Origin of the sequence: Acinetobacter sp. ANC 5600 (assembly GCF_002018395.1) — a bacterium.
Classification (GTDB): domain Bacteria; phylum Pseudomonadota; class Gammaproteobacteria; order Pseudomonadales; family Moraxellaceae; genus Acinetobacter; species Acinetobacter amyesii.
Genome location: NZ_MVKW01000003.1, coordinates 173,014 through 230,684 on the forward strand (window position 1 = coordinate 173,014; position 57,671 = coordinate 230,684).

At 40.2% G+C, this 57,671-nt stretch carries 45 protein-coding genes (1 of these 45 running past the window's edge); 24 read left to right on the forward strand and 21 right to left on the reverse strand.

The genetic code is table 11. The features are described from left to right. Positions 1-55 precede the first annotated feature (55 nt). Positions 56-1,582 (reverse strand): lysine--tRNA ligase, encoded by a 1,527-nt coding sequence (gene lysS / locus B1201_RS07730; protein WP_078193012.1) that lies wholly within the window; start codon positions 1,580-1,582, stop codon positions 56-58. A gap of 462 nt (positions 1,583-2,044) precedes the next feature. Here lysS and B1201_RS07735 point away from each other — a divergent pair, with 462 nt between their 5' ends. Further along, positions 2,045-2,551: a YqiA/YcfP family alpha/beta fold hydrolase gene (locus B1201_RS07735; RefSeq protein WP_078193013.1), complete on the forward strand. Its 507-nt coding sequence runs from the start codon at positions 2,045-2,047 to the stop codon at positions 2,549-2,551. Positions 2,552-2,644: 93 nt separating this feature from the next. Here the strand turns inward: B1201_RS07735 and B1201_RS07740 are convergent, their stop codons facing one another. Continuing rightward, on the reverse strand, positions 2,645-3,190 hold the full coding sequence (locus B1201_RS07740) for an adenine phosphoribosyltransferase (protein ID WP_078189930.1): 546 nt from the start codon (positions 3,188-3,190) through the stop codon (positions 2,645-2,647). Between the two features lie 527 nt (positions 3,191-3,717). Between B1201_RS07740 and rubA the strand changes: the two genes are divergently transcribed. The 5 genes from rubA to B1201_RS07765 all read left to right on the forward strand — a co-directional run bounded on the left by rubA (position 3,718) and on the right by B1201_RS07765 (position 8,423). Beyond that, positions 3,718-3,882 (forward strand): rubredoxin RubA, encoded by a 165-nt coding sequence (gene rubA, locus B1201_RS07745; RefSeq protein WP_005179369.1) that lies wholly within the window; start codon positions 3,718-3,720, stop codon positions 3,880-3,882. A 77-nt stretch (positions 3,883-3,959) separates the two neighbouring features. Continuing rightward, positions 3,960-5,138, forward strand: a complete 1,179-nt coding sequence (locus B1201_RS07750) for an NAD(P)/FAD-dependent oxidoreductase (protein WP_078193014.1) — start codon at positions 3,960-3,962, stop codon at positions 5,136-5,138. A 58-nt stretch (positions 5,139-5,196) separates the two neighbouring features. Beyond that, positions 5,197-6,135, forward strand: a complete 939-nt coding sequence (gene estB / locus B1201_RS07755; protein WP_078193015.1) for an esterase EstB — start codon at positions 5,197-5,199, stop codon at positions 6,133-6,135. Positions 6,136-6,146: 11 nt separating this feature from the next. Next, the gene (oxyR, locus tag B1201_RS07760) at positions 6,147-7,052 is read left to right on the forward strand and encodes a LysR family transcriptional regulator OxyR (protein ID WP_078193016.1); all 906 of its coding nucleotides are present in this window, start codon (positions 6,147-6,149) and stop codon (positions 7,050-7,052) included. Between the two features lie 759 nt (positions 7,053-7,811). Beyond that, positions 7,812-8,423, forward strand: coding sequence for a response regulator transcription factor (locus tag B1201_RS07765; protein WP_078193017.1), 612 nt, complete (start codon positions 7,812-7,814; stop codon positions 8,421-8,423). A gap of 89 nt (positions 8,424-8,512) precedes the next feature. On the opposite strand, the gene ppk1 is transcribed toward B1201_RS07765, so the two are convergent. Both ppk1 and mtgA read right to left on the reverse strand, forming a co-directional pair. Further along, positions 8,513-10,594 (reverse strand): polyphosphate kinase 1, encoded by a 2,082-nt coding sequence (gene ppk1, locus B1201_RS07770; RefSeq protein ID WP_078193018.1) that lies wholly within the window; start codon positions 10,592-10,594, stop codon positions 8,513-8,515. 146 nt (positions 10,595-10,740) lie between these two features. After that, complete coding sequence (mtgA, locus tag B1201_RS07775) at positions 10,741-11,418, reverse strand: monofunctional biosynthetic peptidoglycan transglycosylase (protein ID WP_078193019.1); 678 nt, start codon at positions 11,416-11,418, stop codon at positions 10,741-10,743. A gap of 78 nt (positions 11,419-11,496) precedes the next feature. Between mtgA and B1201_RS07780 the strand changes: the two genes are divergently transcribed. Beyond that, complete coding sequence (locus B1201_RS07780; protein WP_078193299.1) at positions 11,497-12,321, forward strand: rhomboid family intramembrane serine protease; 825 nt, start codon at positions 11,497-11,499, stop codon at positions 12,319-12,321. Between the two features lie 129 nt (positions 12,322-12,450). Here the strand turns inward: B1201_RS07780 and B1201_RS07785 are convergent, their stop codons facing one another. Beyond that, complete coding sequence (locus B1201_RS07785) at positions 12,451-14,952, reverse strand: ABC transporter permease (protein ID WP_078193020.1); 2,502 nt, start codon at positions 14,950-14,952, stop codon at positions 12,451-12,453. Further along, positions 14,949-15,680 (reverse strand): ABC transporter ATP-binding protein, encoded by a 732-nt coding sequence (locus B1201_RS07790; RefSeq protein ID WP_078193021.1) that lies wholly within the window; start codon positions 15,678-15,680, stop codon positions 14,949-14,951. The genes B1201_RS07785 and B1201_RS07790 overlap by 4 nt, the downstream gene beginning before the upstream one ends. Positions 15,681-15,691: 11 nt before the next feature. Here B1201_RS07790 and B1201_RS07795 point away from each other — a divergent pair, with 11 nt between their 5' ends. Further along, entirely contained in the window at positions 15,692-16,321 is a 630-nt protein-coding gene (locus B1201_RS07795) for an arylesterase (protein WP_078193022.1), read from the forward strand. A gap of 82 nt (positions 16,322-16,403) precedes the next feature. Here the strand turns inward: B1201_RS07795 and B1201_RS07800 are convergent, their stop codons facing one another. Beyond that, on the reverse strand, positions 16,404-17,018 hold the full coding sequence (locus B1201_RS07800) for a carbonic anhydrase (RefSeq protein ID WP_078193023.1): 615 nt from the start codon (positions 17,016-17,018) through the stop codon (positions 16,404-16,406). A gap of 334 nt (positions 17,019-17,352) precedes the next feature. Here B1201_RS07800 and B1201_RS07805 point away from each other — a divergent pair, with 334 nt between their 5' ends. Together B1201_RS07805 and B1201_RS07810 are read left to right on the forward strand one after the other, a co-directional pair. Continuing rightward, a complete protein-coding gene (locus B1201_RS07805; RefSeq protein ID WP_078193024.1) occupies positions 17,353-18,393 on the forward strand; it encodes an alpha/beta fold hydrolase in 1,041 nt (346 codons plus the stop codon). Between the two features lie 46 nt (positions 18,394-18,439). Continuing rightward, positions 18,440-19,447 (forward strand): hypothetical protein, encoded by a 1,008-nt coding sequence (locus B1201_RS07810; protein WP_078193025.1) that lies wholly within the window; start codon positions 18,440-18,442, stop codon positions 19,445-19,447. Positions 19,448-19,483: 36 nt separating this feature from the next. Here the strand turns inward: B1201_RS07810 and B1201_RS07815 are convergent, their stop codons facing one another. Together B1201_RS07815 and nfuA are read right to left on the reverse strand one after the other, a co-directional pair. Further along, positions 19,484-21,679: a FepA family TonB-dependent siderophore receptor gene (locus tag B1201_RS07815; RefSeq protein ID WP_078193026.1), complete on the reverse strand. Its 2,196-nt coding sequence runs from the start codon at positions 21,677-21,679 to the stop codon at positions 19,484-19,486. Positions 21,680-21,908: 229 nt separating this feature from the next. Continuing rightward, positions 21,909-22,547 carry a Fe-S biogenesis protein NfuA gene (gene nfuA / locus B1201_RS07820; RefSeq protein WP_078189947.1) on the reverse strand — a complete coding sequence of 213 codons (639 nt, stop codon included), beginning with the start codon at positions 22,545-22,547 and terminating at the stop codon, positions 21,909-21,911. Between the two features lie 158 nt (positions 22,548-22,705). Here nfuA and B1201_RS07825 point away from each other — a divergent pair, with 158 nt between their 5' ends. The 3 genes from B1201_RS07825 (at position 22,706) to B1201_RS07835 (ending at position 25,542) form a co-directional block, all read left to right on the forward strand. After that, positions 22,706-23,323 (forward strand): rhomboid family intramembrane serine protease, encoded by a 618-nt coding sequence (locus B1201_RS07825; protein WP_078193027.1) that lies wholly within the window; start codon positions 22,706-22,708, stop codon positions 23,321-23,323. Between the two features lie 245 nt (positions 23,324-23,568). Beyond that, positions 23,569-23,748, forward strand: coding sequence for a hypothetical protein (locus B1201_RS07830; RefSeq protein WP_078193028.1), 180 nt, complete (start codon positions 23,569-23,571; stop codon positions 23,746-23,748). 219 nt (positions 23,749-23,967) lie between these two features. Beyond that, positions 23,968-25,542 (forward strand): hypothetical protein, encoded by a 1,575-nt coding sequence (locus B1201_RS07835; protein ID WP_078193029.1) that lies wholly within the window; start codon positions 23,968-23,970, stop codon positions 25,540-25,542. Between the two features lie 138 nt (positions 25,543-25,680). Here the strand turns inward: B1201_RS07835 and B1201_RS07840 are convergent, their stop codons facing one another. Beyond that, positions 25,681-27,300: an inorganic phosphate transporter gene (locus tag B1201_RS07840; protein WP_078193030.1), complete on the reverse strand. Its 1,620-nt coding sequence runs from the start codon at positions 27,298-27,300 to the stop codon at positions 25,681-25,683. A gap of 479 nt (positions 27,301-27,779) precedes the next feature. Here B1201_RS07840 and metH point away from each other — a divergent pair, with 479 nt between their 5' ends. Further along, the gene (gene metH, locus B1201_RS07845; RefSeq protein WP_078193031.1) at positions 27,780-31,469 is read left to right on the forward strand and encodes a methionine synthase; all 3,690 of its coding nucleotides are present in this window, start codon (positions 27,780-27,782) and stop codon (positions 31,467-31,469) included. Positions 31,470-31,526: 57 nt separating this feature from the next. Here metH and B1201_RS07850 read toward each other — a convergent pair whose 3' ends face one another. Continuing rightward, positions 31,527-33,962, reverse strand: a complete 2,436-nt coding sequence (locus B1201_RS07850) for a DEAD/DEAH box helicase family protein (protein WP_078193032.1) — start codon at positions 33,960-33,962, stop codon at positions 31,527-31,529. 7 nt (positions 33,963-33,969) lie between these two features. After that, a complete protein-coding gene (locus B1201_RS07855) occupies positions 33,970-34,731 on the reverse strand; it encodes a hypothetical protein (RefSeq protein ID WP_078193033.1) in 762 nt (253 codons plus the stop codon). Between the two features lie 399 nt (positions 34,732-35,130). Here B1201_RS07855 and dhaK point away from each other — a divergent pair, with 399 nt between their 5' ends. From dhaK to B1201_RS07870, 3 genes are all read left to right on the forward strand, one after another. Further along, the gene (dhaK, locus tag B1201_RS07860; protein WP_078193034.1) at positions 35,131-36,861 is read left to right on the forward strand and encodes a dihydroxyacetone kinase subunit DhaK; all 1,731 of its coding nucleotides are present in this window, start codon (positions 35,131-35,133) and stop codon (positions 36,859-36,861) included. A gap of 225 nt (positions 36,862-37,086) precedes the next feature. Next, a complete protein-coding gene (locus B1201_RS07865) occupies positions 37,087-37,764 on the forward strand; it encodes a DUF421 domain-containing protein (RefSeq protein WP_078193035.1) in 678 nt (225 codons plus the stop codon). A 601-nt stretch (positions 37,765-38,365) separates the two neighbouring features. Beyond that, positions 38,366-39,553 carry an ammonium transporter gene (locus B1201_RS07870; RefSeq protein WP_078193036.1) on the forward strand — a complete coding sequence of 396 codons (1,188 nt, stop codon included), beginning with the start codon at positions 38,366-38,368 and terminating at the stop codon, positions 39,551-39,553. 75 nt (positions 39,554-39,628) lie between these two features. Here B1201_RS07870 and B1201_RS07875 read toward each other — a convergent pair whose 3' ends face one another. After that, the gene (locus tag B1201_RS07875) at positions 39,629-40,327 is read right to left on the reverse strand and encodes an HAD family hydrolase (RefSeq protein ID WP_078193037.1); all 699 of its coding nucleotides are present in this window, start codon (positions 40,325-40,327) and stop codon (positions 39,629-39,631) included. Positions 40,328-40,499: 172 nt separating this feature from the next. Between B1201_RS07875 and B1201_RS07880 the strand changes: the two genes are divergently transcribed. Then, a complete protein-coding gene (locus B1201_RS07880; RefSeq protein WP_078193038.1) occupies positions 40,500-41,207 on the forward strand; it encodes a phosphatase PAP2 family protein in 708 nt (235 codons plus the stop codon). 30 nt (positions 41,208-41,237) lie between these two features. Here B1201_RS07880 and B1201_RS07885 read toward each other — a convergent pair whose 3' ends face one another. The 5 genes from B1201_RS07885 to B1201_RS07905 all read right to left on the reverse strand — a co-directional run bounded on the left by B1201_RS07885 (position 41,238) and on the right by B1201_RS07905 (position 47,616). Continuing rightward, positions 41,238-42,563, reverse strand: coding sequence for an ATP-binding protein (locus B1201_RS07885; RefSeq protein WP_078193039.1), 1,326 nt, complete (start codon positions 42,561-42,563; stop codon positions 41,238-41,240). Positions 42,564-42,582: 19 nt separating this feature from the next. Beyond that, positions 42,583-43,251 carry a response regulator transcription factor gene (locus B1201_RS07890; protein WP_078193040.1) on the reverse strand — a complete coding sequence of 223 codons (669 nt, stop codon included), beginning with the start codon at positions 43,249-43,251 and terminating at the stop codon, positions 42,583-42,585. A gap of 3 nt (positions 43,252-43,254) precedes the next feature. Beyond that, positions 43,255-44,925, reverse strand: a complete 1,671-nt coding sequence (locus tag B1201_RS07895) for a phosphoethanolamine transferase (protein ID WP_078193041.1) — start codon at positions 44,923-44,925, stop codon at positions 43,255-43,257. A 140-nt stretch (positions 44,926-45,065) separates the two neighbouring features. After that, entirely contained in the window at positions 45,066-46,202 is a 1,137-nt protein-coding gene (locus B1201_RS07900; protein ID WP_078193042.1) for a porin, read from the reverse strand. A 127-nt stretch (positions 46,203-46,329) separates the two neighbouring features. Further along, complete coding sequence (locus tag B1201_RS07905) at positions 46,330-47,616, reverse strand: MFS transporter (RefSeq protein ID WP_078193043.1); 1,287 nt, start codon at positions 47,614-47,616, stop codon at positions 46,330-46,332. Between the two features lie 168 nt (positions 47,617-47,784). Here B1201_RS07905 and B1201_RS07910 point away from each other — a divergent pair, with 168 nt between their 5' ends. From B1201_RS07910 to putP, 5 genes are all read left to right on the forward strand, one after another. Further along, complete coding sequence (locus B1201_RS07910; RefSeq protein WP_078193044.1) at positions 47,785-48,420, forward strand: 1-acyl-sn-glycerol-3-phosphate acyltransferase; 636 nt, start codon at positions 47,785-47,787, stop codon at positions 48,418-48,420. 61 nt (positions 48,421-48,481) lie between these two features. Then, positions 48,482-49,405, forward strand: a complete 924-nt coding sequence (locus B1201_RS07915) for a patatin-like phospholipase family protein (RefSeq protein WP_078193045.1) — start codon at positions 48,482-48,484, stop codon at positions 49,403-49,405. A 99-nt stretch (positions 49,406-49,504) separates the two neighbouring features. Next, positions 49,505-49,984, forward strand: coding sequence for an NfeD family protein (locus tag B1201_RS07920; RefSeq protein WP_078193046.1), 480 nt, complete (start codon positions 49,505-49,507; stop codon positions 49,982-49,984). 16 nt (positions 49,985-50,000) lie between these two features. After that, positions 50,001-50,855 (forward strand): SPFH domain-containing protein, encoded by an 855-nt coding sequence (locus tag B1201_RS07925; protein WP_078189969.1) that lies wholly within the window; start codon positions 50,001-50,003, stop codon positions 50,853-50,855. 211 nt (positions 50,856-51,066) lie between these two features. Further along, positions 51,067-52,557 (forward strand): sodium/proline symporter PutP, encoded by a 1,491-nt coding sequence (putP, locus tag B1201_RS07930; RefSeq protein WP_078193047.1) that lies wholly within the window; start codon positions 51,067-51,069, stop codon positions 52,555-52,557. A 197-nt stretch (positions 52,558-52,754) separates the two neighbouring features. On the opposite strand, the gene B1201_RS07935 is transcribed toward putP, so the two are convergent. The 3 genes from B1201_RS07935 to prpF form a co-directional block, all read right to left on the reverse strand. Beyond that, positions 52,755-53,663 carry a polyprenyl synthetase family protein gene (locus B1201_RS07935; protein WP_078193048.1) on the reverse strand — a complete coding sequence of 303 codons (909 nt, stop codon included), beginning with the start codon at positions 53,661-53,663 and terminating at the stop codon, positions 52,755-52,757. A gap of 130 nt (positions 53,664-53,793) precedes the next feature. Further along, entirely contained in the window at positions 53,794-54,771 is a 978-nt protein-coding gene (locus tag B1201_RS07940; protein ID WP_078193049.1) for a GGDEF domain-containing protein, read from the reverse strand. A gap of 207 nt (positions 54,772-54,978) precedes the next feature. After that, entirely contained in the window at positions 54,979-56,169 is a 1,191-nt protein-coding gene (gene prpF, locus B1201_RS07945; protein ID WP_078193050.1) for a 2-methylaconitate cis-trans isomerase PrpF, read from the reverse strand. Between the two features lie 330 nt (positions 56,170-56,499). On the opposite strand from prpF, the gene B1201_RS07950 reads away from it, so the two are divergent. After that, positions 56,500-57,671, forward strand: partial view of an amino acid permease gene (locus B1201_RS07950; RefSeq protein ID WP_078189974.1) — the 5' portion only. The gene runs 217 nt beyond the window's last position; the window shows 1,172 of its 1,389 coding nt (coding positions 1-1,172); the start codon lies at positions 56,500-56,502; its stop codon lies off the right edge, out of view.

A 57,671-nucleotide genomic window follows, 5' to 3' on the forward strand; every position in this document is an offset into this window, starting at 1 on the left:
AAAAATACAAAATAAAAAACCCGCATTAAGCGGGATTTTTATTTCAAAAACTAAATTAGTTTTTATGACGCATATGTGGGAATAAGATCACTTCACGAATACTTGCAGCATTCGCAAATAACATCACCAAACGGTCAATACCAATACCCTCACCCGCTGTAGGAGGTAAGCCGTATTCCAATGCTTCAATGAAGTCTGCATCGTAATGCATTGCTTCATCATCACCTGCATCTTTTTCGGCAACTTGGGCTTGGAAACGTTCAGCTTGGTCAATCGGATCATTTAACTCTGAGAAACCATTTGCCAACTCACGACCACCGATGAAGAATTCAAAACGGTCCGTAATATGTGGATTTTCATCATTACGACGTGCCAATGGTGAAGTTTCCGCTGGGTATTCTGTGATGAATGTCGGTTGACGAAGTTCTGTTTCAACAGTTTCTTCAAATACGATGGTTTGAAGTTTGCCTAAACCAAAACCAGGTTTTACTTGCTCTTTCAGTTCATTTTTAACGAAGTTTGCAAGGAACTCACGATCAGATACATTTTCAGCAGTGAACGTTGGGTTGTGTTCAAGAATCGCATCAAACATCGAAATTTTCTTGAATGGACCTTTGAAGCTATACACTTCATCACCATAAGGCACATCAGTCGAACCTAAGATGTCGATGGCCAATTTTTCAAGCATATTTTCTGTCAAAGCCATCAGGTCTTTGTAGTCTGCATATGCTTGGTAGAATTCAATCATTGTGAATTCTGGATTATGACGTGTTGATACACCCTCGTTACGGAAGTTACGGTTAATTTCGAACACGCGCTCAAAACCACCAACGACCAAACGTTTTAAGTAAAGCTCAGGCGCAATACGTAAAAATAAAGGCATATCTAATGCGTTGTGGTGAGTTTCGAATGGACGCGCAGATGCACCACCCGGAATCACATGCATCATTGGTGTTTCAACTTCCATGAAACGCTCATTGCTCAAATATGAACGAATACCTGACACCACTTTTGCACGAATTTCAAAAGTTTTACGTGTTTCTTCGTTCATGATGAGGTCTAAATAACGCTTACGGTATTTAACTTCAGTATCAGTCAAACCATGGAATTTGTCTGGAAGTGGACGGAGTGATTTGGTTAAAAGCTCAAAATGTTCAATATGAACATAAAGGTCACCTTTACCAGAACGACCAATATAACCTTCAATGGCAATAATATCGCCCAAATCGAGTGCTTTAATTGTTGCAAGAACATCAGCATCCAACTCTTTACGTGGTACATAAAGCTGGATACGACCAGTCATATCTTGGATTACGATGAATGAACCACGGTTCAACATCACACGACCAGCAACTTTTACATAAACCTTTTCGCCTGCTTCAATTTCTTCTTTTGATTTTTCAGCGAATTGATCTTGTAGGTCTTGTGCATAGTGTTCACGCTTAAATGTGTTAGGCCACGGGCTAACACCTGTTTCCTTGGCGTGCTCTTTGATGTGCTCTAACTTGGCATGACGCTGTGCAATTAAATCGTTTTCGGAAATGGCTTGTTCAGAAGTCGATTGAGCGTTATGTTGCGTCATCTCTGTCTCAAATAGTTAAAAAACGGAAGTTGCATAGCATAGCAGATTTCCTTTGAATTGAGCAGTAAGCAATGCGCGCATTTTTTTAATAAGTAGAAATTTATCGAAGTAAGATGTTTTAATCGTTATACCTTCAGGTAGACATAGAACCTACCTTACAGATGTGCAGTAGATAAAAATTAAATACTCAAGCTCGAAAACCTACATTTTAATGATATCAAATGATAATTAAAAGCTTTAAAAAATACTTATAACTATCAATGCATTAAAATATATATCAATAACTTAATTCAACCTTTTAATCTATATTCTTTAAGACTAAAGTCTTTTAAATGCCTATAAATTAGACCAAAAGCTAAATTCTCTTTTTGACAATTCTCTCTACAATGAAGTCATAAAATTGTTGAAAAATAAAATATTCAACACATCCAAAAATGTTTGAAAACAGTGTGTAGAAAAACAATGACTTCCTGCTTATCGAAAATTCTGTTTTTACATGGATTGGATTCTTCCCGTGAATCTACGAAGTTCCATGCCATCAATGCAAAACAAAAATTCTGCATTGAAGTGGACTATCGCAACTTAAATTTTCAAACTGTTGCGGATTTTTACCACGAGAGTATTGAAACCATTAAGCCCGATATCATCGTGGGGCATAGTCTCGGGGCATATTGGGCATTAAAAATGTCGCTGTTTCATCGTATTCCGTGTGTAATTGCCAACCCGAGTCTGCATCCAGACTTTCGCGACGACTACCCTGCAATTAATGAAATGGATTTGGATCACGATATTCCACAAATTGCATATATCGAACGTGGCGATGAAATCTTAGATATGTATGAAGCAGAACAACAACTCGAAGACTATATGCAAGTTCAAGTGATGGATGGCGGACACCATCGTCTACAATGCCCTGAAAATATTAATGATTTAATCCAACATCTCGAATTAAACTATTTAAAAAAATAAATCATAAGATTAATCATAAGTAGCAACGTCTTTTTTATCAGACATAAAAAAGCCCTGTCATAGACAAGGCTTTTTACATTTTAAAACTGACGCTTAGGCAGCATCTGCTTCAGGACGTGTTTTATCATCTAAAACAGACCAAATATTTAGTCCTAAATCTTTATGCAAGTCAGGCAAATCTAAGAAAATGCTTGCGCCTAAAACTTGGTGTTTACATTTTTCAGCCAATTGTTTCACTGCACGAAGCGTACCGCCCGTCGCCAATACGTCATCCACAATAATTACTTTTTGTGATTCTATTTCAGCTGACATTTCAAGACGATCTAAACCGTATTCAAGGCTATAACCAACACCGACAACAGGTGGTGGTAATTTTCCGGCTTTACGTACCAACACCAAACCTTTGCCTGTACGCTGAGCAAGTAAGCTTGCCAAAACAAAACCACGCGCTTCAACTGCAATAAAGCTATCTACTTCTGCCAATTGCTCAGCTGGAATACTTGCAATTAGGGCATCAGTTAACGATTCGATGTTATTCATAAATAACGGCGTAAGGTCAAAGAAACAAATTCCTGGTTTTGGAAAATCTTGGACAGTACGAATGTTAGACCACAATGCCGCAGCAGTAGAATTACTCATAATAGGAGAAAATAAATTAAGGAAGGAATGTGTGAATTTTAACGCGATTTGAGAGAAAAGAACAGCTAACAACTCTCCAAAATGCATATTTAAAATACAGTGAATTCACATAAGCTATTGATTATTAATATTGTATTTATTTAAAAAATATCAAATATATATTTTCCTAATCATAAAATAAAAGATTTTAGAGATTTTTTCTGCAAGACTTTAGTCTATGAAGATAGAAAAAGCGGTATTTAGAACCCAATTCACGGAAATGTATTCGAATACACATATCAATAGGCATAAATATTGTCAGACAATTTTTCCCAGATCTGGGGTTTTGATGATATTTATTGTCCCTCACTGCCATTCTGCTTTTAATTTCACTCATTAAACTCTTAGCCACTTTACTTTATAGTCAGAACTGCGTAAAAATTTAGCATAAGAGTCTACTGTATAAGGTGATTTAACCTTAAGGAATAAACTTATACAGTTATGAAGTATTTACTGACTTAATTTTGTGTCAGTTTTTGGAGAATGGAATGAAAAAGTATCAGTGCATCGTTTGTGGATGGATTTATGACGAAGCAGAAGGCTGGCCACAAGACGGTATCGTGGCAGGAACGAAATGGGAAGATATCCCAGATGATTGGACTTGCCCAGACTGTGGCGTCTCAAAAGTAGATTTTGAAATGGTTGAAATCTAATAAATAGAATCTAAGGCCATCATCGTTATGGTCTTTTTTTTGTCTTTAAAAAATATGAAATGTGTTTGGAGTTGAGTATGCACCCTATTGTCATTATTGGTTCTGGTATGGCGGGATATGCCGTTGCACGTGAATTTCGAAAGTTAAATACTGAACTAGAACTTATTATGATCTGTGCGGATGATGCCATTAACTACGCTAAACCGACATTATCCAATGCGCTCGTTGGTAATAAAACTCCTGAGCAAATCCCTCTAGGGGATGCCGAAAAAATGTCGGCTCAACTCAATATGCAAATCATCAATAAGAGTTGGGTTAAATCCATTGATGCAGCAAAACATGAGCTTACTATTGAAAGCCAAAATGGAACTCAAACACAACTATATTCAAAACTCGTTTTAGCAGTCGGCGCAAATCCAATTCGCTTAGCTATTTCGGGTGATGGCAGTGAAGACATTCACGTCGTCAACAATTTAGATCACTACAAAGCTTTCCGTAAACAGCTTACAGCACGTGAAGATAAACGTGTGGTGATTTTAGGGGCAGGCTTGATTGGCTGTGAATTTGCCAACGACCTCCAAAATACTGGGGCGAAAGTATCGGTGGTCGATTTAGCTCCGCAACCTTTGGGTCGCCTACTGCCGTCTCATGTTGCCGCTAAATTCCAAAGCAATTTAGAAGAAACGGGTATTCAATTCGTTTTAGGTACGACAGTCGACAAAGTGTCACGTATTGAAAATGGTGACTATCAAGTAAGCCTTGCAAATGGTCAAAGCTTAGTGGCAGATGTTGTGTTGTCTGCGATTGGTCTACAGCCTGAGATTAACTTAGCAAAACAAGCCGGCATTCACACCAGTCGTGGCGTATTAACCAATAAAAGCTTAGAAACCAACTTGGCAGATATCTATGCTGTCGGTGACTGTGCTGAAGTCAATGGTACCCTTCTGCCATACGTGATGCCAATCATGCAACAAGCGCGTGCTTTGGCAAAAACCCTCAATGGCGAACATACCGCAGTGCATTATCCTGCCATGCCTGTAGCTGTTAAAACACCTGCTGCACCTTTAACTGTCCTTCCTGCGCCAATTGATGTAGAAACCCAATGGGAAACAGAAGAGCTTGAAGATGGCATGATTGCCCGTGCGATCGATCAAGATGGCGTATTACGTGGATTTGTACTGCTCGGTGCAACTGCTGGGAAGCAACGCTTAACTTTGACTAAGCAGGTTCCGGACTTGATTCCTGCTTCAGTTTAAGGTTTAAATACAAGGACGTCCTGATAATAATAGACGTCCTTTTTAAAGGAAAATAACAATGAATAGTGCCCTTCAGTTTAATATTTCACCTTATGCCTCTTTTATGCATGAAACTCGCGTAGAGTTAGGCAATGGCATTGAACTTCATGTCGAAGTGGGTGGTCATCCTGAAGATCCTACAATCTTATTGATTATGGGACTCGGCGCACAAATGTTGTATTGGCCCGATTTCTTTTGTAAGTCCCTAATAGATCAAGGTTACCGAGTTATTCGCTTTGATAATCGTGATATTGGTCTGTCGAGTAAAATTCGTAACCCAGGCCCACGTCTTAACACCTTTAAACTGATGGGACGTTTTGCCTTAGGTCTAGAGAATCAAGGTGCGCCTTATGATCTATATGATATGGCAGACGATGTTGCACTGTTAATTGATCGTATGGGACTCGATAAAGTCCATATTTTAGGCGCTTCGATGGGCGGCATGATTGCTCAAATCGTGGCGGCACGCTATCCAGATAAAGTGCACAACTTAAGCTTACTTTTTACCAGTAACATCCAACCCTTACTTCCACCGCCATTTCCAAAGCAATTATTTAGTCTAATTGAAAAACCTGAATCTAACGATGAAGATGGCATTATTAACCATAGTCTGAAAGTTTTTAATATTATAGGCTCTCCAGGCTATATTAATCAGCTTGAAGCGATACAAACTGCACGTAAACTCTATAAACGGAGTTATTACCCAGCGGGTGTACTTCAACAGTTTTTAGCAATATTATGTACAGGTTCCCTGCTGCAGTTGGATAAACAAATTCAGCATAAAACCATTGTGGTTCATGGAGCTCGTGACCGTTTGCTGCCGCCAAGCCATGGTAAGGCCGTTGCAAAGGCTATTTCAGGTGCTAAATTTGAATTAATTGATGGAATGGGGCATGATATCCCACCGCATTTTATTCCATATCTTAGCGGTTTGTTTGCTGATCACTTTAAATCATAAATTAGGACACTATGGCTGCATTACCATCCTTAAGACAGCTGTCATATCTAGTAACACTGTCAGAAACGCTACACTTTACTGAAGCTGCGCGTCGTTCTTTTGTCACCCAGTCTACTTTGTCTGGCGGGATCATGGAACTTGAGCGTTTACTAGGTGGCGTATTGGTAGAACGCGACCGTCAAAACGTGCGTTTAACTCCTCTTGGCGAACAAGTTGTCGGACGAGCCCGAGTTCTATTGGCAGATGCGCAAGACCTAATGCGTTTAAGTCGTGAAATGAGCGAACCTCTAACGGGTGATTTACATCTAGGGGTCATTCCTACTATTGCGCCGTTCTTACTTGCGCCATTATTAGAAGAAGTGCATAAGCAATTACCAAAAATTCAATTGCACTTACATGAAGCACAAAGTGAAAAAATTGTTGAGAAACTTGAGCACGGTAATCTAGATGTCGTATTACTTGCTCTTCCTTTCGATACACGTAGCTTGAAAGTTGCAGAAGTAAACAAAGAAAAATTGTTCTTGGTGTACAACAAAGCTGACCAAAATGCAGCTCAAGCGAAATCTTTAGACGACCTAGATTTATCTCGTTTAATGTTGCTTGAAGAAGGCCATTGCTTACGTGATCATGCTTTGAGTGCTTGTCCGATTGGTGAACGTAAAAATGACCATCGTTTAAAAGCAAGCTCATTGCCAACTTTGGTTGAAATGGTTTCCGCAGATTTAGGCTTTACCTTATTGCCTGAAATTGCAGTTCATACCAATATGATCAAAGCCAATGAAGATTTGGCTGTGAAAGAAATTGAAGCCAGTCCTACACGCACATTGGCATTGGTAACACGTAAGAGTACACCGCTTCAAAGTGAATTTGATGTATTGCTTCAAATCTTGCAGAAAATCACTAACAATCTACACTAATTAATCAGTGTAAAAATTAAAGAGAGCCCTGTGCTCTCTTTTTTTATTTGGCGGAAATGAATAATGCAGAAGTAATAATATTGAGATGAGTATAAAATTGAAAATGAAAAAATACAGTATCTAAAAAAAGAAAAGGCTAACCCAAATAGGTAGCCTGATAAGGTAATATATGACTTGATGTATATCTCAATTCATCGCCTCGACAATATCTTCACACTAGCCAGATAAGTAAGAAGATAAATACATCTTAGTAAAATATAACTTTCGTTTAAATCACTAGTTTCAGGTATTTTAGATAAAGTATTTCTGATTCATTTTTCAAAGGGCTTTTTTTATAGTTGTGTTTTGTGCTATAAAATAAACATAGATGAGAAATAAATCACATTATTTTAAATAATCACTAATATTTATGTTTAAAATAACTAATCAATTAGTCAATATTAACTCATCTCAGAAACAGTTCAATTTATCGGTTGTCAAAATACTGCTTTCACATTTCAATTATTATTTTCAATTCGAATCTAAATCTGATGATTATTTAATCAATATTCTAAAGATAAAAACGAAAAAACTATAAATCTTTGCATTCAACATAATGAAAAACACAAAAAACCATACATTAATTAAATTCTATTATATCACAATAACTTAATTATACTTTGATATATAAATCACTACTTCTAGGTATATTTTTCTAATTCACTTTCATGCACATTATGGAAATGCAATTTGATTAAAAATAATAAATGAGCGAAATGTATGATGAGTGAATTTTTATTACCAGTACCCGTTTTGATCATTGATCATCAAGCAATGACTTCAAAAACAGTGCTGTTTAACATCTTAGGAAACCTCGGTTATCCTGAAGATCTCATCACATTTTCAGAAAACTTAGTGGATGCAGAACAACAAATTTTCAATCAATTACCCAATTTAATTTTTTTAGTGATCACTCAGCAGTCCGATATCTCTTTCATCCATAAAATCAAAAAGATCTATCCTTCGAGTAATCTCATCATTTTAGTCAATGAACAATCTACAGATTTAACCTTACATGCCATTCAGTTAGGTGCAACCGCCTATATGTTGATTCAACAACCGATGGAAGACACCTACAACCAACTGAAAACAATTTTAAGAGGTGGCGCTGCATTGCATCCAAGTTTTGCTAAATTTTTATTGAGTGAAACTTTTAGTCCGCAAAATGCAGCACCTAAACAGCTCAGTCTGAATCCAGCTGAATACCAAATTTTAGATATGGTCAGCCATAGCGCGACTCAAGAGCAGATGGTCCGTGAGTTAAAACTTTCAACTTATCAAATTGATGGTTTTGTTAAAAATATCTACCGAAAAATTTGTAGCTACAGCTAAATTTAGCTGAGATGAAGGATTTAAAAACAATCTATAAAATTTAAAAAAATAAAGGGAGCAGATGCTCCCTTTTACTTTGTTCAACACATTTATTTAAATGCGTCTAAAAGCACATGCTGTGAATTATGTGCTTCCTCACCCTCTTGAACATGCGTACGAATCCAACGCCCATCACTTTGGAGCAACCAAGCTTGCTGATTATCTTTTAAGTAATTCACTAAACCTAATTGATAAATACGCTTTTTCAAGGCTGGATCTTCAATTGGGAAACAGGCTTCCACGCGATTAAATAAATTACGATCCATCCAGTCTGCACTTGAACAGAAAATACGTGAATCACCATTATTACTGAAATAATACACTCGAGTATGCTCTAAAAAACGCCCAACAATAGAGCGCACGCGAATATTTTCAGACAGCCCCGGTAAACCTGGACGCAAACAACAAATAGAACGAATAATTAAATCAATCTGTACACCTGCTTGTGACGCTTCGTACAGTTTATTGATCAACTGAACTTCTGTTAATGCATTAACCTTGACTATAATTTGCGCAGACTTGCCCGCTTTAGCATTAGTAATTTCATTATCAATATAATTGATGAGTTGAGTATGTAAGGTAAATGGTGCATGCAGCAGTTTTTTTAGCTTCGCCATTTTACCCATACCGGTCAATTCTTGGAAAATACGATGTACATCTTCACAGAGTTCTTTATCTGTAGTTAATAGACCATAATCCGTGTAGATACGCGCATTTCCTGCATGATAGTTGCCCGTACCTAAATGCACATATCGCACCAATTTATTGTTTTCGCGGCGTACCACCAAAATCATTTTGGCATGAGTTTTATAGCCCACGATGCCATACACGACAACTGCGCCTGCTTCTTGTAATACATTAGCCACAGCAATGTTTGATTCTTCATCAAATCGTGCTCGAAGCTCAATTACAGCGGTGACCTCTTTACCATTACGTGCTGCTTCCGCTAAAACTTGCACAATCTCCGAATCTGCGCCACTTCGATAAAGCGTTTGTTTAATGGCCAAAACTTGTGGATCACGTGCAGCTTCACGCAGTAAATTAATTACCGGTGCGAATGATTCAAAGGGATGGTGCAGCAAAATATCTTGCTTTTGCATCGCACTAAAAATGTTTTCAGATTTTTTGAGTACTTTCGGTATAACAGGAATATGCGCGTCATAACGTAGATGTGGACGTTTAAAGTTTGACAGTAAACGTGCAAGGTTAACTGGTCCATCTACTTTATAGAGTTGCTCTTCTTCTAAATCGAACTCATCAAGCAAATATTCATAAATATGCTGCGGACAATTTTCTGTCACTTCCAAGCGAACGGCGCGACCAAAACGACGTGAATTCAACTCACCTTTGAGGGCTTTAGCCAAATCTTCAACATCTTCATTTAAAGCCAAATCGGCATTACGCGTCACGCGGAATTGGTAGCAACCCGTCGCCGTCATGCCGGGGAACAAATCAGAGACATGTTCATGAATAATTGCCGATAGCATCACATGATGCTCTTTGCCACCGGTTAACTCATCAGGGAGTCGAACGACACGTGGCAGCGAACGTGGTGCAGGTACAACAGCTAAGTCAATCTGACGACCAAACGCATCCTTCCCTTCTAAAGTCACAATAAAGTTCAGCGACTTATTCACCAAGCGAGGGAATGGATGTGCAGGATCTAAACTAATTGGGGTTAAAACTGGTGCAACTTGTTCTTGGAAATACTTTTTTACCCAAGCCGATTGTGCAGGCGTTAATTCCCCACGGCGTAAGAAGCAAATATCTTCTTCACGCAGTTTGGGTAAAATTTCTTGATTTAAAATACGATACTGGCGCTCAATTGCCGCATGCGCTGTCGCAGAAATTTCATCTAATACTTGTTTTGGTGTTAAGCCATCTGGACTGCGGCTTTCATTACCTAAGTCTAGCTGTTCCATCATTCCCGCAACACGAATTTCAAAAAATTCGTCTAAGTTACGTGAAAAGATCAGCAAGAAATTCATGCGTTCAAGTAATGGATGTATCGGATCAACCGCTTGTTCGAGCACACGCAGATGAAAGTCGAGAATCGATAACTCTCGATTAATATAACGATCATTATAAGTATATTCAGTAGGTACTTGCGCGACTTCAGCTGCGGTATTCATTTCAAACCCATATTAAAAAATGTGTGCTGTACTCAGTTTAGTATGCTTCAAATTTGTGACAATTTCATAAAAAAAGCCCATTAATATGAGCTTTTTATTGTAATTCAAATCGCTGCCATGCCATTTGACGAGTGTTTAGATCGTTTTTAATCTGGGATATGGCTATAACGCATATATTTTTGGATCATGCGCTTACGATAATTTAGCTTACGATCTTGTCGATTTTCATCATAATATTTTGGATTGGGTAAAATAGCCGCAATAAATGCCGCTTGTTCTCGACTCAAACTCCGTGAACTTTTACCAAAATAGTGCTGTGTTGCAGCTTCTACGCCGTAAATGTTGTCCCCAAACTCAACCGAGTTGAGATATACCTCTAAAATGCGCTGCTTCGTCCACATGCGTTCCATCATCCATGTTGCAACGGCTTCCTGCCCTTTTCGAATAAATGAACGCTTATTATATAAAAATAAGTTTTTTGCCAATTGCTGAGAAATGGTAGACCCACCTGCGACTACTTTGCCTTTATCTTTATTGCGTTCTAAGGCATTTTGCATGCCTTCCCAATCAAAACCTTTGTGTTGTAAAAACTTGCCATCTTCCGCGGCAACAACAGCATGTTTGACATAATCACTGATTTGGTCGTAATCACGCCATTCGTGTTTAATCGGTTTTGATGGCTCAGACCAATAATCTAAACGCATCATCATCGTGGATTCCACAGGATGCGTACGCCACCACACTAGACTACCAAAGATCCAAAGCTGCACCAAAAGCACAAGACTGACAAGAATTAACAATGTACGAACAATAAAGGCTTTCATGTCAGTGTGTTACTCCAGAAATTCTGTTTTTTCATGTTAAGCTTATTTTTAAATATTTTGACACAGTACAAGAATAGCATGTCTGAACTCAGCCCTCCTGCTGTATCAACCCGTAAGCTGCAAATCCAACTGTGGTGGATCACGGCACTCTTAATTACCATCAATGTTGGACTCTTTGGCTGGCAAGTGTTGCATGGAATGAACGTTAGCCAACCCGACACACTGGATGCTTTGCGTTGGGGTGCTGATTATGCACCTTTAACCTTTTTAGAGGAACCCATCCGCTTATTCAGCAGTATGTTTTTTCATTTTGGCCTGATTCACCTGATGTTGAATATGTGGGCTTTGTATATTTTTGGCAGTGTTGCCGAGCAAATGTTAGGTCGTTTCTACTTCCTCGGCCTGTATGTTTTAGCCGGACTGATGGGAAGTTTATTGAGTGGGTATTTAACCATTCAGGACAGCTATGCATTATTGGCCGAAGGTGCAGCCAATCAGCAACTTTTTCCGAGTATTTGTGCAGGCGCATCGGGTGCAGTGATGGGTCTCGGTGCAGCGCTGACGATTATTTCGCTGCTTCCGATGTTACCTAAACAACAATTTTATCTGGATAAAAAAACCTTATTGATGGTGATGGGCATTAACCTCGCGATGGGCTTTATGATTAGTGGAATTAATAATGCCGCGCATATTGGCGGCATGTTGATGGGCGCTGCATTGGCTTTCATTTGGTATGTGGGACAAAAATTACATCAATCCCTGCTCATTCAAATGATCGGTCTAATAGTCGCAACTGTCGGATGCTATCTGTTTTATCTACATTGCCAACAATTAATCCAACCGATTTTACCGCTTTGGGAACACTTTATCCTACTGATGAAGCAATCGCTCACAGCACGTTAAACAGTGGAATGAACCCTGTGGCTATCAACACAGACATGTTGCAAACACGTCAAATCATGTCTAAACCTGGACTGCGCACTGGGTTCCTGCTCCACTCTTAACTTGCTCGGCTGTTAACCATCTCCCCTCTTAACCATTTAGTTCACGTAAGCTTTCTAAGGGTGGGATGTCGCAAAGATAACTTAAGCGATAACGTCCGATCAATGTACAGACTAAGGTCATTACCAGTGGGAGGATCAACCAAATCTCTGCATGTAGCTGGATGGTCAGTTCCATTTTATAACTGACAATCGCACTGATCACTTCAGCAAAAATACATGCCACAACACCCGAAATTAGCCCCATCAAACCAACTTCCAAACTGAGCATCGACTTTAACTTTTGCTTGGAACTGCCGAAGGAACGCAGTAATGCCACTTCTTTTTTGCGTTCATCCATAAATAAATTCAAACATGCAACCAAGACCAAAATGCCTGAAATACTCACCAACAGCGCCAAGATGGTAATAATTTGAACCAATACGCTGACTATACGTTTGATCTCATCCAAAATCAGACTGACATCAATAAATACGGTATTCGAAAACTGTTGAATTAGGCCAATTAACTGATTTTTATCTTGCGGTGGAACATAGAAACTCCCCAAATAGCTGCCAGCATTTTCATCCATGGTTTTGGGAGAAAAAATAAAGAAAAAGTTTGGGCTAAAGCTTTCCCACTCCACACTGCGAAGGTTGATCACCTTGGCTTGCAAAATCCCTTCAGGAAGGCTAAAACTCAGTCGATCTCCAATTTGAATACCCAGCTCTTGTGCGGTTTTCACCTCTACCGATACTTCATTGACCTGTTGAAACTGCTGACTACCCGCGATGATTTGATTATCTTTTGGAAAAGTTGCAGCCTGTGTGAGATTCAATTCACGGCGTAATGAATTATTGCTTTTAATTAAGGCATCCGAAAAAGGGAGATCATTTTTGGCAACTAATCGTCCACGAATATTCGGGTACATCGGCGTCCCTTGCCAACCATGCTGCTTGAGTTGTTGATTAAAATCCTGCAACTCAAATGGCGGTAATCCATAGACAAATTGGTTAGGTGTCCCTTGTGGTAATTGTTGTTGCCAACGTTCCAGTAAATCTGTACGCAATACCGCTAAAACCGTAATCAGACTTAGACCCAATGCTAATGCGGTAATTTGAAATGCTGTTTGATACGGTGTGCGTATATACGCTGAGATTTTCGTCCCCCAACTTTTCAAAGCCTTTAAACTGAGCCAGACCTTCATATATAGGCCAACACACAGGAAGATAATGGCGCAAATCAGCCACAGGGTGAGTTGTAAATTTTCAGTTAAAACCACACAAAATACCACCAAACTGAGTGTTCCAAAACTGAGCATCCAAAGCATGGAACGTACAGAACGCTCTTGTTGTCGTATCACCCGTGCTGGCGGCGTCCCTAATAATTGCCAAAGACTCGGAAGAACAAATCCTAATAGCACAATCGCACTGGTGAATATTGCAATTGGAAGTGGGCCAAGCAGCATAGACAGGGCTGAAAACTCTAATTGTAAATTTGGAATCAGCTGTAGCATCAGTTGCAATAAGCCATAACCCAATCCCAGACCAATCAAACTTCCAAACAGGATTGAAAGCCCGAGTACTACCAACAGTAAAGCCAGATAAGCACTTAATATTTGCTGTTTGGTCGATCCAATACAGCGCATCAGTGCAATGGCATCCTGATTTTGTTGGACATAACGCTGGCTGGTTAATGCGATGGCGATGCCACAAAGTAAAATGGTTAAAATATTGGCCACCTGTAAAAACGTTTCTAGGTTGGCAATCGGCTTCATCAAGCGGGTATTGCCTTCACTGGCATTTCTCAGTTTTAAACTGCTTTGAGCTGCATCCTGAACCTGCGCATGATCTGAATTAGCAGCACCACTTTCGCTTTGATCACCAAATTTCTGCTTATACAGTTTTTCAAAGCGCTGGGTATTTTGTGCATCTCCTGCCATTAACAGGCGATATTCAATCCGACTCCCGACTTGGATGGCATTGGTTCTCGCCACCTCAGACTGCGCAATCACAACTGTCGGTGAAAAACCACTGAAACCGAGTTCCTGATTGGTGTCATGGATGATTTTGGCACTGACTTGAAAAGCAGCATCAGCAATATTGATCTGATCTCCAACCTTAACACCCAACAAATCCATGGCACGCGGACTTAACCAGACCTCACCTGCTTGTATAGAACGGTTTAGTTTCGGTTCTGTTTCGAGTTCACCTCGTAATGGAAATGCAGCATCAACGGCTTTGACATTGACCATGACAAATTGCTGATCAGTGTGCGCCATGCTGCTAAATAGCGTGACATTCGATTGTTTTAATTGCTGTGCTTTGGCTTGTTGTCGCCACTCTTGTGGAATTGGTTCATTGGCTGTCAGCACCAAGTCTGCTGCCAACATTTCAGCAGCTTGTAGCGCTACTGCATTTTGAATTTGTACATTACTAAACTTTAAAGCCGTGGTGGCACTGATCGCCAAGGTCAGTGCGATCAATAATAAATACACACCCGTGGTTTTAAAACTCAGCTGTAAGAGTGGTCGAAACAATGCCAAAAGATTCATGCAGCATCTCCTGTTCGATGCTCAATCAATTGACCATTGACCAATTCAAAGTGGCGCTGACACTGACGGGCCAAATCGGCATCATGCGTCACCAATACCAAAGTGGTTCCCATTTCACGATTTAACTGAAATAACAGTTGTTCAATTTCCTGTGCCGTTGCACTGTCTAAATTACCTGTCGGTTCATCTGCAAAGATCAGATCGGGTTCACTCACCAAAGCACGGGCAATCGCAACTCGTTGCTGCTCACCACCGGATAAAACTTTAGGGGCTTGATGCGCTTGGCGTTCTAGTCCGACCTTTGCTAACAGTTTTAATGCTTTTTCTTCGGCAGCTTTGACCTGAAAATTTGCTTGTAACCGTAGCGGCAGCATGACATTTTCCAGTGCCGTTAAATGCGGCAACAACTGGAAAGACTGAAAGACAAAACCAATATGGGCCAAACGGACTTGAGCACGCTGTTCTTCATTTAATAGATGAATGTCCTGACCACAGACCCGTAACTGTCCAGAACTGGCCTGATCTAAGGTCGCCAAAATCCCCAACAAGGTGGATTTACCTGAACCAGAGCGACCAGTGATCGCAACTTGTTCCCCGGCAAAGATTTCAAAATCGAGTTGTCCAAAGATCGATAACTGTTTTTGTGGAAGTTGTATCTTTTGTGTCAATTGCTGTGCAGAAATAATCGCCTGTGGCATGATGTCAACATCTGTCGTGAGTTGGGTCATATCTTCCCTATATGCAAAATCGCATTCAAAATAATCGTCTATTGAGTTACTTGCTGGCTATTGCACTGATGTTCTGCCCGATGCTGCTCTCTGCCAAAACCATTATGATTTTGGGCGATAGCTTAAGTGCGGGTTATGGTGTTTCAGTGCAGCAAGGTTGGGTTCACTTATTACAAAAACGTCTAGACCAACAGTATCCGAAACAACATAAAGTGGTCAATGCAAGTGTCAGCGGTGAAACCACCAGTGGTGCTTTAGCGCGACTCCCCAAACTATTGCAGACCCATCGTCCAGACCTTGTGGTGATTGAGTTAGGTGGGAATGATGGTTTACGCGGACAGCCCCCTGCACAAATTCAAAAAAATTTAGCGCAGCTGATTCAAAAAAGCCAACAGGCCAAATCGAAAGTGATTTTATTTGGAATGAAAATTCCACCGAATTATGGCAAGGCATATAGCCAAGCTTTTGAAAATAACTATCAAGTGTTGAGCCAACAGTACAAAGTCAAATTATTGCCTTTCTTTATGCAAGGGGTGGCTGGGCATAAAAACTTGATGCAACAAGATCAGATTCACCCGAATGCCAAAGCGCAAACAATTTTGCTGAACAATGCTTATCCATTGATCAAAGCAAGTTTATAAATTTTGTTGGTGAAAATCGATTCATAAAAAAGGCGCTTCATTTGAGCGCCTTTTTTTAAATCTTGTATTTACTGTAGTTTGCTTAGAAATCGTAGAAGCTTACTTCACCCGTTTCGAGTGAATACTCAGCGCCCACCACTTTTAGTTTGCCTTGCGCAATTAAGTTTTCGAGGACTGCTGAACCATGACGCAGTTGATTTACTGATGCAAAAACGTTTGAACGTACTGCATGCATTGAAAGTTTTTCGAGGTCATCTTTCAATTCAGTTTGCATAAGTATTTCTACAGATGGACGAACGCGATTCACAATTGACATCAAGTTAGCTGATGGTGGTGTCGCAGGGTTAGTTAAAGCTTCAATCGTAGAATGAATCGCGCCACAGTGTGTATGGCCCAATACAATGACCACAGGACATCCAAAACTTTCTGCTGCAAATTCCACGCTACCGACTTGAGACGGTGCCACAATATTACCTGCAACACGAATCACGAATAAATCGCCTAAGCCTTGGTCAAATACCATTTCAGCAGGAACACGTGAGTCTGAACACCCTAAAATAATCGCAAAAGGTTCTTGGCTTTCGGCCATTTCAGCACGTTGTTGATGCGTCAAAAGCTTTGGGTGATTCGTTTCACCGTTTACAAAACGTTGATTCCCTTTTTTTAAACGATCTAAAGCTTCTGCTGCTGTTAGCATGTTCTAATTACCCTTATCCGAAGTTGCAATATTTTAATACCAGTCGAATCGATTGTCACTTGCAAAAACAATTGCTGTGAATTTTTTCTACGACGATGCAACTTGATAGAAAATGCTACTCCACATTCATCAAAAAAAATTATTTTTTCTGTAATGGTTCACATTATTAAAACGCAAGTTTAACCACATCAAAAAAGCAATGGATGACAAAGGTCATTTTTAATTTACAATATATTTCATAAATATACGCTTTTACTATTTCAGCCCATTCTGATAATAGTCATATAAATGATCTAAAAAATATATCGATTCGATTTAACTGGGGTAAACGTCAATGAAAGGACATCATTCACGCGTTTTTGGCTTTTTCAAGCTAGCAACAATTTGCTGTATGACGTTTACTGCCAAACATGCTTTGGCTGCAAATCCGTCTCCCATCAGCAAAAACTTTGCCGTACCCTCTATCGTGCAAAATTATTTGAGCCAAGAACGTAAAGCGGCAGGTTTAGTCACACACAGCGTTCAAGTCGGCAATGTAAATTGGAGTTATAGCGAAGGTGGTCAACGCTCTAAACCGACCATCTTGCTCATTCATGGTTTAGGCGGCACACGTGATAATTGGAATCGTGTTGCGCATTATTTAACACCGAACTATCACGTGATCATCCCCGACCTTCCGGCCAATGGCGATACACATGTGCCGGTCGATTTTGATGTCTCAGTGCCGAATGTCACGGAACAACTACGCCAGTTTGTCCTTAAAATAGATATTGAAGATAAACTGAATGTTGCAGGTCACTCATTGGGTGGTTCCATTGCCACGGTATATGCCTCTCAATATCCTTTTGATACCCAAAGTTTATTTTTACTCAACAGCGCGGGCATTTATAAACAGGCCAATACCAGTTACACCCGCGACCCGTATAAACTTAAAAATTTAATCGTTTCAAAACCGGGTGATTTAGATGATGTCATGCATAAACTCATGCAAAATCCGCCCAATGTTCCGACACAGCTTAAAGAAGCGCAGGAGAATATCTTAATTGCGCGTGCGCCCTTCACCAGTAAAATGATCGATCAAGTCGTCACGCTCAATCGAATCTACACCCCTGAAACTTTTGCTCGTTTAACACGAACAGTAGAAGCCCCAACCCTGATCCTTTGGGGCAAACAAGATAAAATCTTTAATGTGGAAGTGGCTGGCGAACTCAAGTCTTTACTGAAACGTGCAGAAACCCCAGTGATTTTAAATAACGTCGGTCATATGCCAATCTTAGAAGCTGAACAACAAGTTGCAGACCATTACTTGCCTTTCCTTGCGAAAAGTCAAAAGTTTAAAAACCCTTTGGTAGATAAACTGATTCAGTTAAACTGAGCATTCGCCATTTTTAGATCCCCATCACTGGGACTTCAGGGAAAGTATGCAGAAAAACCCGATGATTGAGCAGTTGATTGACGCTCAACTGAACTTTTTAGATCAGAGCTTTTCACACAATGATACCGTAGCCACTGAATTCACCCATTTTTATCAATGGTTTCGTAAACAATCTTTGCGGCAGATTTGGAGTTTTGATCAAATCAATGCCTTGTTGCAGAAACAAATTTTAAATACCCCTGCAAGTCAATTTCTGATTGAGCAAATTGCTGAACATATCAAATTTGCACTGATTCATCCTGCAAATGACAGCACCACGATTGCCGAAATCATTCCTGTGTTGACCATTGATAAAATTGCGCAGTATGTGGCGAGTAAACAGGGACATCGTCAACGTTTAATTCATACCATGGTCAACAATCCTGCATTTTCAGCCATGATCAGTCAGTTGATTCAACATGCGATACAAGATTATTTAGACAACTCAGTTATTGCGAAATCTGTCCCCGGTGTTTCACGATTTATGAAAATGGGGAAATCGGTACTGGAAAATGTCACTGATACCAATTTAGATAATGCAGTCAGCAAATACTTACAAAAGAATATTTTAAAGCTCAGTCAAATGAGTGAAACCGTGTTAAATCAGCACTTTGATGATCATAAGCTGTACCATTTTCAAGCCAATTTGTGGCATAAAATTAAAGCGCTGCCAGTTTCAGTATTAAACAACTATGTTGAAGTTCAGGACTTGCCGCAAACAGTTGCCATGGGTCATGAAATTTGGGACTTTATGCGACAGGCCGAGTACATGAAACAGCAAGTGCATGATGGCGTATATGCTTGGTACGTGCGTAATGCAGAACGCCCTTTCGATTTATTGCTGCGTGATTTAAATATTGATGAAGCACTGATTCAGCATGAACTTCAAAACCTACTCAATCCAATCGTACAACAGATGATAGAGTCGGGTTATATACGTGAGCGTTCCCGTCTTTATTTAGAACAGTTTTACTACTCAAGTGAAGCACTGAAAATTTTAAATATCCCAACATAAAAAAAGCCGCGTGAAGCGGCTTTTTTTTGGACATACTTAGAACTGGTATTTCAAACTTGCATAATAAGCTCGACCCGGCTCGTTATATGTTTGGTTGACCGTTTTATCACGCAGTTTTTGCTCATCAAATAGGTTATTCACACCGATACGAGCACTTAAAGCCGCATTAAATTTATAACCAAAGTTAATGCCTGCAATGCCATAACTTTTCACGCTATCCATCGCCAAGCCATTTTTGCTTTCAAGACTGGTTTCTGCATATTGACGTGGTTTTTGACGACCATATTGGGTATAGACAAAGTTACTGTCTAATCGATCCGTGATGTTGTAGTTCAAAATAGAGTTTATGGTGTAATTTGGAATCACTGAAAGTGGATTGCCAGTACGTTTATCTTCAGAGTTGATCATATAGGTGACGTTATTGGTCCACGTGATATCACCCCAGTCCAAAGAAATACTTCCTTCAACACCTTCCACCAAGGCTTCTGGCGTATTCATCCAACGCAGTACATTATATGTTGTTCCATTTACTTCTAGTTCTTCTAGACGTGTATCCCCTGCAACTATCTTATTTTTATAATCATTACGGAACCATGCAAAGCTTGCATTTACGATGTCTTTTTCAAACTGTACACCTAATTCTTTATTCACTGAAGTTTCAGGTTTGAGATCGCCATTACCTTGTAATAGACATTGGCTCAGCCCAATCGGACAGCCATTACCGCGAGTGCTTAACAGATAACCTTCTGCATTTTGGTACATATTAGGTGCTTTATACGCCTTAGCCACACCACCTTTTAATGTCCAATAGTCGCCAAGCTTTTGCGTAATATTGAGACTTGGACTCCAGCTATCACCCGATTTACTATGATTATCATAGCGTAGTGCCAAAACAACATCGGTGCTCTCGCCCAAATTCATATTGTTTTCAATATAGGCCGACGCAATCCGTGAATCCATGTGTGAACGGTCACCTGAAGTCAGCACATCACCAAAACCGCCTGCGCCAGCTTGTGTATTAACCGTATCGGTAAAGTCATCTTCAATCCATTCAGCACCTAAAGTTAATACTTGTGGGACATACCATTCGAACGGCAGATTGGCTTCTGCATTAAAGCGAATGGTTTCTAGATGTGACGTTTGTTTATTCTCGAGATTATTAATCTGTCCCTCAGTACTACCGCCTGTTCCTTCAGGTAGGCGTTTATTTTTGGTTTTGTCATATTGCACAATGAGTTTATTATCGCCCCAACCCCACGTACCTTCATGGGTTAATGCAAAACTATCACGATAAATGGTATTGGTTTCTTCACCGATTAAAGCGGATAAAATTGGTGCTTTGTTTGGATCGGCTGGATCAAATACACTGTTTTGACTGTCGCCTGCAAAACGGTTGCCTTGGCGGCCAACACTTGCGTCAAACATCAAGACTTGTTGATCGTTCAACTGCCAAGCCAAGCGCCCTGCGATATCTTTATTTTCAACGCCTTCTCGACCCGCCATACGCGCGCCATTGTCCATTAATGCATTAATATCCGCAGCATCTGAATCGATTTTGTTATAACTACCGTATAAACGATATGAAAGGACATCTTTGAGAATTGGCCCGCTTAAGTTAAAGCTTTCACGGTGACTTGCACCCTCTTTAGCGTCTTCAGGCTGATTGGTAAAAACCTCCACAGAGCCATGCACTTCATTGGTCACTTTCTTGGTTTTAATATTGACCACACCACCCATCGCACCTGAACCATAACGCGCTGCAGCTGGACCACGCAGTACTTCAATCGATTCAATAGCATCTGCAGGTACCCAGTTCGAATCACCACGTGTATCACGCTCACCACGCCAGCCATAACGTACTGAGTTTCTCGAATTTACAGGCTTGCCATCAATTAAGATCAACGTGTTTTCAGGCCCCATTCCACGGATATCAATCTGACGGTTATTCCCTCGCTGGCCTGTGGCACTGTTACCAGTCAAATTTACACCCGGCATACGGCGCACATACTCTGAAATATCATTCACAACCGGCATTTTTTCTAAATCTTCTGCCGTAATTTTTGAAGCACCTAATGATTGTTTAACTTGTTCTGCTGCGGTAACAACAATGGTTTCCATCTTCGTTACGGATTCGTCTGTTGCTTCAGTTTGCACATTTTCTGCATGCGATAAACTTACCAATGCACAGAGTATTGAAAGTGTTAGCGTTGATTTTAATAGTTGTTTGGTCATTGAGTGCTTCCAAATAAACGTATTTATGGAGAAATCTAGAATAATGTGTTGCACATTGTAACCACCACAAACAATATTGCAATTAATTTCAATAATCATTCTCATTTATATTTGTGATATCGCTTATCCTTTTGATGTAAAAACCCTAGAAATATCTAAAAATCTTCGTTTTTTTGATTTAGACAATAAAAAAGCCGCAACGTTGCGGCTTTTTATAAAAATACTGAACTTATTTGAAATAAGCACCTTCAGTATTACTGTGATCCGTTTGGTCAACAACACGCATTAACTCAGGTACATGCTGCTTCAATGTTGTTTCAACACCTTGTTTCAAGGTTAAATCGATTGAAGAACAACCTTGACAACCACCACCGAATTTAAGCACTGCAGTTAAACCATGTTCTGCATCTTCAACCACTTCTACCAGTGCACAGTTACCACCATGACCTGCAAGTCCAGGGTTAATTTCTGACTGTAGAACATAAGTGATTCGCTCTTCTACAGAGGCATCTGGACCCACACGTGGCACTTTAGAGTTTGGCGCACGGAAAGTTAACTGACCACCAAAACGGTCTTTGTTATAGTCAATCACCGCATCCAAAAGATATGGAATAGACGGTGTGTCAATAAATGCAGGGAAATCTGGATAGTCTTGTTTATAGTCTGTAGGCACAACTTCTTCTGGTGCACTGTAAGCCATACAACATTCAGCACGTGGCGTACCCGGATTTTCCACAAAAACACGTACACCAATGCCCGGTGTATTTTGTTTATCCAAAAGATCTTTCAAATACTCTTGGGCATTTGGAGTGATCAATAGGTTTGGAATTTCTTCAGCAACTGCTGTGCTGTTGTTCTCAGTCGACATTACAATATTTCCTCAAGCTGAAGTCGCTATTTTAACTTAAGATGCGGGGCATTAGAAAAAAATCAACTAAAATTGTCGGAATTATTCTGAAAGTTCACGCTTTAAGCCGTTTTAATGGCATTATTGAGCATAAATTTTAACAAGTAGAATAGTCATATATGTTGGGCCTACCCTTTAACCACACCGTGACCATTATCCTGATTACGGTGGTGATTTCACTGATTGCATTTTCAAATCAGAAAGTGATGAATCGTTTGTTATTTTGGCCGCCTGCCCTCAGTCGTGGCGAGTATGACCGATTTATTAGCCATGGTTTTATTCATGCAGATGGCGCGCACCTATTGTTCAACATGATTACCTTATTTTTCTTTGGTAGCGTGATTGAAAGTTTTTATCGCCAATATTTTTTCGACATGGGCTTTGTGCTGTTTTACTTGGGTGGCTTGATCGCAGCGATTATTCCGAGTTATTTAAAACATAAGCATGATACCCATTGGGCAAGTTTAGGGGCTTCTGGGGCGGTGTCTGCGGTACTCTTTGCGTATATTCTGTTTGAACCGTGGAAACTGATCTTTGTATTCTTTATTCCTGTTCCTGCGATTATTTTTGCCGTGCTGTATGTGGCTTATAGTATCTGGTCAGGTAAACGTGGCAACAGCAATATTAACCACAGCGCACACCTTTGGGGCGCAGCGTATGGTGTAAGCATGACGATTATTCTTGAACCGAAGCTCATTCCACATTTCTTAAGTCAGTTATTAAACGTTCCTTTCTAACATTAAGTTTAAAAAATCAGCCTGATGTAACCAGTAAAATGACAGCCTAAACCGTTTCAGTTTAGGCTTTTTTATTGTGCAGAGTTTAACCTCATGACCATTGATCTTTTCTTTAGCCAATTTCCCACATCTACAACACCGCACTTTGAATATCGAGCTATACAATTTCACAGCAGATTGAAACGCTATCTATCCTTGCCCTGATTTAAACTGAAATGACACAGAATAAAAAAGGGAAAATTCCAATGAAAATAGTCCTGATGTTCTCAAGTTTGCTGTTGACCTGCGTGTTGAGTGCTTGTGCCGTTCACACCCGTGAAGGCAGTATCGTGGTCGACCCAGATCGTAATCACTATCCTTATAAGTACCCAGATCGACATGGCGACTTTTGCCCGCCCGGACAGGCTAAAAAAGGCCGTTGTTGATTTGCCGTTGCTGATTTCATGCCCTCTTCTTTTAAGCCTTCAAACCGAAGGCTTTTTCAATTCCGGCAATAAAATTTGAAGCTGTATATTCTACGAAAGTTCACAAAAGCACATGACAAATCATATAAATCTGGCACTTTATGCCACCCTATTTTTTAATTTGGCATAGATAATGTATACATCTGTATATTAATGACAAAATTAGCTGAGATATTTTGCATGTCGAGTTCAACTGAAGGTCTTCAATTTCCCATTTCGGCTTCAAACCAAAAGCCGAGTACATCTAAAACTGGTCGTGAAATTATTGCTGAAGCCTTAGCTGCAGTTGACCATCACTCTTCTGTACGTGCAAAACAAGAAAAAAACTGGCGTAAAAAATATCCTGAATATTTTAAAGCCTTGGTTGAACAAGGAATTCAATCATCTGAAGCTGCGATCAACATTGCTGAGCAAGGTTTAAATAAAGCGCATCACGTCTTTGAGTTTTATCGTGATCAAGAAAAGCATACGCTCAAAGATGCAGTAGCTTTGACTGCACATCCGCTGCATACCGTGAAGTTAAAAGGTGAAAGTGACGCAGCGCCTGAGTGGTATGTGCCCTATCATGGCCAAAAACTGCAAGGTGAGGCTTTACTGGCTCAGATTCAAAAATGGCAAGATTCTGGTATCATTGAAGCCAGTCATGCAGACGCATTACGTGAAGCCATTGCACACCCAGAATGGTTCGATTTATCAGATCGGACTATGGTGCTCTTTGGTGCTGCCTCCGAAGCAGGCCCTCTGACGTGGTTAGCAAAATGGAAAGCCAATATTGTAGCTATCGACCTGAATAATGAACGTGTTTGGGATCGAATCTTAAGTACGGTTCAAGCCGGTAATGCCACTTTATATGCACCGAGTCTTGATGCTGTGCATGAAGACACTCCCATTCAAGAACTAAAACACAAATTGGGCGCCAATTTACTGACACACATTCCTGAAATTGCACAGTGGCTTGCACAAAGTGAACATCAACTTGATCTGGCTGCAATTGCCTATTTAGATGGTGAAAAGCATGTTCGTGTTGCAATGGCGATGGACAGCATCATGGCTTATGTCAGTCAACAAAAAGCCGACACCAGCTTGATGTTTATGTGTACTCCGACCGATGTCTATGCGGTTCCAGAAGAGATTGTTACGGCAGCGCAAGCCAAATTCCAAAACCGTGCGTCTGTACAAAAGCTATTGACGCAAAGCATTGCCAAAGTCACAGGTCAGCATTTCTTTAAGCAAAATAATGAGCAAACCACCACAGCAGACAATGGAAAATCCTATGGTATCGCTGACTGTTTGGTGGTGGAACAAGGTCCAAACTACGCACTCGCAAAACGTATCCAACAATGGCGCGCAACTGTCGCACGTCAAAATGGTCAGCGGGTTAGTATCAATATTGCGCCATCCACCACGACTCGCTCAGTGACGAAGAATCCATTATTAAAAGCCGCATTTAATGGTGCGAGTTTATTTGATGTTGAATCCTTTCAACCTGAAACCACCAATGCACTCATGGCGGCTTTATGGATTCATGACTTGAGAAATCCTCACTCAGTTGCAAACCCTGAAACAGCGCTAGACCATCCTTTAGAACTCATGATGCATGGTGCCAACCATGGTGGCTTATGGCGTGTAGCTTATTTGGCACGTACCGCCTTACCTTTTGCGGCGCTGTATGGTTTTGCTGAAGAGAAATTGCCCGTGAAAAAGTATTGGGACTGTTTAAAAAAGCGTAAGGGCATTGGTTCAAATAAGTGTTGAACTTTGCAAAGCTTCAACTTGTTAGTTTGACTATTCCATTTCAGCTCAGCCATCCCATTCAAATCGGTGATGTCTGAGATAAAGCCATAAAAAAACGCTGCCGAAGCAGCGTTTTTTTATACCTAAAATTTGAGTTCCTTAGAACACTTTCAAGAATAACCAGTACAAGCAGCCTGATAGACAGATCGTTGCAGGTAAAGTGAAGATCCAAGCCGATAGAATGGTTTTCACTGTTGCAAAGTTCAGACCTGATTTATTCGCGACCATAGTACCTGCAACCGCAGAGTTCAATACGTGTGTGGTCGATACTGGCATACCAAAACCATCCGCAGCAGCAATTGTTGACATAGCAACAAGCTCGGCAGACATACCTTGACCATAGGTCATGTGGTTTTTACCAATACGCTCACCTACAGTGACGACAATACGTTTCCAACCCACCATGGTTCCAAGACCCAGTGCCAATGCAACAGCGACTTTCACCCATGTTGGAATGTACTGTAAGAACGAGTCTAAGTGACTACGATATTCCTTCACAGTCTTTTGTTCAGCTTCTGCCATTGCTGGTAGTTGGTCAGCTTTATCTAGACGTTTAAAAGCAGTAGTACTTAAGTACATGTCATTACGAATCGAAGATACTTCTTGTTCAGGAATATCTTTTAAGTCGCCATACTGTGCAACACGCTCACCTAAATGATCGGTCAAACTTGCTAAAGCTGGCACAACTTCTGGGCTGACTTCTTTGGTTTGAATGTATTTGGTGAGTACATCACGCGCTTGTGCATCAGGAATATCCTTATGCTCTGCGTAGATCACAGTCGCAGTTTGAGCAGATAACTGATGGAAAGATTGAATATGTTGATTATCTAAGTTCTTATTCAATGAATAAGCCAATGGCACACATCCGATCAAAATCAGCATGATCAGACCCATACCTTTTTGACCATCATTTGAACCGTGCGCAAAACTTACACCTGTACAGGTAAAGATCAAAATTGCACGAATCAGTGGTGGTGGTGGCTTATTGCCTTCTGGTGGCTGAAACAGTTCAAGCTGTTTGCGGAAAATACGCTTCACCAACAAGAAAACGAGAGCTGCAAATGCAAAACCAATCAGTGGCGAGAACAATAACGCCTTACCGACTTTAAGCACCTGCTCCATATCTACACCGCTCGCACCACCGCCTGCATTTAACAGGTAGTTCATGATGCCAACGCCAAGAATAGAACCAATCAAAGTATGCGAACTAGACGCAGGGATGCCTAAGAACCAAGTTCCTAAATTCCACAAAATCGCTGCGATCAACATAGCGAAAACCATGGCAAAGCCAGCACCTGAACCGACATTCATAATCAATTCAACAGGTAACAAGGCAATAATGCCGTAAGCGACTGCACCACTGGCAACCATTACGCCTAGGAAGTTACAGAAACCCGCCCACATTACCGCAACCGGTGCTGACAAGGCGTTGGTATAAATCACCGTTGCTACTGCATTTGCAGTGTCATGGAAACCATTTACAAATTCAAAGCCAAGTGCGATGAATAAGGCTGTGCCCAATAAAATCATTGAATAAAGACTTAAAGGCGGAACATGCGCTAAATCGGCAGTCACCTGAAAACCAATATAAATCAACGTTGAAATAATCACCGTCAAAAATACCGGCATAAAGAATTTCGGTGTAGGCACATGAACATTCGTGGACTTTTGAGGAGTCGACGTGTGCGCTGAATCTACGGGAGTTTGTTTAGAATTCATGCAGGCAGGAATAGAGGATTTTAAAATCCCCATATTGTTCAATTTAATTATGACAATTATATGACAAAGCGGTGTCATATAAAGCAATTTTTCTTGCTTTATTTGTTTTTTTTAAGTGTTAAAAACCGACTTCCACACTCTACTTTCATAAAGTAAATCAGTTATTTAATCTACGTATTTAAACTTTATTTTCTTTGAAACCCAATGTTTCAGCTTATATTTCATCTGTCATGTTTTTTTGTCATATTGCATAGCCCTGCTGGATGTTTTTTAATCTTGCCTGAGCAATATGACAAATTCATGAAGCTTTCCATACATTTATATGAAATTGGAATATGAAATTAGCAAGTTGCAATATTGCTCATTAATTCAACAAGCTAATAATTGCGCACTGTGAAGATGATTGAATATCAATAAAACTGCAATGAATTCTGTTAATATATTTGCCGATTTTATATTCCATCGGATTGGGGTTATTTATGTCCACGCTTGCCACCCTAAAAGAGCTGCTCGCTCAACGGATTCTGATTATCGACGGTGCAATGGGCACCATGATTCAGCGTCATAAACTCGAAGAAGCTGACTACCGTGGTGAGCGTTTTGCAGATTGGGCATCTGACCTCAAAGGCAATAATGACCTATTGGTGTTGACTCAACCGCAAATTATTCAAGGCATTCATGAAGCCTATCTCGATGCTGGTGCAGACATTATTGAAACCAACAGCTTTAACGGCACTAAAGTTTCAATGTCTGACTACCACATGGAAGATTTGGTATCAGAGATCAACCGTGAAGCAGCGCGTATTGCCAAAGCCGCTTGTGAAAAATACTCAACGCCTGAAAAACCGCGTTTTGTAGCAGGTGTGCTTGGCCCGACTTCACGTACTTGCTCGATCTCGCCAAATGTAAATGACCCAGCATTTCGTAACATTACTTTTGATGAGTTAAAAGAAAACTATATTCAAGCTGCGCATGCCCTGATTGAAGGCGGTGCCGATATTCTGCTCATTGAAACTGTATTCGATACTTTGAACTGTAAAGCTGCCATTTTTGCAGTGAAAGAAGTGTTTAATCAGCTGGGCTATGAATTGCCATTAATGATTTCAGGCACGATTACCGATGCCTCTGGCCGAACTTTAACTGGCCAAACTGCTGAAGCGTTCTGGAACTCTGTGCGTCATGGTGATTTATTGTCGATTGGCTTTAACTGTGCCCTAGGTGCAGATGCCATGCGTCCGCATGTAAAAACCATTGCTGACGTTGCCGATACTTTTGTTTCAGCCCATCCGAACGCTGGCTTACCAAATGCCTTCGGCGGTTATGATGAAACCCCCGAACAAACAGCTGCATTTATTAAAGAATTTGCAGAAAGCGGCCTGATTAACATCACGGGCGGTTGCTGCGGTACAACGCCGGATCATATCCGCGCTATTGCCAATGCCGTAAAAGACATTGCGCCACGCCAAGTGCCAGAAACTAAGCCTGCTTGCCGTCTGAGCGGTTTAGAGCCGTTCAACATTACAGAAGATTCGCTGTTTGTGAACGTCGGTGAACGTACCAACGTGACAGGTTCTAAAAAATTCCTACGCTTAATCCGTGAAGAAAACTTTGCCGAAGCTTTAGAAGTTGCACAGCAGCAAGTTGAAGCTGGCGCGCAGATTATCGATATCAACATGGATGAAGGCATGCTGGATTCAGAAGGCGCAATGGTGCACTTCCTGAATCTTGTAGCATCTGAACCTGAAATTTCACGTGTGCCGATCATGATTGACTCATCTAAATGGGAAATCATTGAAGCAGGCTTAAAATGTGTACAAGGTAAAGCGGTTGTAAACTCGATCTCCCTCAAAGAAGGTTATGACGAGTTTGTACACAAAGCACGTTTGTGCCGTCAGTACGGTGCAGCTGTGATTGTGATGGCATTTGATGAACAAGGTCAGGCAGATACTGCTGCACGTAAAAAAGAAATCTGTAAACGCTCTTATGATGTATTGGTCAATGAAGTGGGCTTCCCTGCTGAAGACATCATTTTTGACCCGAACGTGTTTGCAGTGGCAACAGGTATCGAAGAACACAACAACTATGCTGTGGACTTTATTGAAGCGACAGGTTGGATCAAACAGAACTTACCGCATGCGATGATTTCCGGCGGTGTGTCTAACGTATCGTTCTCATTCCGCGGTAACGAGCCTGTACGTGAAGCGATTCACTCAGTGTTCTTATACCATGCCATTCAGCAAGGCATGACTATGGGTATCGTCAACGCAGGTCAAATGGCGATTTATGATGATATTGATGCTGAACTGAAAGCTGCGGTTGAAGATGTGATCTTGAACCAAAACCAAGGTGAAAGCCATCAAGAAGCTACAGAAAAGCTGCTTGAAGTTGCTGAGAAATACCGTGGTCAAGGTGCTGCGCAAAAACAAGTGGAAAACTTGGAATGGCGTGAGCTTCCCGTAGAAAAGCGCCTTGAGCATGCTTTAGTGAAAGGTATCACCACCTTTATTGATGAAGATACTGAAGAAGCACGCCTGAAAGCTAAACGTCCACTCGATGTGATTGAAGGTCCGCTGATGGACGGCATGAATGTGGTAGGTGATTTGTTCGGTTCAGGCAAAATGTTCCTGCCGCAAGTCGTGAAATCTGCACGTGTCATGAAACAGGCTGTAGCTTGGCTGAATCCGTTCATTGAAGCAGAAAAAACAGCTGGCCAATCTAAGGGTAAAGTCCTGATGGCAACGGTGAAGGGCGACGTGCACGACATCGGTAAAAATATCGTGGGCGTGGTGTTGGGCTGTAACGGCTATGACATCATCGACCTTGGCGTGATGGTGCCTTGCGAGAAGATTCTGCAAACTGCCATTGATGAGAAAGTCGACATTATTGGTCTATCTGGCCTGATTACGCCGTCTTTAGATGAAATGGTTTTTGTTGCGAAAGAAATGCAGCGCAAAGGCTTTAATGTTCCATTGATGATTGGCGGTGCAACCACATCTAAAGCACATACAGCAGTAAAAATTGATCCGCAATATTCAAATGATGCGGTGATTTATGTTGCCGATGCATCTCGTGCGGTGGGTGTAGCAACAACTTTACTTTCTAAAGAAATGAAACCGAAGTTTGTTGCAGAAACCCGTGCTGAATATGAAAAAGTCCGTGAGCGTATTGCTAACAAACAGCCGAAAGCAGCGAAACTGACGTATGCTGAATCGGTTGAAAATGGCTTAAAAATTGACTTTGCTGCCAATGCGCCTGCGAAGCCAAACTTTATTGGTACGCAAACGCTGACCAATTATCCATTGGAAATTTTGGTTGAATACTTTGACTGGACACCGTTCTTCATTTCTTGGAGTTTGGCAGGTAAATTCCCTGCTATCTTAACTGATGAAGTTGTAGGTGAAGCAGCAACTGACTTGTATGAACAAGCACAGACCATGCTAAAAGACATCATCGACAACAAACGTTTTGATGCTCGTGCTGTGTTTGGTATTTACCCTGCAAACCGTTCAGCAGCGGATTCGGTTGAAGTGTATAGCGAAGATGGTCAATCGGTTACGCATACCTTCCATCACATTCGTCAACAGTCTGATAAAGTGACAGGTAAACCAAACTTGTCATTAGCGGACTTTATTGCGCCTAAAGGTGTCGCAGAAGACTACTTGGGCGGTTTCACTGTATCGATCTTTGGTGCAGAAGAAATGGCCAATGAGTACAAAGCTAAAGGCGATGACTACTCTGCAATTCTTGCACAATCTTTAGGTGACCGTTTTGCGGAAGCGTTTGCGGAGCATTTGCATGAGCGCATTCGTAAAGAGTTCTGGGGTAACCAAGCGTCTGAAACCTTAAGTAATGAAGAATTGATTAAAGAGAAGTATGTGGGCATCCGTCCTGCACCGGGCTACCCTGCTTGTCCTGAGCATTCTGAAAAAGCGCCATTGTTTGACTGGTTAGGTTCTACCGACAAGATTGGTACGCAATTGACTTCTAGTTTTGCAATGTGGCCGCCTTCATCTGTCAGCGGTTTCTACTATGCAAACCCTGAAAGCCAATACTTTAACGTGGGTAAAATCGCAGGCGATCAGCTTGAGGATTATGCAAAGCGTAAAGGTTGGACTTTGGATGAAGCGAAGCGTTGGTTAGCACCGAATTTGGATGATTCGGTTCAATAATTGGTACCAAGACTCGAATTATGTCTATAATTCGAGTCTTTTTTAATACGTTAAATTTTAGAATAATCTAGAAATTTCAAACCTCTTCATTTCATCCAATGTATCCACAAATATGAGAAATTCTTTGTTGCCCTGTAACTTTCCATTAGTTACAGATATATTTTTCAATTGTTTTTTTTCTTTCAAAAAATTAATAAGTTGAGTACTTAATCCTGCTTTAAATAAAACAATATTTTCTCTATGCTCACTTCCATATATAAAAAGATTATATTCACCTTCAGTAATAAGTTTTATTTCATATAATATATGAACAAATTTAGAAAGATCAAAATTTACAAAATCTGTTTCATTTTTCAGGTGAACCAATGCTAGATTGGCACGTTGTTTTCTACTCTTTGATGATAAATCGATACATGTCTTATTTTTATTACCACTCCAATAAGGAATCTCCCCAAATCCAGCACCTATATAAAATTTTTTATATTTAGGAATATTGTTACGCCCCAACCAATCATAGTACTTTAAAATATGATTAATATGTGATTTTAAAGATAAATTATGCATTCTATAAACAAAATTATTATAATATTTTCGAGTATTTTTGTAATTGAATCTCAAAAATTTTTTCGACTTTATTTTTAGATCATAGTCAAAGTCCTTAATAAAAAAATAGTAAATTTTGTCTATTATGTTTAATTTCACCCAAAATGTTGAAATTAAATAATTTTTCATTCTTTCAAATAGAATTTCATGCACTTGATTAAATTCATTATAAATACTATGTATATCTTGTTCAATTATGGTCTTCAGTAACGAATTATCTTTTTGATCATCATAAATTAGAAAGTCTTCTAATTCTCTTACAGTGCTTATGTTTTCAGTAGAGTTATCCTGTATAACATTAATACCAGTATTTTTATTTTTTAGTTGGTCGTTTATTGTATTTAGCAATGCAGGATTTTCTACACTATCCTCAAATAAACTACTTTTCAATAGTTTAATTTTATGATACATATCACGTTTTCTGCCATTAAAGTAAGTATCATTGACAAAATGAACACTTGGATTTAATTTTGATAAATCCTCATTGGCATTGCTGAAAACCTCATTCAATCTATTAACTCTTCCAATTAAATTAATTAAGTTCTTAATCTTTAGATCTGTTGTATTTAAAATAAATAACACCTCAATTGGAAAATTAATACCTTCCAAAACCACAGAATTCGCAACAAGATATTTAATATCAGATTCAGTTTTAAACTTATATTCCAAAAAATCTTTTATTAAATCAGGAATACCACCATGCAAATAAATCAATCCCTTTTTGATGTAATCAACACAATAAAAATCTTCGTGTAAATTATCAGATAAAATTTGAGATAAAGAATATAAATTTTCATTCAAAAGCAATCGATGACAAAGCCGTTTTGAAAGTTCTTCAACTTTTTTAGGTGAGTTTAAATAAATAAAATTTTTACTCTTTTTATTATTTTTAATGTATTCATATAAATCTTCACACCAACCTAATCTGTAACTTTCATCTAAAAATCGATTGTATTTGAAAAAATCTCCCGTTTCTTTAAATTCAAAGTAGTCTGGCTCTTTGATATTTAAACTTATTTTACGTTCAAAAAAAACTTGTTCAACCTCTAGTTGTAAACTTTTAGATTCATTAATCAAAGGAGATAAATAATAATGCTTTGAATTACCTGCTCTAAATCTGTTTCTTCTAATAGCTCTAGCTAATATTACTGCTCTATAATCATTAGGCAGTAAATTATGTGCTTCATCAACTATCATCACATCAAAATATGCTTTTTGATTTTTTGAAAAAAATCTCAATGCTCTTTCTTGTGTAAAAACACTTATAAAACTCTCTTCATTATCGTACATATCTTCATTAAATATTATTTTTCTATCAGGAAAAATATTTCTTAAATCGATTATATTTTGTGAAATTAAAGACTTACTTGGAACTATTATTGAAATTTTTTTATTGAAATTTTTTCTTATTATATCAAAGATTAATGAACTTTTACCGAAAGATGTAGGTGCAATATATACATTATCTAAACTTTTACTTGATAAAATTTCAGTTCTATTCAAACGTTGTTGATACATTTCTATATGTTTATCATATTTAAAAGTATCAACTTCGACATCATTTTTTATGCTCTCTAAACTCAATGATTCTATTAGTTTTTTTTCAAAAATAAATCTATTTATTGGATAAAATCCAACATTAAGGCTAAGATCAAATAAAGGCTGATATAATTTATTTATCAATGCTACTTTTAAAATAACAAAATAAGCAAAATTAAAATATGCCACTCTTCTCTTATCTTTTTGATATTCTTGTAAAAATATAATTGATACCGAAAGTATGAAACTTAATTCCTCATACTCAAGTTGAAGGTCTATAGTTAATTTTCTAATTATGCTTTGAAAAAGATCTATATCCTTCAATTTTTTTATTTCATCTATCCCATCCATATCGTGCCTACACAGCCTCTAAATACTTCATGAAATTACTGATGTCCTCATTAGTTATTGAAAGTATTTTTATAGTTTTCCCCTCTAGGTTAATCAATTTCAACTTTTCTTCTAATAAGTTATCTGACCATAAGTTACTCCATTCTCCATTCAAATAAATTGTTGAACATGGAACTAAGTTAAAGTCTTGTATTTTTGAAAAAATTCCATTTTGAAAATCTTTTTTTAACTGCCAAATTTTATCTATTATGTTATCTTGAGCCTTAACATCTCTGTGCTGAACATGATTATAAGCATTAATCCAAGGATTCCCATCTCTTCGCGTGCTTTTCCCTGTTATATATTGCTCTAAACCACTATAAGATTCTCTGATTTTATTTAAATGTGAAATATTTTTGGTCAAACACCCACCAGATTTACTTTCTACCAGAAATATTTCGTCATTTTTACTGTATACACCATCAAATCCTTTTTTCGCACTGCCATCTTCAAGATTAAAAAACAAACAATCTTGCTTGTAATTATTGCTATTCAAAAATAGGTGTATAAGAAATTCAGATATAGCTCCTTGCCGACCACGTAAATCTTTCGTTTTTAAATAATCTAATAATCTATTTTTTACTTCTTCAATTGTACTGCGAGAATGACCTTCACAAATTTTGACTATTTGTTCATCAATTATTTTAATATATTTACTGTCAAACTCACCAATGTGCATTACATGTAGCTCTATGTTTGGTGTAAGTCTCTCCTTTTTATACACCTTCATTCTTCCACCTATAAATTCAAGTATAAATGCTGATAAATTAATTAGTTAAAAACATTCAATCATATTACTTTGATTAAAAATAATTCACAACACCTATAAAACTAGTTTTGTCTGTAAAATTGCAAACCTAGTATTTGCTTATTACTTTTACCCTCACCCCAACCCTCTCCCAAAGGGAGAGGGAGTACTCATTACTAATTAAATGACTGCATAAATTTAATAATGGATGTTCCCTCTCCTCTTAGGAGATGAGCAGCACTGCTGCGCAAGGGAGAGGTGAAAATAGAACCACCCAACCCCAAATCGTCCATTTTTACATTTTTAAGTCAGCAAACATTATGTTTTTCGATAATAATAAACTTTTTACATTCTCCCCTATAAATACAGATTGGTACATCCATGAAAAAACTCATGAACGGTGCAGAAAACATCGTAATTGAAATGTGCAAAGGCTTTGTTCTTGCCCATCCAGAACTCGCATTTAACGAGTCGCACAAAATCATTTCACGCAAAGAAAAGCACAATAACGTGGCACTGATCAGTGGCGGTGGTAGCGGTCACGAACCTGCCCATGCAGGTTTTGTCGGCACAGGTATGCTCGATGCTGCCGTATGTGGTGACGTATTTGCATCTCCATCACAAATTCAAGTCTATAAAGCCTTACAGCAAGTCGCGACTGATAAAGGCGTGCTGATGATCATCAAAAACTATTCTGGCGATATGATGAATTTCCAGAATGGTGCAGCCCTTGCAACTGAAGACGGCGTCAAAGTTGACTATGTCAAAGTGGCAGATGACATTGCGGTCAAAGACAGCCTATATACAGTCGGTCGTCGTGGTGTTGCAGGCACAGTATTTGTACATAAGATTGCAGGCGCAGCAGCATCAAAAGGCTTAGAACTTGCAGACGTAAAAGCGATTGCTCAAAAAGCTGCGGACAACGTCATTAGCCTTGGTTTTGCTTATAGCTCATGTACTGTTCCAGCCAAAGGCACGCCAACGTTTACTTTGGCTGATGACGAAATGGAATATGGCGTCGGCATTCACGGTGAACCCGGCATCCGTCGTGAAAAAATCTTGCCATCCAAAAAAATGGCACAGCGCATCGTGGATGACCTGTTCCTTGACCGCCCAGACATGAAAGAAGTTGCAGTTTTGGTCAATGGTTTTGGTACGACACCATTACAAGAACTGTATGTGTTTAATAACGATGTCTGCCAACACCTTGCCAATAAAGGCATTAAAATTTACCGTACATTTGTTGGCAACTATATGACCAGTATCGACATGAATGGTGCATCTGTGTCATTACTTGCTGTCGATGATGAATTGAAAACTTACCTCGATGCAGCAGCCAATACCCCTGCATTTAAAATGGATGGTTCAGCAGCACAGCCTTTAACTTTTGTATCCAAAGATGCTTCAGCCGAAGCTGTAGTAAACACCCAAGTTGAAACACAGCCTGAACATGCGGTGATTAGCAATGAGCAATTCACCATCGAAAACATGCGTTATGTGGTGGATGTGATGTCTGCCTGTATCATTAGAAATGAAGTGCCATTCTGTGAGCTGGACGCGTATGCTGGTGACGGCGACTTCGGTATGAGCGTGGCGAAAGGCTTTAAGCAATTAAAACGTGAATGGCAAAGTCTGATTCAAGCGCAGCAGATGGATGAATTCATGCTGAACTGCTCAATGATCATTATGGAACACTGTGGCGGTGCATCTGGCCCAATCTGGGGTTCAGCATTCCGTGCAGCAGCGAAATCAATTCAAGGCAAAACTGCTTTGAGCGTTTCAGACTTTGCCGAGATGCTGCAAGCAGTGGTCAAAGGCATTCAAACTACAGGTGAGCGTTCATTTGGACGCGGCGCAGTGGTGGGTGATAAAACCCTGATTGATGCACTTGTGCCATGCGCAGATTCTTGGTCTGCCCATACCGATAAATCCTTTAAAGAAAACTTTGTACTTGGTGCAAAAGCGGCGGTTCAAGGCGCTGAAAATACCAAAGAGATTGTAGCGCGTATGGGACGTGCGGGAACTGTAGGCGACCGTAGTCTTGGCTATCCAGATGCTGGCGCACATGGTTTAGGTGTAATCTTTACGGATATTGCAGAACATATTAAATAACTGAGCATCTTTAAAAATTGCCAGACCACATCAAAAGCATCGATTCGTCGGTGCTTTTTTTATGGCTATTTTAAAGCACTTTTTTTCATCAAATATCTCATGCATACAATACCGTTAGCATGAAATCCATTTTCAAATAATGCTTAAAAATTAACACAATTGAGCTGCTTTATCGCCCAGCGCTTTGCTAAGTTAAAAACACATAACGATAAAAAAGGATGAGACATGGATTTCACTCAAATTTTCATCCATGACACTACATGGACTTTTGCTGCCGAAGTGATTTTGCGTAGCGTCATTATGTTCGTTTTAATCATCGTATTCTTACGCCTAACAGGTAAACGCGGCGTCCGTCAGTTATCCATCTTTGAAGTTGCCATCCTCCTTGCTTTGGGTTCAATTGCAGGAGACCCGATGTTTGAAGAGGAACTCCCCCTCTTACAAGCGCTCATTGTGATGACGGTGATGATTGGTTTATACCGCGTAATCACTTGGCTAATGATGAAATACCAGCCCTTTGAAGATTTAATTGAAGGTAAAGCCTTCTACATTGTGGAAGATGGTGAATTGGTTTTAGAAAAGATTAAACAAGGTAAAATGTCACATGATGAATTCTTCTCTGAAATGCGTCAGCAAAATGTGGAGCATCTTGGACAAGTTCGAGTTGGTTTATTAGAAAGTGATGGAAAATTTAGTATTTTGTTTTATCCACCTGAACAAGTGCGTTATGGACTGCCACTATTTCCGAAACCCTATAAAGCGGTTCGAGATATCAAAATGCATCAGCTGTATGCCTGTACGCACTGTGGCAAAACCATGTACATTCACGGTGCTCAGGATACCTGCCCGCGCTGCGGATGTTGTGACTGGGCTGAAGCGATTAATACACGGCGTTTAGCTTAAGCATTCAAGGCTAAAACTTTAAAATTCTGTGCCGCTTCAATTAAATACGTCATCAAAATACAGTCAGATCCAACGACCATCACCACAGACCCACCCTTGAATGTTTTATTCGCCATCTAAAAGTGCAGCAGCAGAGATTTCACTGGTTAATATCTGGGTATTATTTCAGTTCAGGTAAGACATCCAGCTTTCATCTTTTGAAGACCACAAGATGCTCAGACAGACTCCCAAAATGTATCATTCGTCAATTTTAAGTTTCATTCTCGCACTAACATCTATCAATCAGATAAAAATACAAAATAATGGACTGCCCTGAATTAACTCAGAAATGGCGCTATTAGTTTTTCATTATTTAAACAGATTCAAAAAAAATAGTTTTTCACTTAATAATCATTCATTTAATTTTCTCATTGCAAAACACCATTGCACCATTTTAGTGCATTATTGTCACTCTCATGCAAGTCTTTGCTTTATATCGAGTCTTCTACATTTTTTAGTTTTTTTAATCAAAATTTCCCTAGCGCCAATCTCTTTTCCATTTTTTTCCGCTCGATATACTGAAGTTCTTTTCGTGAACTAGCGCACTAAACTGGAACACCTTATGCAAAATATAGATCTCCTCTTTCTCCTTCTTGGTGCAGTCTTGGTTCTTGCCATGCATGCTGGCTTTGCATTTTTAGAATTAGGTACAGTACGACATAAAAATCAGGTCAATGCACTGAGTAAAATTTTGACTGACTTTTCTATTTCCGCAATTGCATACTTTTTTGTGGGTTATTACATCTCTTATGGTCAGCACTTTTTTCATATTGGGGACACTTTAGCAGCCGATCATGGCTACAACTTAATGCGTTGTTTCTTCCTGCTGACTTTTGCCGCAGCCATTCCAGCGATTATTTCAGGTGGTATTGCTGAACGTGCAAAAATGCGGACTCAAGCGATTGCCACATTATTATTGGTCGCTTTGGTCTATCCATTCTTTGAAGGCATGGCATGGAATGGTAATTTTGGGCTACAAGCATGGTTAGAACGCACATTTGGCGCAGCATTTCATGATTTTGCAGGTTCGGTCGTGGTACATGCGATGGGCGGTTGGATCGCTTTAGCTGCTGTACTTTTACTCGGCGCACGTCATGGACGCTATAAAAAAGACGGTCGTATCAGCGCTCACCCCCCTTCAAGTATTCCATTCCTTGCCTTAGGTTCTTGGATTTTAATCGTCGGCTGGTTTGGCTTTAACGTGATGAGTGCGCAACGTTTAGATGCCATTTCAGGACTAGTTGCAATTAACTCTCTCATGGCAATGGTGGGCGGCACGCTTGCAGCAAACTTTATGGGTAAAAATGACCCCGGTTTCTTACACAATGGTCCCTTAGCAGGTTTGGTTGCAATCTGTGCAGGCTCAGATGTAGTTCATCCTGTCGGTGCGTTAATTATCGGCGCTATCGCAGGTCTGATCTTTGTCAAACTATTTACATACACTCAAAACAAACTCAAAGTCGATGATGTACTTGGCGTATGGCCACTACACGGTGTTTGTGGTGCTTTCGGTGGTATTGCAGTGGGTGTATTTGGACAAAAATGGTTGGGCGGTTTAGGCGGTATTTCAATGATCTCTCAATGTATCGGTACGCTGCTCGCGATCGTGATTGCATTAGCAGGTGGTTTCATCGTTTATGGCCTACTCAAAGTAACGATGGGCATTCGCCTAGATCAAGAAGAAGAATTCCGTGGTGCAGACTTAAGTATTCACCGTATTTCGGCAAACTCTGAAGAAAACATGTTCTAAACAACACAATCTAAAGCGGCATTTATGCCGCTTTTTTTACCCTGAACTTCGCTTAAAGCTTGAGTTTAAATCACCTTATTTTAGAAAATCTAAGACCTGATCCAAATGCTGAATTTTATTCGGAATGCTGTGCTGTTGTTCAGCACTTAAAGTATGAAAGCCTTCAAGCAATACGGCAGACATCCCTGCTTGGCTCGCACCATAAATATCATTGACAGGATGATCACCAATAAATAAACACTCGGTTTCCGTCACGCCCAACTCACGACAACTGTGCTGAAATATTTCAACTTTGGGCTTACTGATGCCTGCACTTTCCGAGCTGATGATCTGATCAAAATATGATGCAAAACCTAGTCCATTCAAAATATTCAGGCGTGTGGCATGTCCACCATTCGACACCACCGCCAGTTTATACTGCTGCTGTTTTAGTTGCTGCAGCAAGGTCAATGCTCCCGGCATCGCCACGGCGAACTGACCAAAGTGCTGAAACCAAAATTGTGTGAGCTCATCAAAATCGGGTTGATGTATCCAATCCAGCTCCGTTTGTAGAGCATAAGCGACAGATGCCCCAATACTCGGATGAGTAAGGAGTTCTTTTTTCGGATATCCCCCATTATCTATACGATTAATAATACGTTTAATCTGTACAAGGTCTACCTCCACCAGCGTCGACTGATAAGACTCGGCTAAATACTGCGTATAGGCCTGAACGCTGTGATCTCGGTGAGTCAAAGTATTATCTAAATCAAAAAGGACTGCACGTATGCTCATAAATCTTTATTACTGAGTTTTCAAAAACTTTAACACAATGCCCGTTTTGCTTTATGCACCTTCTTCACTATCGATATCAATACAGTTCAAATAGCCGATTAAGTCTGATTTAAGTTTTGTGGTTTCAAATAGCAGCATTCAAACAAAATAATTTCAGCACATCACACGACTTATGCTCTCGAACCGTTCCCTTTTATTACGACAAGCCCTGCTGCTCACACTCAGTTTGGTTGGCCTCCTTTATGTTTTCCCCGTCGGTGGTTCGCTCGACCAAGCTTTTATTCAGCCTTGGGTCGACCTACATGGTAGTTTTCCTCATCGTAATGATTGGGCACTTGCTGTGCTGAACCATCGCTATATCAAGAATATCGTCATAGGTGTGTATGTCCTCTATATCGCAGCATGGATATGCAGTTTTAAATATCCACATCTGAAAGCACGCAAGTTTGAATTTGGCTATTTTATCGTGGTGGCTCTACTCAGCACGGCAATGATTGGTTTGCTCAAATCACAATCTGCACATGCCTGCCCTTGGAATATGACAGCCGCCACAGCCCAAGGCTTTTCTTGGGATTTTTCAGCACGCCAAGGACACTGCTTCCCCGGTGGCCATGCTGCGACTGGTTTTGCCCTAATCACCGGATATTTTGTTTATCGAATACATCGACCTGCCCGTGCGTACTTCTTTTTATGTGCAGGGCTGATTTTAGGCTTTGCTTTTGGCTGGGCGCAAATGATGCGGGGTGCACATTTTCTCAGTCATAATCTATGGACAGCATGGTTTATTTGGGCCTTTAACACAGTCATTTATACATTTGGCTGTCGTTATCTACCCACAGAAAAAATCAAAACTGCCTATAAACACTTTGAATGGATATAGGCTTTATTCGCAAGGAGTAAATTAAAATAATTAGGAGTTTAAAGGTCTTAGCGGAATCTGAATCGTTACTTTCAACCCACCTAGCGTTTCACTTTTCGCAAAATCTAAACGTGCACCAATATGCGCAGCGGCCTTATCCACGATCGCCAAGCCTAAACCACTTCCAATTTCTTCATGATTATAAATTCGATAAAAGCGTTTTCGAATTTGCTCATATAAAGCTGGGTCGATGCCAGGCCCACTATCTTCAACCTGTACAACCGCCTGTCCCGCATGTTCAAAGACGGAGACATTAATCATGCCCTGTGCAGGGGTATATTTAATGGCATTATCAATCAAATTAAAAATGATTGAATGTACCGTTGGCTCAAGACTATATAAGGCAATGCTTTGTTGTTGCTCCATGCCAAGGTCAATATCTTTTTGCATAGCCAAATGTACCAGTTGCTCAACGCAATTGGTTGCGACTTGCTTAAGATCAAAATGTTGTTTGCGCTCAAGTTCAAAGACCGAGGCGTCTTGTTTTGCCAAACTCAATAATTGACTGACCAAATGCTGAATACGAATTAAACCTTTACTCAAATTTTGTAGAGCGTCATCTTGTGGAAATTTTTGTAGCAAAATCTGCATTTGCAAATTCAGTGCGGTAATCGGGGTCCGTAACTCATGCGCTGCGTCAGCAATAAACTGGCGCTGTTCCTGCTGTGACAATGAAATCCGTTCAAACAACTGGTTCATTTCAATAATAGTCGGTGCAATTTCCTCTGGATACGGCATTTGAGAGATTGGAGAAAGTTCAAAGGCATCCCGTTTTGCCAGTTCTTTTTTAAATTTTTCCAGTGGGTTTAAACTGCGTTGAATCAACCATCCCAAAGCGATTAATGCAAAAGGTATAAAAACCAAATAGGGAATAAACATGCTACTGGCCAATTCTGCTGCAAGATGCTGTCGTACCGATTCTTGCTGACTGACCTGAATTTGCCGATCTGCAAGTGGCAAAATATAGGTATGCCACTCATCCTGTTGGGTACTGTGGGTATAAAAACCAGCTTTGGGCTGAGGCGCGACCAATAATTTTAATTGATGGGTTTGATGCGCATTGGATTGATAGGTCCACACATCAACAAATAAATCTTCTTCATGATAATGCTTATGTTGATCAAATTCGCTGCGAATGGGCTGCGGATCATGCTCTGCAACACGTTCCGCCAAATTTTGCATTTGCGCATCTAAAATTTCGTTAATTTCTTCAAGCGCAATTCGATATGCTGAAAACACCAAAAGACAGCCCAAAAGCATACTGAAAACAGACACATAAATAATTAGTCTCTTTTTCAGAGAATAAGGCTGCTGCATGGTCGATAATTCCTTTGCCTTAACCGAGTCGATAACCTAAACCACGAATGGTGCGAATAAAATCTTTGTCTAATTTTGTTCTGAGATGATGCACATACACTTCAATAGTATTACTGCTGATATCACTATCAAAATCATAAAGCTTATCTTCTAAATTGGCTTTCGAAAAAATCTTATTCGGATGTGTCACTAGTGGAATCAATATGGCCCATTCACGGTTAGATAAATCGACATATTGCCCCTTATAGCGTGCAAGATGCTGTTCGATATCTAAAATCAATTCACCATGTTTTAAAATTTTCTGCGGTGCTTCGACTGAACTCAGCCCTGTGCGTCGAAGGAGTGCATGAATCCGTGCAAGTAATTCATCAAACTCATAAGGCTTGATCAGATAGTCATCTGCCCCATGGTTTAAACCATCTACACGATTTTGTAATTGATCACGTGCCGAGATAATTAATACCGGCAATTTAGGCTGGATTTGACGAATTTGTTTCAGGACTTGCATACCATCCATCATCGGCAAACCTAGATCCAGCAAGACGATATCAATTCCCCCTTGCATTATGAGCTTTAAGCCATCGATGCCATTATTCACCCACTCGACTTCAAACTGTTGATAGTTCAACAAAGTTTTGGTCGATTCGGCAATCATGAAATCATCTTCAATAATAAGTATTTTGTACATGGCTTAAGTCCTACGCTGTACTGAAGTACATTGTTGCAACATATTGTTTTTTTCATCAATCACTTGAGTCTGCACATCGAGCAAACTCAATAGAGATGGAAATAGATTATCCTGACTTAATTTTTGGCTTTTTTGTGCCATTAAACAAGTATATTGCGCTGAATTATTTTTTTGCCAAGCCGGTGAAAACCACATCAACATCGGCACATGAGTTTGCTGTGACGGTGCAATTGCGTATGGAGAACCGTGTAAATACAAGCCATGCTCACCTGTCGACTCACCATGATCAGACAAATACCACAGTCCTGTTTGATAGTTGTTAGTCACTTTTAAGGTGTTAATCAATTCACTCAGCACATGGTCGGTATAGATAATACTGTTGTCATAACTATTTATTAATTCTGTCGAGCTACATCCCTGTATGGCATTGCTATTACAGGTTGGCTTAAATTTTTGAAACGCTGCGGTACTTCGTTTGAAATAGGCAGGGCCATGACTGCCCATTTGGTGTAACACAATTAAACGGGGAGTTGGATCTGCTTTGGGAATCGAAGCCAAATATGCTTTCAAACCATCTACTAAGATTTCATCATGACATTCGCCATCGGCATCACACCACTTTTTCTTCAGTGCTTCAGGAAATTCATATTTTTCAACACGTGTGCATGTGCCCTTACAGCCTGAATTATTATCTAGCCACGTCACCTTATAGCCTGCACGCTGTGCAATATCGAGTAAACCTTCGCGATGACTTGCAAGCTGTTCATCATATTCGGTTCTCGGCATACCCGAGAACATACAAGGAACAGACACAGCGGTTGCGGTGCCACATGAGCTGACTTGGCTAAAATTGATAATATTTTGCTGACTGAGTTCAGGATTGGTATTTTTAGCATAACCATTGAGTGAAAAACTTTCCGCGCGCGCAGTTTCACCAACCACTAAGACCATCAATTTTGGTAAGCTTTTGGCGCTTACGTTTTCAACCAAATGTGCATCTTCACCATAGTTCAGCAATGGCAAATTCTGTTTCGGTGCTTTTTTGTGATAATAGGAAAATGTCGAAGCGATACTGTTTTGTGGTGAGAGCATGCCTTTTAAGTCACGATGCTCACGAAAGATCGCAGCATAATCGACAAAATAAACAAACAGCAAAGCACCCATGAGGATGAGCGACAGCACTATATGTAGACCCTTTTTGGCTACCACCGTGCTTAGGGCTTCTTTATGCAGTGGCAAAAGCCAGATCAATAGCAGTGGCAAAATAACCAGTCCAAAGACCCAGATAAAAAATTGTGGCGAGATTAAATCCTGCACTTCCTTTACATCTGTTTGCATCATGTTCTGCACTTGGTCAGATGTAATGGTCACGCCTAAACTATTGACGAAATAGGCACTCAAGCCACCAATGATCAGCAAAACACTCGCCAAAAGTTTTGAATTCCATCGCCATTGCAGGAGTTGCATCAGCACATTATAAAGTGCCACTACCACCAATACGGTTGCCGCTAAAAATAGTCCGGCCTTCAATCCCGTATAAGGTGTGAGCTGCTGGATTTGCTGATAAAACGCGAGGTTCAAAACCACCCCAAGCCATAAGGCAAGCACGAGGTTAAATTGACTTAAACTAAGTCTTGGAATTTTTTGCTGTATTTTAGCTATGACCTGAAGCATATTGGCATCAATTATTGATCTTTGATGCCCTAATCTAAAAATTCAAACTTAAAAACCGCTTAAAACTGATCAAAACCAAGCAAGAAAAATCAAAAAAGGCGATGTAAAACATCGCCTTTTGAACAACTTAACTCAAGGTCTTAGAATTTAAATTCTAGACCTGTACCTAGAACTGGTTGTTCACTTTCATTCGAACCTTGTTCAAGTGCTAAGTAACCTGCATAACCATAAGCTTTCACTTGTTTGCTAAATGCATAATCTGCACCTGCAATGAATTGCTGAGCTTCGTAATCATCACCCTCTTTATAAGTCGTGGTATTTTGACTATATTGTGCTTTTACAGTCCAAGCTTTTGCAGAGGGTAGATTATATTCTGCACCGACTAACCAGCCTTGAGCATCATCAATATTTGCTGCTGCAACATCATTACCTTTAGCAGCCTCAACCTCTGATGTTTGATACAGTGCTTTGAGCGCCAAACCACCCTCAAGATTTACACGACCGATCGCACGAATTGTATTTGCAGCAGCAAATACTTTGGTTCCAGTTATTTCAGAATTTGAAACAACTTTATCATTCACGGTATATGTACCACTATTTAGCATCCCTACACCACCAAAGTTCGATGGAATGGCTTTGTCATAGGCTAAACCTGCAACAACAACAGGGCTGTCATAGACAACAGACGCCGACCAAGCATCGCCAAGACCACGACCTGCAGTTTTTACTACACCTTTGTCGCTCTTGATTCCTGAAGATTCACCTGTTGCAAGCAATGCATTAACTTTAATTGCACCTTCAGCAATTTTAAATGCTGGTGATTCATAGACAACAACGTTATCTACACGGTTTTCACCCGTCATGATGCCTGTAACATCAGCACGGTTACCCACGTAGTTATTGAATGTATCAACTGGACTAGACAATTGTTTTAATGGTGTATCGTGTGCACCGACTTTCAATGTACCAAGTTTCGCATCTTTCAAACCAACGAAGCGGTTACGCTTAGACCAGTCATCGCCTTCGCCGTCTGAGTTAAATGCCCATTCAATTGCATAAACTGCGCTTAAACGGTCAGTCAGTTTTTCATCGCCCTTTAAACCCAAGAAAGAACTGTTTGAACTAATTTCAACGACATCTTTGTCTGAAGCACCCGTTTTATTATCTTCAGGTAAATAATCAACAGACGCATCAATTTCACCGTAGAAGGTTGGTGCTGCAAAGGTTGACCCAGCCAAAAGGCTCAATGCGATAGCAGCTGCTAACTTAGTTTTCATCAAAAATTTTCCTTAAATTATTTTGTAACAGATATTACACACGCGAAACATATTACAAAATTATTAAAATAATATTTGCATTGCTCTTTTAGTGCTTTAGCTGATAAAAAACAACCAAAATCATGATTTAGAAGTGATTTTGGTCATTTTTTGATGCTTTCCCCCAAAATAGAATCGGGACTAAGCTTAATGCAGCCAAACCTGTGATCCAAAATAAATAAGTGCTATAACCCAACTGATCGGCCACTATGCCACTGATGCTATACAGCCCCCCACTCACCGTAGCCATAATGGCAACCTGAAATGTAAAGTCCGTTGCTGCAAATGCTTTACGACTATATTGCATCACCAAAGTCAGCATGATCACAAGCAGCATGGCTGAAATCATGTCTTCGGCAGCATTAATCCCATAGATCAGCCATTCATGAACTTTCCGTTTTGCCTCGAACTGCAAAGCCAGCCATGCATAGGCTAATAAGCTGAATATTTTCAATACCGAATAGAAAACCAAGGCTTGCGCCCGAGAAATATACTTCAAGCTTAGACCAGCAAACCCCGCCCCAATTAAAGCAGCCACCGCCCCTAGCATGGTGACATACAGACCGATTTGGCTAAAACTCAATCCTAAATCGACCATCAGCGGCTTAAGTAGTGGTCCTGCCAGACCATCTGCAAGCTTAAAACTCAATAAGATCATGAGCCACAGTGTGAGGGTTTTGGTTTGGGTAAAATAAGTCAAATACTGGCGTATAGCGTAGAACAAGCCTGAATTATGCTTATGATTATTATCATTCTCTGGACTAGATTTTATGTTGAGCTGTGGCTTTAAAGGTTCTCGATACAGAAAAATAGGAATCGTATTGATGAACACCAATGCCGCTAAAAATAGAAAGGTGGCTTGCCAATCCAACCAATCCAAGGCCCAAAGTACAGCACCACCGCCCACGATAAAGCCGAGTCTTGAACCAATCACCTGAAAAGTATTGCCCCAGTGCTGTTGGTCAGTTTTTAAAATATTGACAGCCAAGCCATCCGTTGCAACATCTTGAGTCGCACCGACCAAATTCATACTGAGTAAAGCCACAAAAAACAGCAGCAAATAAATCGGTTCATTCAAGCTTTGGATCGGCAAAAAGGACAGGAAGACCAAGACCACCACGGACAGCAACTGCATTGGAATAATCCAACTCCGATAATGCCCTTTGGACCTTGAACCATGCCGATCAATCCAAGGTGCCCAGATAACTTTGATCGACCATGGCAACATGAGTAATCCAAAGCCACCTATATGTGCCAAAGACACACCTTGCGCTCTTAAAATCACTGGTAAAGCATGCGTCATAAAACCGACAGGTAACCCTTGCGCCCAATATAAGGAAAACAGTAAAAGATAGAGCTGACGAAGCTGGATCATAAGTTCCTAAATGTTGAGTGCGCTGAAGTTACATTTAGAGTAGTCAAAATACGGCTATTTTGCCAATGATCTAAAAAAATCATCGACCTAAGATAAAGGTCAATACTGATGCCGTATTTTTAAAGTGCATTACGTCGAAAATGGATTTCACTTATATAAGAATATGCAATGAATCAAAAGACTCAATTATTTCCGGTTTTGCCCGATCAAGTTCCATCACGCGGCTCCCCCCTGAGCCGCGCTATTTTTAAAAAACTTTTTTTGGCACAAGGATGGAAATTTGACGGCGAATTTCCCAACCTTGCCAAAGCTGTGGCAATCATTTCTCCGCATACTTCTAATATAGATGCATGGCATGGTTTTCTCGCCTTGCTTGGAATCGGGATAAAAATAACCATTTTTGGTAAAAACACCCTTTTTGATACTCCCTTAAAACCACTTTTGGATTGGGTCGGCGTGATCCCTGTGCAACGTGAAAATCCACATGGACTGACACGTGAAATTGCTGAGATTGTCCAAGCGACAGATCAAATTTGGATTGGAATGGCACCTGAGGGAACACGAAAAAAAGCCGATAAAATCCGCAGTGGTTTTTACTATATTGCCTATGAAGCACAGATACCTATTGTGATGTTTAGCTTTGATTATGCAAAGAAAACCATTCATTGCTTGGGTGTTTTTGAACCGAATGGAGATTTTGAAACTGATCTCGAAAAAATTTTGAAGATTTATGATGGCAAATTTTCCCCGAAAAATCCCGAATGGTTGGCCTTGCCGTTACAAAAGCACTGGAAAAAGCCCTAGTCAAATGGCTATTTTTTTGATGTGATGTGCACTTTGTATATTTAACCATCAGATTTCACCCATGAAACTTTTGCAATACCTGATTCCTAGCCTCTTTGTATTGGCACTCGCTGGCTGTGATTCTGCAACCAAAACGCCTGCGACCACGACACCTACACCTGCCAAAGCACGTGAACCGGTGATCGCGATTGCGCTCGGTGGTGGCGGTGCCAAAGGTTTTGCTCATATTGGCGTGCTTAAAGTACTCGAATCACATGGTATTAAACCTAAAATTGTGACTGGGACCAGTGCAGGTAGTTTTGTCGGTAGCTTGTACGCCAGCGGTAAAACACCATATCAAATGCAGCAATTGGCCTTGAACTTTAAAGAGTCCGATATTCGTGATTTAACCTTAAATAGCCAAGGCATTATTCAAGGGCAAAAACTGCAAGACTTTGTTAATAAAAACGTCGGCAATAAATCAATTGAACAATTTCCAAAGCGCTTTGCTGCTGTAGCCACCCGTTTAGATAATGGCAGTAAAACTGAATTTAACCGTGGTAATGCCGGCCAAGCGGTACGTGCATCGTGCAGCATTCCGAATGTATTTGTACCTGCAACCATTGCAGGGGTGAAATATGTCGATGGTGGCTTAGTCAGCCCGATTCCGGTGAAAACGGCACGTGATATGGGTGCAGATATTGTGATTGCGGTTGATATTTCTGCGCGGCCTGATGGTAGCAAAGCCGTAAGCATGTTTGGTTTGCTCGATCAAACCATTAACATCATGGGACAACAAAGTATTAATGAAGAACTGAAAAATGCCAATTTCGTGATTCAACCTAAAGTGGGACATATTGGCACACTCGATTTAAAGTCGAGCAATGCGACGATTTTAGAAGGTGAAAAAGCCGCACAGCTCAAAGTGAATAGCATTATTAAGGCGATCGATAACTTTAAACAGTCCCCTGCGGCCTTTAAACCAGCACCAAAAGCGAAAATATAATTCAACGATTTTTTTTATATTCATTGAGTTATACATCTGCTACATTGATATAGATACTGGTTCATCTATATCAATTCACCCTTATATAAGAGTAGATGTATGGAATTTATTTTAGAACCTTGGCACTGGTTTGTATTGGGCGTCGCTTTGATGCTTTTTGAACTGATTTTGCCGTCTTTTGCTGCGCTATGGTTTGGCGTTTCCGCAATTTTGGTTGGGATCTTATATTGGATCTTTCCATCCATGGACTTTAATGTCCAAATTGTGGTTTGGATTATTTTTGCCGTGCTCTGCACATTTTTGTGGTTCAAATTTATTAAACCTTTATCCATTGATAAAACCAAAGCAGGTCTGTCGCGTGAAGCGACGATTGGCCAAGTGGGTATGGTGATTCAAACCCAACTCAATCATGGCAGCGTTAAAGTTCGCTTCCCAATGCCTGTTTTAGGTTCAGACGAATGGCATTGCCGTACCCAAGATGCACTTCAAGTCGGCGACCGTGTTCGCGTGACCGATATTTTAGGCAATGATTTAGTCGTCCAACTGCACAGCAGCAACCACCCCACTGACAATCTATAAATAAGTGAGAAATGACATGTCTGGTGTTTCTATTGTTTTTTTAGCGCTCTTAGTTTTTGTAGCCGTCACCATTTTTAAAGGTGTCCGTATTGTTCCCCAAGGTTATAAATGGATTGTTCAGCGTTTAGGTAAATACCATACAACGCTCAATCCGGGGCTGAACTTTGTGATTCCGTATGTCGATGAAGTGGCTTATAAAGTGACAACCAAAGATATCGTGTTAGATATTCCCTCTCAGGAAGTGATCACTCGTGACAACGCGGTACTGCTGATGAATGCTGTGGCTTATATCAATTTAACCACGCCTGAAAAAGCAGTTTACGGTATTGAAAACTACACATGGGCAATTCAAAACTTAGTTCAAACCTCTTTACGTTCTATTGTCGGTGAAATGGACCTTGATGATGCACTTTCATCGCGTGATCATATTAAGGCTAAACTTAAAGCTGCTATTTCTGACGATATCTCTGACTGGGGTATTACGCTTAAAACTGTAGAAATTCAAGATATTAAACCGTCTCATACCATGCAAGCGGCAATGGAAGAGCAAGCGGCCGCTGAACGTCAACGTCGTGCGACAGTGACCAAGGCAGACGGTGAAAAACAAGCGGCTATTTTGGAAGCGGATGGTCGTTTAGAAGCTTCTCGTCGTGATGCAGAAGCTCAAGTGGTACTGGCAGAATCTTCACAGCGTGCAATTGAAATGGTGAGTTCAGCCGTCGGCGATAAAGAAATTCCAGTTGCGTACTTACTGGGTGAACAATACGTCAAAGCCATGCAAGATATGGCTAAATCTAATAATGCCAAAACTGTGGTATTACCTGCGGATGTACTGAATACGATTCGTGGTGTGATGGGTCGTAATAACTAAATCTCCGTATTAATTAAAATGGGTCGTGACATACGGCCCATTTTTATGCCCAAAGCAAAAAAGAAGGCAAAGTTTGTGAATTTATGTTTAAATTTCACGTTATTTTTTTGACGTTTTAGGACTTATCGTTCGATTTCACCTACTTGGCTTAGGCAAATCCCATTGAGTCCCCTAATTAAACGCAATTGTCCAACGCCAAAGCGGATACCGTATGAGCTCCCTGAATCCCACCCTAATTACCTTTCTCTTTTATATTGTCGCCATGGTCGTGATCGGTTTACTTGCATACCGTGCGACCAGTAACTTTTCTGACTACATTTTAGGTGGCCGCCGATTAGGGAGCTTTGTCACTGCCCTTTCTGCAGGTGCATCGGATATGAGTGGTTGGTTGCTCATGGGTCTTCCGGGGGCGATTTACCTTTCAGGTTTATCTGAAATGTGGATTGCAATTGGTCTGATCATCGGTGCTTGGCTCAACTGGCTACTTGTGGCAGGTCGTCTACGTGTACATACCGAAGTTCAAAATAATGCCTTGACCCTACCTGACTATTTCTCAAATCGTTTTAACGATCAAAAGAAAATCTTACGTATCGTATCTGCTGTGATTATTTTGATTTTCTTCGCAATTTACTGTGCTTCAGGCATGGTTGCAGGCGCTCGATTATTTGAAAGTATGTTTGGTATGTCGTATAGCACTGCGCTTTGGATCAGTGCCATCGCAACAGTGAGCTATGTGTTTATTGGTGGCTTCCTTGCTGTCAGTTGGACCGATACCATTCAAGCGGGCTTTATGATTTTTGCCTTGCTGCTGACACCTATCGTGGTCATGTTGTCGTTCTCGGATTTAAGCCAGTTCACTCTGGCACTAGAAGCGGCACGCCCTCAAGCGATGAATGTATTTGCTGACTTAAGTTTTGTCGCAATCATGTCTTTATTGGCATGGGGCTTAGGCTATTTTGGTCAACCGCATATCTTAGTGCGCTTCATGGCAGCAGATTCAGTTAAATCGATTCCTAATGCACGCCGTATTGGTATGACATGGATGACGCTCTGCCTCGGTGGCGCAGTTGCAGCTGGCTTCTTCGGTATTGCTTATTTCCAACAGCATCCAGAACTAGCAGGTGTCGTTACAGCTAACCCTGAAACGGTCTTTATGGAATTGACTAAAATTCTATTTAACCCATGGGTTGCAGGTATCGTATTGGCTGCGATTTTAGCTGCGATCATGAGTACCTTAAGCTGTCAGCTTTTAGTCTGCTCAAGTACATTAACTGAAGACTTTTATAAATCATTCTTACGCAAAAATGCTTCACAAAAAGAATTGGTTTGGGTCGGCCGTATTATGGTGTTAATGATTGCGTTGCTTGCGATCTATATGGCGGGTAATCCTGACTCTAAAGTCCTTGGTCTCGTCGCATATGCATGGGCAGGCTTTGGTGCTGCATTTGGCCCACTGATTATCATGTCATTGTTTTGGAAACGCATGACACTGAATGGTGCTTTAGCAGGTATGGTGGTTGGTGCTGTTATGGTTATTCTATGGAAAAACCTCTGGGGCGATACAGGCGTTTATGAAATTATACCGGGCTTCATCTGCTCACTCATTGCAATCATCATTGTGAGCTTAATGGGCAAAGCGCCATCTGCTGAAGTCACTGAAAAATTTGAAGAAGCAGATCGTATCTATAAAGAAAGTATTTAAGACCAATAGCACTTAAATTTAATTTCTAAGTTTTAATATCTGCAAAAAAGGACGTTAGGCGTCCTTTTTCTTTTTTATCATGTCATCCATTTAGCTATTCAGTAGATGGTTTATTGACTTCTGTTCCAAATATACAAAATATAAAAAAAGCCCACAACATATTACATGTGTGGGCTGAGGTCTTTTACTGCGTCATATTAACTTTGACGTTTTAATAAAAACTGCGTGATCTTGTGTAATTCTGCCGCATCTTCTGCAAAATAATCCAAAGCTTGAAGCGCTTGAGCATGTAATTCTTCTGCATAAGCTTGCGCTTGCTCGAGACCCATTAACGCAGGATATGTCGATTTATCCACTTGTTGATCTTTACCTGCTGTTTTACCCAATGCTTCAGTGTCAGCAATAATATCTAAAATATCATCTTGCACCTGAAAAGCTAAACCAATCGCTAGACCAAATTCGCGGAGTTTAGGAATAGCTTGGTCTGTACCATTAAATATCGTCACTGCCGCCATCATGATTGCAGCAGAAATTAAAGCACCAGTTTTATTTCGATGAATGTTTTCTAGTTCATCCTGACTGACATGCTTGCCTTCCGCTTGTAAGTCTAGGACTTGTCCATTGACCATTTTTGAAGTTGCAGTCGCTAAAATTTGCATTTGCTTCAAGATGATCGGCGCTTCAACGGCTGGGCCTTGATCAAAAAGACGGCTGCCTAAAACTTCAAAAGCCATCGATTGTAAAATATCGCCAGCAAGTAAAGCCGTATCTTCACCAAAAGCCACATGACAAGTTGGTTGACCACGACGAAGTAAATCATTGTCCATACACGGCAAATCATCGTGTGCCAATGAATAGCAATGAATAAATTCAATCGCCACCGCAGCACGGCGTACGGCTGCAAAATTGGTATTGGGTTTTAACGCTGCTGTTGCATAACAAAGTGCCGGTCGAACGCGTTTTCCACCCAACATCACAGCATGATACACCGCCCCTTTTAAGGGTTCTGGAATTGAAAATGCATCAAGCGCTGTCAGTAAATCCTGCTGAATACGCTGCTGCGCTTCTGTCAGGGCATGTGTGGAAACGTCTGTTAAAGAAGACACATTCACCTCAAATACTTTAAATATTTAACTGCTTCGTTCATTAGCAAATCGACTGCCAATGTTTTCTGTCAATTTTGACCTGTTGCATCATACTGCTTTCTCAAATCTTTCTCTATGTTACGGCCTAAATCTATGTGTTTTTCCCACAGTCTGATGGTTTTTTAAATGTCGTTTCCTCAAATAGCGCCACATTTTGTCCATCATTAAAACAGGTACAATTTTTCGAGCCTTTCTTGGCTTGATACAAAGCCTGATCAGCACGTGCCAATGTTTCAAAAAATGACTCTGTACCATCCCACAAGGCCACTCCGCATGAGATACTCAGTTGTAAAGCCTTATCCGCATAATTCATCGAAGAAGCATAGATTTGCTCACAACATTGTTGTGCAATCGAACATGCAGTCGATATAGCCGTGCGTGGCAAAATCATTGCAAACTCTTCCCCACCCATGCGATATATTTGTGCATCTGCATGTTGACTAATTTGCATCCTTAAAAGCTGCGCACTTTTTCTTAAAACTTCATCGCCAAACGCATGACCGTAGATATCATTGATTTGCTTAAAATTGTCTAAGTCGAGCATCATCAAACAAATTTCATCTGCTTGTTCGACCGCGAAGCTTTTTTGCCACTGAGAAAGATCTAAATCAAAACCTCGTCGATTTTTTATCCCTGTCAGATAATCAAAATAAACTTGTTGTTCGAGTTGTTGGTTATGTTTCAACAGTGATAATTCGACTTGCTTTAAATTTGTAATGTCCGCACAGCACAACAGTACATGTTCCAAATCCCCACTTTGTTGAAACTTTGGTTTGAGCGTGAACCAATAATGCCGTTCATTTTCACTATACATAAAGGGTTCAATGCTATCGTTCTCTAAACAGCGTAAATCAAACTCAGAACTTGTGGCTTTGGTCTTTTGCTGCATCACAGACACGTGATTTAATACGATCTCTTGTAAGTCTGACTGAAATCGATGTTTAAATATTTGATTGGCGCATATCAGCTCAGCTCTCGCAGAAAATAACGCAGCAGGCATTGGCAACGCTTCTAATACAGCCAATTGTTCAGTAGGTAGGTCCGATTTTATTAAGTCTTTTTTAAGCATGGTTTCGCTACTTTTTTCAGGGTAAAGCTACGCAAAATGCTAACAAAATTAATCTGACATAAATCACAGAAACTTTCTAATATTAAATGCAGTTCATATTATATAAAAATATATACCAATTCATGATTTGCTTATTCATATAAAAGATAAAGGCAAAAAAAAAGCCCCTGCAAAGCAGAGGCTGATTTCAAATGAGATGTTAAATACTTAATCTAAACTATCCGCAGGAATACGCACCCAGCCTTCCATTAAGACACGCGCACTCCGGCTCATCACGGCTTTTTTAACGACCCACTGACCATTTTCATAAATTGCTTGCGCACCTACACGTAGCGTCCCAGATGGATGTCCAAAACGCACAGCTTCTCGCTCCCCACCACCCGCGGCTAAGTTCACAAGCGTCCCCGGTATCGCCGCAGCTGTACCAATGGCAACTGCCGCTGTGCCCATCATGGCATGATGCAGTTTCCCCATTGATAAGGCACGAACCAATAAGTCCGTATCTTGTTCTGAAATTTGTTTAGAACTCGAAGATGTATAAGCTTTCGGCTTTGAAACAAATGCAATCTTTGGGGTATGTTGACGTTGCTCTGCTTCTGCAATATCTGAAATCAAACCCATTTGCTGCGCACCATAAGCACGGATTTTTTCAAAACGGGCCAATGCCTTAGCATCACCGTTGATCGCATCTTGCAGTTCAGTGCCGACATAACCAATATCTTCTGCATTTAAGAAGATCGTTGGAATGCCTGCATTAATAAATGTTGCAGGGAAACTACCTTCATCGGGTACGGTTAAGGTATCGACCAAATTCCCTGTAGGAAACATAGCGCCGCCATCTTCACCATCATCTGCGGGGTCTAAAAATTCAATTTGAACTTCGGCTGCTGGGAAGGTCACACCATCTAGTTCAAAATCACCGGTTTCTTGTACTGCACCATCAGTAATAGGTACATGCGCAATAATGGTTTTTTGAATATTGGCTTGCCAAATACGAACCGTACACAAACCATTTTCAGGAATACGTGATGCCTCAACCAAACCATTTGAAATGGCAAATGCACCAACTGCTGCTGTTAAGTTTCCGCAGTTACCGCTCCAGTCGACAAATGCTTTATCAATTGACACTTGTCCAAATAGATAGTCTACATCATGCTCAGGCTGTGAACTTTTTGCCAAAATCACGGTTTTACTGGTACTTGATGTTGCTCCACCCATCCCATCAATTTGTTTGCCATAAGGATCTGGACTGCCAATCACACGCAATAAAAGTTGGTCGCGAACTTTTCCAGCTTGTTGTGCTGCAAGCGGCAAATCATCTAGCTTGAAAAATACACCTTTACTAGTACCACCACGCATATAAGTCGCTGGAATCTTAATTTGGGGAGCAAAACTCATTTTTATTGAATCCTTAATCTTTATCATTGTGTTTTGGCAGAACGTTCTTTTCTGCGCTTTTGCATCATACAATGTTTAATTGAAGTTTTAACAATCACATGACTTAAGTATAAAAAAACAACATTCGATACCTTTTCCATATAAAGCCAAGTATAAGAATTTCAATTAAAATAAAATTAATCTATTGATTCATAAATTTTTAATTCAGCATTTAAAACGAAAAATAGGTTATTAAATATATAAATATTTTTCATAAATTTTGAGCTACTAGGCTATTCATTCTCTATACATTACAATTACCAAAATTAAACCATTCTCGGGAAGAGTAACTTGACTACCAATTCCTCCGAACTCAAGCGTGGCTTAAAGAATCGTCATATTCAATTGATTGCCATGGGTGGTGCAATTGGTACAGGCTTATTCTTGGGCTCAGCGCATGTGATTCAATCTGCTGGACCATCCATTATTCTCGGCTACGCCATTGGCGGTCTGATCGCCTTTCTAATTATGCGTCAGTTGGGTGAAATGATCGTCCATGAACCTGTAGCGGGTTCATTTAGCCATTTTGCATATAAATATTGGGGGAAATTTCCAGGTTTCTTAACAGGTTGGAACTACTGGATTCTCTATATTTTAGTGGCAATGACAGAACTCACCGCTGTTGCGAAATACATCAACTACTGGTGGCCTCATATTCCAGCGTGGGCATCTGTACTGTTCTTCTTCGTGATCATTACTTTAGTAAACTTAGGTAATGTGAAGTTTTATGGTGAATCTGAGTTTTGGCTGTCGATTATTAAAGTCACTGCAGTTATTTCTATGATCGTATTTGGTTTGTATTTGCTACTTACTGCAGATGCCAATTCAACAGCATCATTTACCAACTTATGGAGTCAGGGCGGCTTCTTCCCAAATGGTTTTGAAGGTTTATTCTTCATGCTGGCTTTCTTGATGTTCGCCTTCGGCGGTATTGAACTGATTGGTATGGCGGCAGCAGAAGCTGAAAATCCAAAAGAAACTATTCCAAAAGCGATCAACCAAGTTGTATTTCGTATTTTGATTTTCTACGTGGGTTCTTTGACTATTCTATTGTCACTTGTGCCATGGAATCAGCTTGAACTAGGTGGTCTAGACAAAAGCCCATTTGTGATGATCTTTAGCCAACTGGGTATTGATTGGGCTGCACATTTACTGAACTTCATTATCCTAACTGCAGCACTGTCTGTTTATAACAGCGGTATGTATGCCAATAGCCGTATGCTTTACAGCTTGGCAAAACAAGGTAATGCCCCAAAAGTTTTCGCAAAAACTAACAAAAGTGGCGTACCAATTCCAGCAGTATTACTTTCTGCAGTACTGATTTTCGGCTGTGTACTCTTAAACTACTTCGTACCTGAAGATGCACTTGGTCACTTAATGTATGTGGTTGTTGGTGCGCTTGTCCTGAACTGGGCGATGATTACCATGACTCACTTACAGTTCCGTCGTGCCAAACGTATTTT

Excerpts from the sequence above, each read along its gene's own strand:
- metH (WP_078193031.1), top strand. The coding sequence starts at position 27,780 with ATGTCCACGCTTGCCACCCTAAAAGAGCTGCTCGCTCAACGGATTCTG.
- B1201_RS07920 (WP_078193046.1), top strand. The coding sequence starts at position 49,505 with ATGGAATTTATTTTAGAACCTTGGCACTGGTTTGTATTGGGCGTCGCT.
- B1201_RS07765 (WP_078193017.1), top strand. The coding sequence starts at position 7,812 with ATGATGAGTGAATTTTTATTACCAGTACCCGTTTTGATCATTGATCAT.
- mtgA (WP_078193019.1), bottom strand. The coding sequence starts at position 11,418 with ATGAAAGCCTTTATTGTTCGTACATTGTTAATTCTTGTCAGTCTTGTG.
- estB (WP_078193015.1), top strand. The coding sequence starts at position 5,197 with ATGAATAGTGCCCTTCAGTTTAATATTTCACCTTATGCCTCTTTTATG.
- B1201_RS07815 (WP_078193026.1), bottom strand. The coding sequence starts at position 21,679 with ATGACCAAACAACTATTAAAATCAACGCTAACACTTTCAATACTCTGT.
- B1201_RS07895 (WP_078193041.1), bottom strand. The coding sequence starts at position 44,925 with ATGCTTCAGGTCATAGCTAAAATACAGCAAAAAATTCCAAGACTTAGT.
- putP (WP_078193047.1), top strand. The coding sequence starts at position 51,067 with ATGAGCTCCCTGAATCCCACCCTAATTACCTTTCTCTTTTATATTGTC.
- B1201_RS07885 (WP_078193039.1), bottom strand. The coding sequence starts at position 42,563 with ATGCAGCAGCCTTATTCTCTGAAAAAGAGACTAATTATTTATGTGTCT.
- B1201_RS07940 (WP_078193049.1), bottom strand. The coding sequence starts at position 54,771 with ATGCTTAAAAAAGACTTAATAAAATCGGACCTACCTACTGAACAATTG.
- B1201_RS07810 (WP_078193025.1), top strand. The coding sequence starts at position 18,440 with ATGCAGAAAAACCCGATGATTGAGCAGTTGATTGACGCTCAACTGAAC.
- B1201_RS07805 (WP_078193024.1), top strand. The coding sequence starts at position 17,353 with ATGAAAGGACATCATTCACGCGTTTTTGGCTTTTTCAAGCTAGCAACA.
- B1201_RS07865 (WP_078193035.1), top strand. The coding sequence starts at position 37,087 with ATGGATTTCACTCAAATTTTCATCCATGACACTACATGGACTTTTGCT.
- B1201_RS07800 (WP_078193023.1), bottom strand. The coding sequence starts at position 17,018 with ATGCTAACAGCAGCAGAAGCTTTAGATCGTTTAAAAAAAGGGAATCAA.
- B1201_RS07835 (WP_078193029.1), top strand. The coding sequence starts at position 23,968 with ATGTCGAGTTCAACTGAAGGTCTTCAATTTCCCATTTCGGCTTCAAAC.
- B1201_RS07910 (WP_078193044.1), top strand. The coding sequence starts at position 47,785 with ATGAATCAAAAGACTCAATTATTTCCGGTTTTGCCCGATCAAGTTCCA.
- B1201_RS07870 (WP_078193036.1), top strand. The coding sequence starts at position 38,366 with ATGCAAAATATAGATCTCCTCTTTCTCCTTCTTGGTGCAGTCTTGGTT.
- B1201_RS07880 (WP_078193038.1), top strand. The coding sequence starts at position 40,500 with ATGCTCTCGAACCGTTCCCTTTTATTACGACAAGCCCTGCTGCTCACA.
- B1201_RS07855 (WP_078193033.1), bottom strand. The coding sequence starts at position 34,731 with ATGAAGGTGTATAAAAAGGAGAGACTTACACCAAACATAGAGCTACAT.
- nfuA (WP_078189947.1), bottom strand. The coding sequence starts at position 22,547 with ATGTCGACTGAGAACAACAGCACAGCAGTTGCTGAAGAAATTCCAAAC.
- lysS (WP_078193012.1), bottom strand. The coding sequence starts at position 1,582 with ATGACGCAACATAACGCTCAATCGACTTCTGAACAAGCCATTTCCGAA.
- B1201_RS07780 (WP_078193299.1), top strand. The coding sequence starts at position 11,497 with ATGTCTGAACTCAGCCCTCCTGCTGTATCAACCCGTAAGCTGCAAATC.
- ppk1 (WP_078193018.1), bottom strand. The coding sequence starts at position 10,594 with ATGAATACCGCAGCTGAAGTCGCGCAAGTACCTACTGAATATACTTAT.
- B1201_RS07915 (WP_078193045.1), top strand. The coding sequence starts at position 48,482 with ATGAAACTTTTGCAATACCTGATTCCTAGCCTCTTTGTATTGGCACTC.
- B1201_RS07790 (WP_078193021.1), bottom strand. The coding sequence starts at position 15,680 with ATGACCCAACTCACGACAGATGTTGACATCATGCCACAGGCGATTATT.
- prpF (WP_078193050.1), bottom strand. The coding sequence starts at position 56,169 with ATGAGTTTTGCTCCCCAAATTAAGATTCCAGCGACTTATATGCGTGGT.
- rubA (WP_005179369.1), top strand. The coding sequence starts at position 3,718 with ATGAAAAAGTATCAGTGCATCGTTTGTGGATGGATTTATGACGAAGCA.
- oxyR (WP_078193016.1), top strand. The coding sequence starts at position 6,147 with ATGGCTGCATTACCATCCTTAAGACAGCTGTCATATCTAGTAACACTG.
- B1201_RS07850 (WP_078193032.1), bottom strand. The coding sequence starts at position 33,962 with ATGGATGGGATAGATGAAATAAAAAAATTGAAGGATATAGATCTTTTT.
- B1201_RS07840 (WP_078193030.1), bottom strand. The coding sequence starts at position 27,300 with ATGAATTCTAAACAAACTCCCGTAGATTCAGCGCACACGTCGACTCCT.
- B1201_RS07830 (WP_078193028.1), top strand. The coding sequence starts at position 23,569 with ATGAAAATAGTCCTGATGTTCTCAAGTTTGCTGTTGACCTGCGTGTTG.
- B1201_RS07905 (WP_078193043.1), bottom strand. The coding sequence starts at position 47,616 with ATGATCCAGCTTCGTCAGCTCTATCTTTTACTGTTTTCCTTATATTGG.
- B1201_RS07795 (WP_078193022.1), top strand. The coding sequence starts at position 15,692 with ATGCAAAATCGCATTCAAAATAATCGTCTATTGAGTTACTTGCTGGCT.
- B1201_RS07925 (WP_078189969.1), top strand. The coding sequence starts at position 50,001 with ATGTCTGGTGTTTCTATTGTTTTTTTAGCGCTCTTAGTTTTTGTAGCC.
- B1201_RS07785 (WP_078193020.1), bottom strand. The coding sequence starts at position 14,952 with ATGAATCTTTTGGCATTGTTTCGACCACTCTTACAGCTGAGTTTTAAA.
- B1201_RS07740 (WP_078189930.1), bottom strand. The coding sequence starts at position 3,190 with ATGAGTAATTCTACTGCTGCGGCATTGTGGTCTAACATTCGTACTGTC.
- dhaK (WP_078193034.1), top strand. The coding sequence starts at position 35,131 with ATGAAAAAACTCATGAACGGTGCAGAAAACATCGTAATTGAAATGTGC.
- B1201_RS07825 (WP_078193027.1), top strand. The coding sequence starts at position 22,706 with ATGTTGGGCCTACCCTTTAACCACACCGTGACCATTATCCTGATTACG.
- B1201_RS07900 (WP_078193042.1), bottom strand. The coding sequence starts at position 46,202 with ATGAAAACTAAGTTAGCAGCTGCTATCGCATTGAGCCTTTTGGCTGGG.
- B1201_RS07875 (WP_078193037.1), bottom strand. The coding sequence starts at position 40,327 with ATGAGCATACGTGCAGTCCTTTTTGATTTAGATAATACTTTGACTCAC.
- B1201_RS07750 (WP_078193014.1), top strand. The coding sequence starts at position 3,960 with ATGCACCCTATTGTCATTATTGGTTCTGGTATGGCGGGATATGCCGTT.
- B1201_RS07735 (WP_078193013.1), top strand. The coding sequence starts at position 2,045 with ATGACTTCCTGCTTATCGAAAATTCTGTTTTTACATGGATTGGATTCT.
- B1201_RS07890 (WP_078193040.1), bottom strand. The coding sequence starts at position 43,251 with ATGTACAAAATACTTATTATTGAAGATGATTTCATGATTGCCGAATCG.